The following is a 57671-nucleotide window of genomic DNA, read 5'->3' as shown; positions in this document are numbered from 1 at the left end:
GAACAAGCGTTGTCCGGTGCGGTGTACCGGCAACATCTGGCGGCTGCCTGCGCCAGTGAAATCACGGCATTGCTCAATGGCGGGCAGCAGGGGCAAGCGGGGTTCACCCAGGACGGCAAAGCCTTCAGAGGCCTGCTGCCGGCGGACATCGCCATCCTGGTACGCGACGGCAAGGAGGCGCAGGCGGTTCGTGCGCAATTGGCCGCCCGTGGCGTGCGCAGTGTTTACCTGTCGGACAAGGACTCGGTGTTCGCCGCCCAGGAGGCGCATGACGTACTGACCTGGCTCAAGGCCTGCGCCGAGCCAGATGTCGAGCGTCCGTTGCGGGCCGCGTTGGCCAGCATCACGTTGAACCTGTCATTGACGGAACTTGAGCGTCTGAATCAGGACGAGTTGGCCTGGGAATCCCGGGTCATGCAGTTCCGTGGCTATCGCGAAGTCTGGCGCAAACAGGGCGTACTGCCGATGCTGCGCCGCCTGCTGCACGACTTCCGTTTGCCCCAGGCGTTGATCGCCCGCAGTGACGGCGAGCGCGTCTTGACCAACCTTCTGCACCTTTTCGAACTGCTGCAACAAGCCGCCGCCGAACTTGATGGCGAACAAGCCCTGATCCGGCATTTGTCCGAGCATCTGGCGTTGTCCGGGCAGGCTGGCGAAGAGCAGATCCTGCGTCTGGAAAGTGATGAGCAATTGGTCAAGGTCGTGACCATTCACAAGTCCAAGGGCCTTGAATATCCCTTGGTGTTCCTGCCGTTCATTTGCTCGGCGAAACCGGTGGATGGCAGCCGCCTGCCGCTGCACTACCACGATGAATCCGGCAATGCCCAGGTCACCTTGAAGCCGACGGCAGAGTTGATTGCCCTGGCTGACGATGAGCGTCTGGCCGAGGATCTGCGCTTGCTCTATGTCGCCCTGACCCGGGCGCAACACGCCTGCTGGCTGGGAGTGGCCGACCTCAAGCGCGGCAACAACAATGGCTCGGTGCTGCATCTGTCGGCATTGGGTTATCTGCTGGGCGGCGGTGCGCCATTGGCCGACTCCCCGGCGTTGCAGCTTTGGTTGCGGGACCTGCAACAGGACTGCCCGGCGCTGGCCTGTGCCGAGATGCCTGAAGCGACAACAGTGCATTACCAGCCACCGCAAAACGACGCGACGCTGTTGGTTCCGCTGGTTCCGAAACGCAAGGCCAGTGAAAACTGGTGGATCGCTTCCTACAGCGCGCTGCGCATTGGCGACACCCTGAGTGTCGGCACGGATGAGGCGCCGGAGAGCCCGCAGGCGCAAAAACTGTTCGACGACGAACGCCTCGACCCGCAGACCCCTAGGGAAGTGGTGGCCGGTGGCGGCGATATCCATCGCTTTCCGCGCGGCCCGAACCCCGGCACCTTCCTCCATGGCTTGCTCGAATGGGCGGGGGACGAGGGTTTTGCTGCGGCACCACAAGAGGTGATCGACGCCATTGCCCGTCGCTGCAACCGTCGAGGCTGGGAGGGTTGGATCAGCACCTTGAGTGACTGGTTGCAGCATCTGCTCAAGTCGCCGCTGCAACTGGGCGGCGGTCAGGCACCGGTGATATTCGGCCAGTTGACGCAGTATCAGGTCGAGATGGAGTTCTGGTTCGCCAGCCATAAGGTGGATGTGCTCAAACTCGATGCGCTGGTGTGCCAATACACTCACAACGGCGTGGCACGGGTCGCCGCCGAACCGGTGTTGCTCAACGGCATGTTCAAGGGCTTCATCGACCTGACGTTCGAACATGACGGCCGCTATTACGTGGCTGACTACAAATCCAACTGGCTCGGCGTCGATGATGCGGCCTACACCGCGCAGGCCATGGAACAATCGATTCTCGACAACCGTTATGACCTGCAATACGTGTTGTACCTGTTGGCCCTGCATCGCCAGCTCAAGGCACGGCTCGCCGATTACGACTACGACCGGCATGTAGGCGGTGCGTTGTACCTGTTTTTGCGCGGCACGCGTGCGGCCAGCCAGGGTGTGTTTTTCGCCCGGCCGCCAAGAGAACTGATCGAGCGTCTGGACAGGCTGTTCCAGGGCAAGCCAGAGCCCAAGGCCGAGCCCGCCTGGGAACAGGGAGTACTGTTATGAGTCGCACATTCGCCGATTTGCTGCCCACATCGCTGGCCGCCGAAAGCCTGGCCGATCTGGCACCACTGAGTCGTGCCGACGACTTGCTGTTGTTGCTCTCGCGTTGGGTCGAGCGTGGCTGGTTGCGCGCGCTGGACAAAGCTTTTGTGGCGTTTCTGCATGAACTGGCACCGGAAGACGATCCACTGGTGTTGCTGGCGGCTGCGCTGACCAGCCACCAGTTGGGCCATGGGCATGTCTGCCTCGACCTGTTCGAGACGCTGAAAGAACCGGACTTCGCCCTGTCGCTGCCACCCGAAGGTGACGTGCAGGGCGGCGCGATGCTGTTGCCCTCGCAGCTGCTGGGATCGCTGGACGGCGCTCATTGGTGCAAGGTGCTGGCCGCCAGCAATCTGGTCGCACTGGCCGCTGACAGTCGTGACAGCGTGCGCGACCGGCCTTTGGTTCTATCGGGCAAACGCTTGTACCTGCGTCGCTATTGGGCGTACGAGCGGCGGATCGACCTCTCGCTACGCGAGCGCCTGACGGAACACGAATCCACGCCGAATGACTTGCTCCAGCGCCTCACCGGGTTGTTTGGCCCTGCCCGGCCGGGTGAAGTGATCGACTGGCAGAAGCTGGCCTGCGCCCTGGCGACGCGCAGCGCCTTCAGCATCGTCACGGGGGGGCCGGGAACCGGCAAGACCACCACCGTCGTGCGCTTGCTGGCATTGCTCCAGGCGCCAGCGGTCGATGCCGGCATGCCCCTGCGCATTCGCCTCGCCGCACCGACCGGCAAGGCCGCGGCGCGTCTGACAGAATCCATCAGCCAGCAAGTCCAGACCTTGAAGGTCACAGAGGGCGTTCGGGAAAAGATCCCCTCCGACGTCACCACCGTTCACCGCCTGCTCGGCAGCCGGCCCGGGACTCGTCATTTCCGCCATCACGCCGGCAATCGCCTGCCGCTGGATGTGTTGGTGGTGGACGAGGCCTCGATGATCGACCTGGAAATGATGGCCAACCTGCTCGATGCCTTGCCGGCCCATGCGCGCCTCGTGCTGTTGGGGGACAAGGACCAATTGGCGTCGGTAGAAGCAGGTGCGGTTTTGGGGGACCTGTGTCGCGATGCGGAGGCTGGCTGGTACAGCCCGCAGACCCGCCAGTGGCTGGAAACCGTCAGTGGCGAAAGCCTGCAGGCCAGCGGGTTGCAGGAGGACGCCCAGGGCACTCATCCATTGGCTCAACAGGTCGTGATGTTGCGTCATTCCCGGCGATTCGGTGAAGGCAGCGGCATTGGCCAACTGGCTCGCTGGGTCAACCAGCAGCAACCCGAAGAAGCCCGCAAGTTGTTGTCGGCGCGAAGCCATGACGATGTGTATTGCCTGGCCCTCAAGGGGGAGCAGGATCGGGCCCTGGAGCGCTTGCTTCTAGATGGCCATGGTGAGGGGCCGCAGGGTTATCGACATTACCTGAGCGTGCTGCGCAATCAGCGGCCGCCACTGGACAGCCCGCTGGAAGATTCGCGCTGGATTGATTGGGCTCGACAAGTGCTGCAGGCCTTCGACGCGTTCCAGTTGTTATGTGCCGTGCGCAAGGGGCCGTGGGGTGTCGAGGGCTTGAACCAGCGGGTGACGGAGGCATTGCTCAGGGCGCGCCTGATCGACAGCGACCAGCAGTGGTACGAAGGTCGCCCTGTGCTGATGACCCGCAACGATTACGGGCTGGGTTTGATGAACGGCGATATCGGCATTGCCCTCAAGCTCCCGGAACAGGAAGGGCACGGAAAACAGGTTTTGCGCGTGGCATTCCCACGCAATGATGGCCGGGGTGGCGTGCGATTTGTCCTGCCCAGTCGCCTGAATGATGTCGAAACCGTGTACGCCATGACCGTGCATAAATCCCAGGGCTCGGAATTCGCGCATACCGCGTTGATTCTTCCCGATGCCTTGAATCCGGTACTCACCAAGGAACTGATCTACACCGGCATTACCCGGGCCAAGGACTGGTTCACCTTGATCGAGTCTCGTGCGGGCGTGTTTGAAGAGGCGGTGAAACGCCGGGTCAAACGCTTGAGCGGGCTGATGCTGGAGCTCAAGGACGGCAGCGAGCCGGCAGGCTGAAAGGTCAGTAACAGTTGTAGGAAATTGCCCGAGGCTACGTAGTACGTGGCCTCGCTGGCATTTCGTTGCTGTGCTATCGTTGCGGCATCATTTCGCTACGATCCAAGAGTATCCCTGCATGAAGGTGGCTGTCAGGACGACAGAGCGCGTCGTTGGCTGTAAAAAAGCGCTGCTGGCCATCCTTCTCTGTCTGCTGGCCAGCGTCGCTTTCGCTCAATCGCAAGCCCCGGTGGGCATGGCGGACCAACGCGCCAAAGCAGTTACCCAGGTGGTTCTCGGAATCCTCAGCTATGCCCGCTGGCCCGTCGAGCCTTTGCTGCTGCGCTTGTGCCTGGTTGGCCCCACCGAATACACCGACGACCTGGTCAAGGGCACGACCCAGGCGACGGGTCGACCTGTCACGGTGCAACGTTTGTTGGCCGACAACCCATCGATTGTCAGTGACTGCGATGCGGTTTATATCGGCAAGCTGACTGGCGTAGAACGCAGCCGATTGTTTGCCGCATTGATCGGACATCCGGTGTTGAGCATCAGTGAGAGCGATGAGCAATGCACCGTCGGCAGCCTGTTTTGCTTGCGGGTCAGCGACGAGCAGGTGTCGTTCGAGGTCAATCTCGACTCTGTCGCCCGCAGCGGCGTGCGCATTCATCCGAGCGTGTTGCAACTCTCCCGTCGCAAGCCGGCGGCGCCATGAAGCTACTGAAACCGGGAAGCCGCCCGACTTTGCATTCGGTCATCGGTCGCGGCAATTTGCTCGTTGCGCTGGTGGGCGTTGCCATGGCCAGTGTTTCACTGACGTTGCTCGGCGTGCTGGCCTTGCGCGTGTACGCCGATCACAACCTGCACCTGATCGCGCGCTCGATCAGCTACACCGTGGAAGCCGCGGTGGTGTTCAACGACAAACCCGCCACCACCGAAGCGCTGGCGTTGATTGCCGCCAACGAAGAGGTGGCCGACGCCCAGGTGTTTGACCAGCAGGGCCAGTTGCTGGCCCGCTGGCAACGACCGGAAACCGGTTGGGTGTCCGATCTCGAATTGCACATCGCCAAAGCGTTTCTGGAAGAACCCATGAGCATGCCGATCACCCACCAAGGGCGGGAAGTCGGCAGCATCAGGCTCACCGGTCACGGCGCCAACCTGATGCGCTTTTTGCTCAGCGGTCTGGTGGGCATCCTGGTGTGCACGGCCATCAGTGCCTGGGTTGCGCTCTTCTTGGCGCGCCGACAACTTCGCGGGATCATCAAGCCGCTGCGCAACCTGGCCACCGTCGCCCACGCCGCGCGCAGTGATCGGACCTTCGACAAACGCGTACCGCCTGCCGACATTACCGAACTCGATGACTTCGGCAACGACTTCAATGCCCTGCTCGATGAACTCGAAGCCTGGCACTCGCACCTGCAAAGCGAAAACGAATCCCTGGCTCACCAGGCCAGCCACGACAGCCTCACCGGGTTGCCCAATCGGGCGTTTTTCGAAGGTCGCCTGATGCGCGCCCTGCGCAACGCCAACAAGCTTGGCGAGCGAGTGGCGGTGCTGTTTCTCGACAGCGATCGCTTCAAGGAGATCAACGACAGTTTCGGCCATGCGGCGGGTGATGCGGTGCTGGTGGCCGTGGCCAATCGGGTTCGGGCGCAACTGCGCGAAGGCGACCTGGTGGCGCGCTTGGGTGGCGATGAATTTGCCGTGCTGCTGACGCCGCTGCACAAGACCGAAGACGCCGAACGGATTGCCGACAAGATTCTGGCCAGCATGGACATACCGATTCCATTGCCGGGCAGTACCCAGGTACTGACCTCCCTCAGCATCGGCGTCGCGGTGTACCCGGATCATGGCGCAACGCCGGGGGCCCTGCTCAACGCCGCCGATGGCGCGATGTACCAGGCCAAGCGCCTGTCCCGAGGCGCACAGTACACGGCAGGGTCGGAGCACCCTGCCGCCGATGTTCAAAACAGGAGCTGATTTACGTGTTCACATTCAACCCGCGTTCCCTGCGTTTTTTCACCATGACACTGTTCGTGGCCTTGCTGAGCCTGACCGGTTGCCAGACCGCCCCGCCAAAAGGCCTGACCCCGGCGCAAATCGCCGTGCTGAAACAGCAGGGTTTCGAGCTGACCGACGATGGCTGGGCCTTCGGCTTGTCCGGCAAGGTGTTGTTCGGCAGCGACGATGACAGCCTGAACAAACAGAGCACCGAAATCGTCGAGCGCATCGGCAAGGCGCTGCTCGGTGTAGGAATCGATCGAGTGCGGGTCGATGGCCACACCGACGCATCGGGCAAAGAGGCCTACAACGAGCAACTGTCCGTGCGCCGGGCGAAAAGCGTGGCCAAAGTGCTCAACACCGTCGGCATGAAACAGGAAAACATCCAGCTGCGTGGCCTGGGCAGCAGCGTGCCGGTGGCCAGCAACAGCACATCCAGTGGCCGCACCGAAAATCGCCGGGTGGCGATTGTGGTCAGCTCCGACTAATCGGCAAACAACATCTCCCGACTTTCCCCCATCAACAGCCCCTGATTCTGCTCGGTGACCTGGCGGATGTAGTCCCACAACAGGGTGATCCGCTTGAGCTTGCGCAGATCCTCCCGGCAGTACATCCAGAACTGTCGGGTGATGTTGATTTCCTGCGGCAACACCGGCAGCAGGCGCGGGTCCTGAGTGGCGAGGAAGCACGGCAGGATCGCCAGTGAGCGTCCTTGCTGCGCCGCCACGAACTGCGCGATCACGCTGGTGCTACGCAGGTTGGCGCTGGCGCCGGGCAATACGTTGGCCAGGTACAGCAGCTCCGAGCTGAACGCCAGGTCGTCGACGTAACTGATAAACGAATGTTTGGCCAAATCGGCTGGTTTGCGGATCGGCGGGTGGTTGTCCAGATAATCCTGGGTCGCGTACAGCTGCAATCGGTAGTCGCACAGTTTGCAGCAGACGTACGGGCCATGCTCCGGGCGCTCCAGGGCGATGACGATGTCGGCCTCGCGCTTGGACAGGCTGATGAAGTGCGGCAGCGGCAGGATGTCCACCGAGATCGCCGGGTAGGTGTCGACGAAGTGGCTCAGCTGTGGCGTGATGAAGAAGCTGCCGAAGCCTTCGGTGCAGCCCATGCGTACATGCCCTGACAGTGCCACGCCGGACCCGGAAACCTGCTCGCACGCCATGTGCAAGGTACTTTCGATCGACTCGGCATACCCCATCAACCGCTGGCCTTCGGCGGTCAGGACAAAGCCGTTGGTCCGGGACTTTTCGAACAGCAATGTGCCTAACGCCGTTTCCAGGGAACTGATGCGTCGCGACACCGTGGTGTAGTCGACCGCCAGGCGCTTGGCCGCGGTGCTTGCCTTGCGGGTGCGGGCAACTTCAAGGAAAAACTTGAGGTCATCCCAGTTCAGCGAACCGAGGGAGGTGATGTTTTTTTGCATGTTGGACCGGTTTTTATGTGCGTTCTTATCAGATGTTTGCACATCTATACTCCAAAAACAGTCCGACAACCAATTCGCGACACATGGCTCATCTCAGGGCGACTATCTCGCCCCGGCTCCCAAGATAGCTCTCAATAAAAAAAGCAAAGATCCGGAGACCCACATGAACGTATCGCTCACGTCCAACGACACCACCGTACAAAAGGTCAAACTGTTGATCGACGGCGAGTGGGTCGAATCCAAGACCACCGAATGGCACGACATCATCAACCCGGCGACCCAGCAAGTACTGGCCAAAGTGCCGTTTGCCACCGCCGAAGAAGTCGATGCTGCCATCAGCGCTGCTCATCGTGCTTTCCAGACCTGGAAGCTGACCCCGATCGGCGCCCGCATGCGCATCATGCTCAAGCTGCAGGCGCTGATTCGCGAACACTCCAAGCGCATCGCCGCAGTCCTCAGCGCCGAGCAGGGCAAGACCATTGCCGACGCTGAAGGCGACATTTTCCGTGGCCTGGAAGTGGTCGAGCACGCCTGCTCCATTGGCAGTCTGCAAATGGGTGAGTTCGCTGAAAACGTCGCCGGTGGCGTCGACACCTACACCCTGCGCCAGCCCATCGGCGTGTGCGCCGGCATTACCCCGTTCAACTTCCCGGCGATGATTCCGCTGTGGATGTTCCCGATGGCCATCGCCTGCGGCAACACCTTCGTGCTCAAGCCGTCCGAACAGGACCCGATGTCGACCATGCTGCTGGTGGAACTGGCGATTGAGGCGGGCATTCCGGCCGGTGTGCTCAACGTCGTGCATGGCGGCAAGGACGTGGTGGACGGGCTTTGCACCCACAAGGACATCAAGGCGGTTTCCTTCGTCGGTTCAACCGCCGTCGGTACTCATGTCTACGACCTGGCCGGTAAACACGGCAAGCGCGTGCAATCGATGATGGGTGCGAAGAACCACGCCGTGGTGCTGCCGGACGCCAATCGCGAACAAGCGCTGAATGCGCTGGTGGGTGCCGGTTTCGGCGCTGCCGGTCAACGCTGCATGGCCACCTCTGTGGTGGTGCTGGTGGGCGCGGCCAAGCAGTGGCTGCCGGATCTCAAGGCGCTGGCGCAGAAGCTCAAGGTCAATGCCGGCAGCGAGCCGGGCACCGACGTCGGCCCGGTGATCTCGAAAAAGGCCAAGGCACGGATTCTCGATCTGATCGAGAGCGGCATCAAGGAAGGCGCGAAACTGGAGCTGGACGGTCGCGAGATCTCGGTTCCCGGTTACGAGAAGGGCAACTTTGTCGGCCCGACCCTGTTCTCCGGCGTGACCACCGACATGCAGATCTACACCCAGGAAATCTTCGGTCCGGTGCTGGTGGTGCTGGAAGTCAACACGCTCGACGAGGCCATTGCCCTGGTCAACGCCAACCCGTTCGGCAACGGCACGGGCCTGTTCACCCAGAGCGGCGCGGCGGCACGTAAATTCCAGAACGAAATCGACGTCGGCCAGGTCGGCATCAACATCCCGATTCCGGTGCCGGTCCCGTTCTTCAGCTTCACCGGTTCGCGCGGTTCCAAGCTCGGCGACCTCGGTCCGTACGGCAAGCAAGTGGTGCAGTTCTACACTCAGACCAAGACCGTCACCAGTCGCTGGTTCGATGACAACAGCGTCAACGACGGTGTGAACACCACCATCAACCTGCGTTAAGGAGCCGGACATGAAAATCGCTTTTATCGGTCTGGGCAACATGGGCGCGCCGATGGCGCGCAACCTGATCAAGGCCGGCCATGCATTGCGCCTGGTGGACCTGAACAAAACCGTGCTGGCGGAACTGGAGCAACTGGGCGGCAGCATCAGCGCATCGGCCCGTGAAGCGGCAGAGGGTGCCGAACTGGTGATCACCATGCTGCCTGCCGCAGTGCATGTACGCAGTGTGTGGCTGGGTGAAGACGGCGTGCTCGCCGGCATCGGCAAAGGTGTGCCGGCCGTGGATTGCAGCACCATCGATCCGCAGACCGCGCGGGACGTAGCCGCCGCCGCCGCCAAACAGGGCGTGGCCATGGCCGATGCGCCGGTCTCTGGCGGCACCGGTGGTGCAGCCGCCGGGACGCTGACCTTCATGGTCGGCGCCACCCCCGAGCTGTTCGCCACTCTGCAACCGGTACTGGCACAAATGGGCCGCAACATCGTCCATTGTGGTGAGGTCGGCACCGGGCAAATCGCTAAAATCTGCAACAACCTGTTGTTGGGAATTTCCATGGTCGGCGTCAGCGAAGCCATGGCGCTGGGCGATGCCCTGGGCATCGACACCAAGGTGCTGGCGGGCATCATCAACAGTTCAACCGGGCGTTGCTGGAGCTCGGAGATGTACAACCCATGGCCGGGCATCGTCGAAACGGCGCCAGCATCGCGCGGTTATACCGGCGGCTTCGGGGCCGAACTGATGCTCAAGGATCTGGGGCTGGCGACCGAAGCGGCACGTCAGGCGCACCAGCCGGTGGTACTCGGCGCGGTGGCCCAGCAGTTGTATCAGGCGATGAGTTTGCGTGGGGAGGGTGGCAAGGACTTCTCGGCGATCATCAATGGCTATCGCAAACCGCAATAAAACTGTGGGAGCGAGCCTGCTCGCGATAGCGGTGGGTCAGACAACATCAATGTTGCCTGATACATCGCCATCGCGAGCAGGCTCGCTCCCACAGGGTTCTGCGTGTGGCAGAGAACTATTTACCGGGAGATCACGTCGGGTGATCCCCCGGTTTTTTTGTATCAGGCAAACACGAAATATTTGCGCACGGTTTCCACCACTTCCCAGGTGCCTTTCATCCCCGGCTCGATGACGAAAATGTCGCCGGCGCGCAGGTGGATCGGCGCCATGCCTTCCGGGGTGATGATGCAGTAGCCTTCCTGGAAGTGGCAGTACTCCCACTTCACGTATTCCACGTACCACTTGCCCGGCGTGCAGATCCAGGTGCCCATGATCTTGCTGCCGTCTTCGCTGGTGTAGGCATTGAGGTTGACGGTGTGCGGGTCGCCTTCGAGTTTTTCCCATTTGCAGGCATCGAGCACGGGCAGCGGGTGGGTGTCGCGAAGAACGGTAATCGGTGCGGTCATGATGACTCCGGGCAGTGGGCTCAAGAACTGAAGTCGCACCCTATAGCGCCTGCCCATCTATCAGTTGTCTGTGCTCGACACTGAGCTGTCCAGAAACGCACGGCCCTCAAAGACTGTTCAGGGGGCAGTCGCGCCTGGAGTGTTCGAGGCTGTTCTCGAACTCGACCAATTGCGAGTGCTGTTGCGACAACGCCGCAATCCGCTCGGCGATTTCCTGTTTTTTGCTGGCGATGACCTGATGTGCCTGTTCCCAAGGCAACTGCGGGCCCTGATGTCCGGCGAAGACCGACTGCAGTTCCTTGAGCCTGAACCCCAGCTGCCGGGCACATTTGATGAACATCAGCAGGTCGACGCTGTGCTGGTCATAGATGCGGTACTTGCCCTGGCGGCGAGCGGCGGGCAGCAGGCCAATCGACTCGTAGTGCCGGATGCTTTTGACCGTGGTACCGGAACGTTGCGCGGCTTGGCCGATGTACATGGGAAGGTCCTTTTCTCCGAGGATAAAGCTCGGCGCATTATCGACCGACTCAAGCGCTGGCGATAGCTTCGGCTTGGCGTAACCAGGCCGCATGCCGGTCTGCGCTGGCGCCGAGAATTGGCCCGAAGGTGAGGGTTCGGGTTGGCTTGATGCCACAGAATTCCAGGGTGGTTTTGCGGACCTGATGCAAACCGGGCATGCGGTAGATCCATCGGTAGTACCAGGGCGGTGTGTCCATGGTCACCAGCAGGTGGGCGGTTCGGCCGCGCAGGAGTTTGTCGGGGAAGGCTTTGCCCTGGCGATACTTGAAGGCAAAACCCGGCAAGAACACCCGGTCGAAAAAGCCCTTGAGCAAGGCCGGTACGCCACCCCACCAGATCGGATAGACCAGCGTCAGTTGTTCGGCCCACAGGATGTCGGTCTGGGCGTTACGCAAATCGGCCTCCAGCGGCTGGACCTGCCGATAACCTTCACGCAGCACCGGATCAAAATCCATGGCGCCCAGAAACAGCTGACGCACTTCATGCCCGGCGCGCAATGCCGACTGTGTATAACGCTCGGCGAGGGCGGCGCAGAAGCTGTTGCTGGACGGATGCCCGAGGATCACCAGTATTCGTTTGCCCATCGTCGCTGTCCTTGAGGCTCAAACCTCAAGGATAAAGTCTGCCCCTCAGGGGAGAGTCAAGGCGTGCAGCAGAGCCTTGGCATAGCCGGGCAATGCGGCGAAGTCCCGGGCACAAAGCAACAGTTTGCGTTGGCTCCAGGGTTCTTGCAGGGCGCAGCTTTTGAAGGACAGTCCACCTGACCCGCGTTCGACCGCGGCCAGCGGTACGATTGCCAGCCCCGCCCCTCGGGCGACCATGCGCATCACGCCATCGAAGCCATCGGCGCGGATGCGAATCTGCATGCGCAGGCCGGCGTGCAGTGCCTGCTCTTCCAGGTACACCGCCAACGCGCTGTTGGCATTCAGGCCTACGTAGTCGTGATGCAGTGTGTCGGTGAAGTTCACTGAGGTCGCCTGTGCCAAGGGGTGTTCGCGGGGCATGATCAGCACCAGCGGATCATCGCGGAACGGTCGTGTCTGCAAGTCATCGGTGTCCACCGCGTCGGAAACGATGCCCAGGTCCGCCGCGCCCTGGCGCAAGGCGTGGGTGATGCGGGTGCTGGGCAGTTCCTGCAGGTCGATGTCGAGGTTGGGGTGGCTGTGCAGGAAGTCCGCGAGCAGCTCCGGCAGGTACTCGGTGATCGCCGTGGTGTTGCACAGCAGCCGCACCTGGCCTTTGACGCCCTGGGCGTATTCGGCCAGTTCCTGTTGCAGGCGTTCGGCCTGTTGCAGCAGGACCCGGGCGTGTCGCGCCAGGGCATTGCCGGCCGGCGTCGGGCTGATTCCACGGCGATTGCGCAGTAGAAACTCGACGCCCAGCGACGCCTCCATGGCGCGAATTCGCGCGCTGGCCGCCGCGAGGGACAAATGACTGCGTGCGGCGCCGGCGGTGATGTTGCCGGTGTCGAGGATGTTCAGGTACAGGCGCAGGTCGGTCAGGTCGAAGTGCATAACAACAACCTCTGGATGTGTGTTGTCTGGATGGACGCCATCGCGAGCAGGCTCGCTCCTACAGTGGGTATGCGTTGTTCACAAATCCCCTGTAGGAGCGAGCCTGCTCGCGAAGAGGCCAGTAGCCTCAATCCATTTCTCAGCCTCTTGTATTGGGAGAGCCAGCCTCAGTATATGGCAGATTTTCAATCAGCCCTCGGGGGCCCACCATAGCCCCATGAATACACTCTCTGCGTTTTATCAGAATCTCGGGTTAGCCCTTTCGTTGTTGGTTATCGGCACCTTTGTGCTGGCCGGCATGATCAAGGGCGTGATCGGCCTCGGCCTGCCGACCGTTGCCATGGGCCTGCTCGGTCTGGCTATGGCACCGACGCAGGCTGCGGCGCTGCTGATCATTCCTGCAACGCTCACCAACGTCTGGCAACTGGCATTCGGCGGGCATCTGTCGGGGCTGGTCAAACGGCTGTGGCCGATGCTGCTGGCGATTTTCATCGGCACCGGGGCGGGCACGCTGTGGATCGGCATGAGCGGTGGCCATTGGGTGGTGCGGGGGTTGGGCGCGGCGTTGTTGCTGTATGCGCTGAGCGGTTTGTTCCTGCCGACTGTGCGCGTGGGGCGGCGCAGCGAACGCTGGCTCGGTCCACTGTGTGGCGTGCTGACCGGCGTCATCACGTCGGTCACCGGCGTGTTCGTGATTCCAGCGGTGCCCTATCTGCAAGCGCTGGGCTTGAGCAAGGACGAGCTGGTGCAGGCGCTGGGCCTGTCATTCACCGTCTCGACCCTGGCCCTGGCCGGTGGATTGCTATGGCGCGGCGCGCTCGGCGGGGGCGAGTTGAGCGCATCGCTGCTGGCGCTGATCCCGGCCATGCTCGGCATGTGGCTGGGGCAATCGCTGCGCCAGCGGATCAGCGCCCTGTGGTTCAAGCGCGTGTTTTTCGTTGGCCTGGGTGTGCTCGGCGGCCATTTGCTGATCAGCGGCTAGCGGACGACGGGCTGATCATCTCGATGGCGCGGATCTCGAAGTCTCGTTCCAGGTATTCATCACGCTGTTCGAGAAACTGCTTCATGTGCGGCAGGTTCGAGTGCACGTCGAGGTGGGCCCGGGATTGCCAGATCTCGTAGAAGATGAACAGGGTCGGGTCCTGTTTGTCGCGCAACATATGGTATTCGATGCAACCGGGTTCGGCGCGGCTGGCTTGCACGTAGCCGCTGAAAAACGCTTCGAAGGCGTCGGATTTTTCCGGGCGGGTCTTGGCGTGCAGGATGAAACCCTGGATTTCACTCATCTACATCTCTCCTCAAGTCAGAATTGGCGCCAGTCTAAGGCAACAATCGCCTATTGATTCGTGCTTGTAGGTCAAATGAATTTTGCCAAATCGACGCTTACTCCGCGCGAGGTCGATCGGTACTCTGCCGCCATCCGATTCCCGACCTTCCCGAGATCTCCCATGAAAAAAGTCCTGTTGCTCAATGGCGGCAAAAAATTTGCGCACTCCGACGGCCGCTACAACACCACCCTGCATGAAGCCGCATTGAGCGTGCTGGATCGCGGCGGTATGGATGTGAAAACCACCTTCATCGACGAGGGCTACGACGTCGCCGAAGAAGTGGCCAAGTTCCTCTGGGCCGACGTGATCATCTACCAGATGCCCGGCTGGTGGATGGGCGCGCCGTGGACCGTGAAAAAGTACATCGACGAAGTCTTCACCGAAGGCCATGGCAGCCTCTATGCCAGCGACGGTCGCACCCGTTCGGACGCGTCGCAGAAGTACGGCAGCGGCGGTCTGATTCACGGCAAGCAGTACATGCTGTCGCTGACCTGGAACGCCCCGCGGCAAGCCTTCGACGACCCGACCGATTTCTTCGAAGCCAAAGGTGTGGACGCGGTGTACTTTCCGTTCCACAAGGCCAACGAGTTCCTGGGCATGACCGGCTTGCCGACGTTCCTGTGCGTGGACGTGATGAAGCGCCCGAACATCGAAGGCGACGTGGCGCGTTATGAGCAGCATTTGGCTGAGGTGTTTGGCCTCAAGGCTTAACGCTCGGCTACTATCCGATGCAACGGCCAGGAAGATCGCAGCGCCGATTCGCAAACGAGGACACACGTGAAAGCCAGATCCGATGAATTGCAGGTTTTCGTCTGTGTGATTGAATGCGGGTCGATTTCCGCGGCGGCCGAGCAGGTCGGGCAAACGCCTTCGGCGGTCAGCCGTACGCTGTCGCGGCTGGAGGCCAAGCTCGACACCACGCTGATCAATCGCACCACGCGGCGCATGGACCTGACCGAAGAGGGCAAGTACTTCTTCGAGCACGCCAAGCGGATTCTCGATCAGATGGACGAGCTCGAAGAACGCCTGACCTCACGCCAGCAAACGCCGTCCGGGCGGCTGCGGATCAACGCGGCATCCCCTTTCATGCTGCACGCCATCGTGCCCTACATCGATGAATTCCGCAGGCTTTACCCGGACATTCAGCTCGAACTCAACAGCAACGATTTGATCATCGACCTGCTGGAGCAAAGCACCGACATCGCCATTCGCATCGGCACCCTGACCGACTCGACGCTGCATGCCCGCTCCCTGGGTTGCAGCCCGCTGCACATCGTCGCCAGTCCGGCCTACCTGGAAAAGCACGGCGCACCGCAAGCCGTGGCTGACCTGGTCCACCATACGCTGCTGGGGTTCACCCAGAACGAAGGCCTCAACCAGTGGCCGCTGCGTTATGTGCATGGCGATCGCTGGCCGATCCAGGCGTCGATCAGCGCCTCCAGCGGCGAAACCATCCGCCATCTCGCACTGGACGGCCAGGGCATCGCCAGCCTGTCGCATTTCATGACTATCGAAGACATTCGTGCCGGACGCTTGAAAGTGTTGTTGGCCGAATTCAACAGCGGCTATCGCCAGCCGATCAACGCGGTGTACTACCGCAACTCGCAACTGGCCCTGCGGATTCAATGCTTCCTGGACTTTATCCAGGGCAAGCTGGCGGATTATGCGAGCGCGGATTTCAAGGGTTGATTCGTGATTCCTGCGCAAAAGTGAATTGGGCCGGCAGGGATTTTTCCTCCGGGATCGCTGCCGGATACTCCTTGCATCACTTATCCACGCAGGGAGTTTCTCCATGAATGTATTCGTTACCGGTGCCGCCGGTTTTATCGGCGGTTCCATCGCCACGGGCCTGGTCCAGGCCGGTCACAACGTCACCGGTCTGGTGCGCAGCGCCGAACAAGCCGATGAACTGCGCGCACTGGGCATCACCCCGGTGATCGGCACCCTCGACGACTGCGCCCTGCTGGCCGATCAGGCGCTTGCCGCGGACGCGGTGATCAACGCCGCCAGCAGCGATCATCGTGGAGCGGTGCAAGCCTTGCTCGATGCCTTGCGCGGTTCCGGCAAAGTGTTCCTGCACACCAGCGGTTCGAGCATTGTCGGCGATGCCTCGGGCGGTAAATCCAGTGATGTCATCTACGTCGAAGACAACCTGCCGGAGCCGACGGTCGACAAGGCTGCACGCGTGGCCATCGATAATCTGATCCTGGCGGCGGCCATGGACGGGGTGAACTCGGCAGTGATTTGTAACACCCTGATCTACGGCCACAGCCTGGGCGTCCATCGCGACAGCGTGCAACTGCCGCGCCTGCTCAAACAGGCACGCAAAAGCGGTGTGGTGCGTCATGTCGGCCCCGGCCAGAACATCTGGTCCAATGTGCACATCGAGGACGTGGTGGCGCTGTACCTGCTGGCGCTGACTGAAAACGTGCCTGGCACCTTCTACTTCGTCGAAAGCGGTGAAGCGTCGTTCATCGACATGACCACCGCCATGGCCCAGGCGCTGAACCTGGGCGAGCCGCAGGACTGGGCGCTCAAGGATGCCGAAGCCGAGTGGGGCTATGAAATGGCCAACTATGGTTTGGGCTCCAACAGTCGGGTGCGTGGCAAGCATGCTCGGGAGTTGTTGGGCTGGGTGCCGAAGCGCACGTCGGTAGTGGAGTGGATTCGCGACGAGATGGTGTGAGTTCGCTTTAGACCGCGTCATCGTTCATCGCGAGCAGGCTCACTCCTACATTTGATTGCATTCCTTCTGATGGAACGCGGTTAAATGTAGGAGTGAGCCTGCTCGCGATTGCGTTTCCATTGGCCCATCTGCTGGCCGGGCTGCCTCTGATTCCGTAACATCCGCACACTCTTTTCCTGCTTCCCCTGCATGCGGTCCTCCATGAAACCAAAACGTCTACGCGCCGATGTCCTGGCCGGACTTACCACTTCCTTCGCCCTGCTGCCCGAGTGCATCGCCTTCGCGCTGGTGGCTCATCTCAATCCGCTGATGGGGCTTTACGGCGCGTTCATCATCTGCACCCTGACCGCGCTGTTCGGTGGGCGACCGGGCATGGTGTCCGGCGCGGCCGGGTCGATGGCCGTGGTGATCGTCGCGCTGGTGGTGCAGCACGGCGTGCAGTATCTGCTGGCCACGGTGTTGCTGGGCGGGCTGATCATGATGGCGTTCGGGTTGCTCAAGCTCGGCAAGCTGGTGCGCATGGTGCCGTATCCGGTGATGCTCGGCTTCGTCAACGGCCTGGCGATCGTCATTGCCCTGGCACAACTGGAGCACTTCAAGAGCGGGGAGGCCTGGTTGAGCGGTACGCCGCTGTACATGATGATCGGGCTGGTCGCGGTGACCATGACGGTTGTCTATGTGATGCCGCGCCTGACCCGTACGGTGCCGCCGGCGCTGGTGGCGATTCTCGGCGTGGGCGTGGCGGTGTATCTGCTGGGCCTGCCGACCCGCACTCTGGGCGACATGGCGCACATTGCCGGTGGCTTGCCGACGCTGGCGCTGCCGGACATTGCGTGGAACCTGGACACCCTGGGCATCATCGCGCCCTACGCGATCCTGATGGCGCTGGTCGGGTTGCTGGAAACCCTGTTGACCCTCAACCTCACCGACGAAATCACCGAGAGCCGTGGCTACCCGGATCGCGAGTGCGTAGCGCTGGGGGCGGCGAATGTGGTGTCCGGTGTGTTCGGCGGCATGGGCGGTTGCGCCATGATCGGTCAGACCGTGATCAATCTCAGTTCCGGCGGGCGCGGGCGCTTGTCCGGGGTGGTGGCCGGGGTGATGATCCTGTTGTTCATCCTGTTTCTGTCGCCACTGATCGAGCGCATTCCGCTGGCCGCGCTGGTGGGGGTGATGTTCGTGGTGTCGCAACAGACCTTCGCCTGGGCCTCGTTGCGGGTGCTGAACAAGGTGCCGCTCAACGACGTGCTGGTGATCATCGCGGTGACCGTGATTACCGTTTTCACCGACCTGGCCATGGCGGTGCTTTGCGGGATCATCATCGCGGCGCTGAACTTTGCCTGGCAACAGGCCCGACAGTTGTATGCCGACAGCCACCTGGAGAACGACGGCAGCAAGCTGTACCGGGTGCATGGCACGCTGTTTTTTGCCTCGACCACACCCTTCCTCAATCAGTTCGATCCGGCCAATGACCCGGCGCAAGTGACACTTGATTGCCAGCACCTGAGTTTTGTCGACTACTCGGCCATCGCCGCGCTGGGCACCCTGCGCGAGCGCTACACCAGGGCCGGCAAGCACCTGCGGGTGCTGCATTTGTCTGAGCGTTGCAAGAAATTGCTCAAGCGCGCCCGGATGCAGCACGACTGAAATCAAACAGGCAGGTGCGATGAAAATCCGCCTGCCTGATTTTCATTATTTGCGACAACTCATACCTCTGCGCGACACGCCTTACCTCTGCACGAAAATTACTTTCACCTCGTTTGAAAATCACCTTCCGAAATGTTTTAAGAGTTTCACAAATATTTCGACGTGACCCTCTCGAGGAGTACCGCATGACCCTGTCCTTCGGCTATTGGCTGCTGGTGTATGCCGCCATCGCCATCATTGCACTGATCGTTCTGATCGCCCGTTACCGGCTCAACCCGTTCATTGTCATCACCCTGATTTCCATCGGCCTGGCGCTGGTGGCAGGGATGCCGCCGTCGGGTGTGGTGGGGGCGTACGAGGCGGGTGTCGGCAAGACCCTGGGGCACATCGCACTGGTGGTGGCGCTGGGCACCATGCTCGGCAAGATGATGGCCGAGTCCGGGGGCGCCGAGCAGGTGGCGCGGACCTTGATCGACCGTTTCGGCGAGAAGAACGCGCACTGGGCGATGGTTTGCATCGCGTTTCTGGTGGGGCTGCCGCTGTTCTTCGAGGTCGGTTTCGTCTTGCTGGTGCCGATTGCCTTTACCGTGGCGCGGCGCGTGGGCGTGTCGATCCTGATGGTCGGCTTGCCGATGGTCGCCGGGCTTTCGGTGGTGCATGCGCTGGTACCGCCGCACCCGGCGGCGATGCTGGCGGTGCAGGTGTATCAGGCGTCGGTGGGGCAGACCTTGATGTACGCGATCCTGATCGGCATTCCGACCGCGATCATTGCCGGTCCTCTGTACGCCAAATTCATTGTGCCGCGCATTCAGTTGCCGGCGGAAAACCCGCTGGAACGCCAGTTCCTTGAGCGTGAACCGCGCGACAGCCTGCCGGGTTTCGGCATCACCATGGCAACCATCCTGTTGCCGGTGGTGCTAATGCTGATCGGCGGCTGGGCCAACCTGATTTCCACACCGGGCACAGGTTTCAACCAGTTCTTGTTGTTCATCGGCAACTCGGTGATCGCGCTGTTGCTGGCGACATTGCTGAGCTTCTGGACCCTCGGCCTGGCCCAGGGCTTCAACCGCGAATCGATCCTCAAGTTCACCAACGAATGCCTGGCGCCGACCGCGAGCATCACGCTGCTGGTGGGCGCCGGCGGTGGCCTGAACCGGATTCTGGTGGATGCCGGCGTCACCGACCAGATCGTCGGCCTGGCCCACGAATTTCATTTGTCGCCGCTGTTGATGGGCTGGCTGTTCGCCGCGCTGATGCGCATCGCCACCGGTTCTGCCACTGTGGCCATGACCACCGCTTCAGGCGTGGTCGCACCCGTGGCCATTGGTCTGGGTTATCCCCATCCCGAGTTGCTGGTGCTGGCGACTGGCGCCGGGTCGGTTATCTTTTCCCACGTTAACGACGGCGGTTTCTGGTTGATCAAGGAATACTTCAACATGACCGTTACCCAGACCTTCAAGACCTGGACCGTGCTCGAGACACTGATCTCGGTCGTTGCTTTCGCGTTGACCGTTGGTCTTTCTTACCTGATTTAGCCGGAGCCACTTGCATGGACATCCTCTACCAGATCCGCGCCCGTCAGGATTCCTTCAGCGCCGGTGAAGGACGCATCGCTCGCCTGATGCTCGACGACGTAGGATTTGCTGCCTCCGCCAGCCTCGAGGAGCTGGCGCTGCGGGCGGAGGTCAGCAGCGCCACACTGTCGCGCTTCGCCCGCACGGTCGGCTGTAAGGACCTGCGTGACTTGCGCTTGCAACTGGCCCAGGCCAGCGGCGTCGGCAGCCGGTTTCTCGATCCGGCGGGCACGCCCGAGCAGTCAGCGTTCTACGGGCAGATCGTGGGCGACATCGAGTCGACCTTGCGCCAGCACCTGGCGGCGTTCGATGAATCGCGTTTCGCCGATGCGGTGAAACTGCTGGGCAAGGCGCGGATGATTCATGCTTTCGGCATGGGCGGCTGCTCGACTCTATGCAGCGATGAACTACAAGTGCGCCTGGTACGCCTCGGCTATCCGATTGCGGTGTGCCACGATGCGGTGATGATGCGCGTCACCGCCGCCAGCCTCAGCGCCGAACACGTGTTGATTGTCTGCTCGCTGACCGGCATCACCCCGGAACTGGTCGAAACAGTGGAACTGGCGCGCAACTACGGCGCACGCATTCTGGCCATCACCCGGGCCGATTCGCCGCTGGCGCAACTGGCCGACATCGTCCTGCCCCTGCAAAGCGCCGAAACCTCGTTCATCTACAAACCCACGGCAGCGCGCTACGGCATGCTGCTGGCCATCGACGTGCTCGCCACCGAGCTGGCGTTGGCCAATCCTGAAGACAATCAAGAACGTCTGCGGCGGATCAAACTCGCCCTCGACGAATACCGCGGCGGCGACGATCACTTGCCGCTGGGAGACTGACATGCAGTACGACACGCTGATTCGCAACGCCCTGATCATCGACGGCAGCAACCGCCCCGGTTACCCCGCCGACGTGGCCATTCTCAACGGGCGCATCGAGCGTATCGGCGACTTGCGCGATGCCCGCGCCAGCGAAAAAATCGACGCGCAGGGCCATGTGCTGGCGCCGGGTTTCATCGACGTGCACACCCATGACGACACCGTGGTGATTCGTCAGCCACAGATGCTGCCCAAACTCAGCCAGGGCGTGACCACGGTCATCGTCGGCAACTGTGGGATCAGCGCGTCGCCAGTGAGCTTGCGCGGCGATCCGCCGGACCCGATGAATCTGCTGGGCACGGCCGCTGCCTTCGTATATCCGACCTTCCGTGACTACCGCGCGGCGGTCGAAGCGGCGAACACCACGCTGAACGTTGCCGCGCTGGTCGGCCATACGGCGTTGCGCAGCAATCATCTGGACGACCTGTTCCGCACCGCCACGGCGGAAGAAATCAGTGCGATGCGCGAGCAACTGCGCGAAAGCCTCGAGGCTGGCGCCTTGGGCCTGTCCACCGGCCTTGCCTATGCCAGCGCCTTCTCGGCATCCACCGATGAAGTGATGCAACTGACCGAAGAATTGACCGCGTTCGGGGCGGTCTACACCACCCATTTGCGCAGCGAATTCGAACCGGTGCTGGAGGCCATGGACGAGGCATTCCAGATCGGTCGCCATGCGCAAAGTCCGGTGATCATTTCCCACCTCAAATGCGCCGGTGCTGGCAACTGGGGGCGCAGTCCGCAGCTACTGGCATCCCTCGAAGAGGCGGCGAAAACCCACCCGGTGGGTTGCGATTGTTATCCGTATGCAGCGAGCTCTTCGACTCTGGATTTGAAGCAGGTGACCGATGCCCACCGCATCACCATCACCTGGTCGACCCCGCACCCGGAAATGGGCGGGCGCGACCTGATGGACATCGCCGCCGAATGGAATGTGCCGTTGCTGGAGGCCGCTCGCCAACTGCAACCGGCCGGTGCGGTGTACTACGGAATGGATGAGGCGGATGTCCGCAGAATCCTTGCGCATCCGCTGTCGATGGTCGGCTCCGACGGCTTGCCGGAAGACCCGTTTCCACACCCACGCTTGTGGGGCGCATTCCCCCGGGTGCTCGGACATTTCAGCCGTGACGTAGGACTGTTCCCGCTGCACACCGCCGTGCACAAAATGACCGGGCTGTCGGCGGCACGCTTCGGTTTGAAGGGGCGAGGTGAGATCCGCGAAGGCCATTGGGCGGACCTGGTGTTGTTCGATCCGGCGACCATCCGCGATGTCGCCGATTTCAACGACCCGCAGCGGGCGGCGCAAGGCATCGAGGGCGTATGGGTCAACGGTGTGTTGAGTTACCGCGACGGCCAGGCCAACGGGCGCAGGCAAGGGCGGTTCCTGGCCCGGGAAGGGGATTTGCGCACGGGTTTTCAGTGAGTTTCGAGCACTGCGTCATAATGATGGCACTTTGGGGCTAGAGTATGGCATTTCCGCGCCGACTACCCTTGCTGGTCGGTACGTATTTTGTAGGAGCGAGCCTGCTCGCGATGGACAAAAAGGCACCGTGTTTATCCTGTAGAAACGCGTCATCGTTAACGTCCATCGCGAGCAGGCTCGCTCCCACCAGCCTCTGATCTTCAACCTTCGTTCGGCACCCGGTGGGTTTGGCGAAACTCACCCGGCGGCATCCCGCGCCGGCTTTTGAACGTGCGGTGAAATGAGCGGGGTTCGGTGAAACCCAGGTACTGGGCGATGTCCTGAATCGGCAGGGTGCTGTTGAGCAGGTAATGCTCGGCCAGCTCCTGGCGCAGGTCATCGAGGATCTGCTGGTACGACGTTCCGGCCAGATGCAGCTGGCGTTGCAGCGTGCGCACGGACACCGCGAGATGCTCGGCCACCTGCTCCTTGCGTGGCAGACCTTCCTTGAGCAACTTTCGCAGGATACTTTTGACCCGCTGCTCCAGCGACGCGTCCTCCAGTGTGGCCATCAATCCCTGGGCATGTTCTTCCAGTGTGCGCAGCAATTGCGCATCGGCCTGGCGCAATGGCAACTGCAAATACGGCAACGGGACAATCAGCGCCGAATAAGGCTGGTCGAACAGCACCGGACAGTCGAAGAACTGCTCGTATTCTGCCAGCGTCGTGTCGGCCGGGCAGGCATGTTCCAGCCAGACGGCGGCCGGCGACATTTGCGTGTCGGCGATCCAGCGCGCGTATTGCAGCCAGGAACCGAGCACGTTTTCCACCAGATGCCGGCGAATTCGCGGGCGCTGATGGCGGCATGTCCAGATCAGGTGCACCTCGCTGCCTTGCACCTCGGCGCGGCTGACGCCCATGTCTCCCACCAGCTTCTCGAACGGCATGATGCGGCTCATGGCGTCGCCCAGTGTCGCGCAGTTCATGGTGATGTAGCCCAGCACGCTCCAGGAGTTGGGCAACACAAAACGCGCGGCGTTGAGACCGAACAACGCATCGCCCGAGTGTTCGCAGAAATAATCGAGCAGCCGTTCATGGGCTTCACCCGGCAACCGCAGGCTGTTGTCACTCAACTGCTGTGCCTGCAACCCGGCAGCCGCCAACGCCGGCTCGATGGCCATGCCCAGTTGTTCGGCATGACGCAGGTATTTGAGCAGCGGCGGAACTGAAGTGAAGCCCAGGGATTGCATGACCGTATTCCTTTGATCAAGGCCCGCGTGCGCGGATGAATGCCCTGAAAGGTAATTTGAAACCACGGCTAAAGTAAATGGCTGACGCCTGCGCGACGTTTGACTCAATTGGCTACTCGAACTGGCCCGATGCGACCGTGACACTTTCGGGCGGCTGACTAGTATGGGGGCCTGAAATATCACTGATCAGAACCGCAAAAGGACACAGGCATGCGACGCTGGAACGGCTGGGGAGATGCAACCACGGTGGTCGAACTGCCGGCCCAGGGCGCGGGTTTTCTCGCCCGGCGGGTGGGTGACGGTCGAGCGCTGCCCGACGCGACGCTTGAGACGGCGTTGGCCCGCGTACCCCCGTCGCGGTTGCAGCAACACTTCTTGTACAGCGTGGATGCCCATGATCGCTTGCTGCATGCGCGAGGGCAGAGCCTGCCGGACTGGCTGGCGTTGCGTGAGGGCGCGCTGGGAAATTATCCCGACGCCGTGGCCTATCCCGTGAGCGCTGAACAGATTCGCCGGTTACTGCTGCTCGCCCATGAACAGGACCTGTGCCTGATTCCTTATGGAGGGGGCACCTCGGTGGCCGGCCACATAAATCCGCCGGTTTCCGCGCGGCCGGTGGTGACGGTTTCCCTGTCCCGCATGAATCGCCTGCTGGAGCTCGACGAAGAGAGCCTGCTGGCCACCTTCGGCCCCGGTACCAGTGGGCCGCAGGTGGAAAGTCAGTTGCGCGCCCGGGGTTACACTCTGGGGCATTTCCCGCAGTCGTGGGAGCTGTCAACTCTGGGTGGTTGGGTCGCCAGCCGCTCCAGTGGCCAGCAGTCATTGCGCTATGGGCGGATCGAGCAACTGTTCGCCGGCGGGACCCTGGAAACCTTTGCCGGACCTCTGGAAATTCCCTCCTTTCCGGCCTCGGCGGCCGGGCCCGATTTGCGTGAGGTGGTGTTGGGCTGTGAGGGCCGTTTCGGAATCATTTCCGAGGTGAAGGTGCGGGTCAGCGCATTACCTGCCGATGAGCGTTTCTACGGGGTGTTTCTGCCCGATTGGCCCAAGGCGCTGCAAGCCATCCGCCAGTTGGCCCAGGCGCGGGTGCCGCTGTCGATGCTGCGCCTGTCCAACGCGGTGGAAACCGAAACCCAGCTGGCGCTGGCCGGTCACCCGCAGCAGATCGCCTGGCTGGAAAAGTACCTGGCCCTGCGCGGCGCCGGTGCGGGCAAATGCCTGCTGACGTTCGGCGTGACCGGCAATCGTCGGCAAAATGCGCTGTCCCTGCGTCAGGCCCGGCAGCACCTCAAGGCGTTCGGCGGGGTGTTTACCGGCACCTTGCTCGGCAAGAAGTGGGCGCAGAACCGTTTTCGTTTTCCCTACCTGCGCGAGAACCTGTGGAACGCAGGTTACGTGGTCGACACCCTGGAAACGGCCACCGACTGGAGCAACGTCGATAACCTCCTCACGCTGATCGAAAACAGCCTGCGCGACGCCCTGGCTGCCGAAGGCGAGCGGGTGCATGTCTTCACCCACCTTTCCCATGTCTACGGCGAAGGGTCGAGCATCTACACCACCTATGTGTTTCGCCCGGCGGCGGACTACCCCGCCACCCTGGCGCGCTGGCAGGCACTCAAACAGGCGGCCAGCCAGACCATCGTCGACAACCAAGGCACCATCAGCCACCAGCATGGCGTGGGCAAGGATCACGCGCCGTACCTGCGGCGGGAAAAGGGCGCGCTGGCGATGGACACCCTGCAGGCACTGAGTCGGCATTTCGATCCGGCCGGGCGACTGAACCCTGGCACGCTGTTGCAGGAGTGACGGCCATGAGCCTGGACTGGAACGCGGCGTGGCGACAGCGGGTGCTGCCGACGCTGGCGGAGGAAACCTGGGACCTGATCGTCATCGGCGGCGGCATCAGCGGCGCCGGCATCCTGCGCGAAGCCGCGCGCCGTGGCTGGCGTTGCCTGCTGCTGGAACAGCGCGATTTCGCCTGGGGCACTTCCAGCCGCTCCTCGAAAATGGTCCATGGCGGCTTGCGCTACATCGCCAAGGGCCAGTGGCGCCTGACCCGCGATTCGGTCCGCGAGCGCCAGCGCCTGCTCGACGAAGCGCCGGGGCTGGTGGAGCCGATGAGTTTCATGATGCCGCATTACCGTGGCGGTTTTCCCGGACCTCGGGTGCTGGGTGGTTTGCTGTCCATCTATGACGCCTTGGCCGGGCGGCGCAGCCATCACTTCCATGACGCGCAACAACTGCGTTATCTGGCGCCTGGAGTGAAGGAAGATGACCTGCTGGGCGGCACCTGTTTTATCGATGCGCTGACCGATGATGCCCGCCTGGTGATGCGCGTATTGGGTGAGGCCCGGGCCGACGGCGCCGTGGTGCTCAACGGCGTGCGCGTGCAGCGATTGCTGCGTGAAGAGGGACGCGTTTGCGGGGTTCAGGTCGAAGACTGCGAGGGCGGCGGATCACTGACATTGCGTTGTGCTGTGCTGGCCGTGGCTACCGGCGCGTGGGCCGAGCGCTTGCGCCTGCCCGAAGCCCCTCGCCAGTTGCGCCCGTTGCGTGGCAGTCATCTGTTGTTGCCGGGTTGGCGTCTGCCAGTGGCGCAAGCCTTCACCTTCCTGCACGAGCGCGACCGTCGACCGGTGTTCGTTTTCCCGTGGGAGGGGGCCACGGTGGTCGGCACCACGGACCTCGATCATCACGGCGATCTGGACCAGAGCGCGAGCATCAGTCCTGAGGAACTCGACTATCTGCTGGCGGCCTGTAGTCAGCAATTCCCCGGCGCTGAAGTGGTCGCTGCCGACGTGCTGTCGACCTGGTCGGGTGTGCGCCCGGTAGTGGGCAGTGCGGCGGGTGAGCATCAAGGCAAACCGTCGAATGAAACCCGCGAGCATGTGCTGTGGCAGGAGCCGGGTTGCGTGACCCTGGCCGGCGGCAAGCTGACCACGTTTCGCCCGCAAGCCATCGAAGTGCTCAAGGCTTGCGCGGCCATGCTCGACCGTCCATTCGTTGATGACGCCGCGCCGGTGTTCGCCATCGTGCCGCCGCTGGCTATACCGGGACTCAGCGCCAACCGCTGGCGGCGCCTGGCCGGGCGGCATGGTCGAGACCTGCCGAGGCTGGCGAAGCTGCTCGGTGAACTGGGCCACGACACCGTCGGCGGCACCGACACCTTGTGGGCGGAGCTGGCCGTTGCCTGCGATGCGGAAATGGTCCTGCACCTGGATGACCTGCTGCTGCGCCGAACCCGCCTGGGCCTGTTGCTGCCGCGTGGTGGCGAGGAGTATTTCGCTGCCATTGGCCAGCTCTGCCAACCGCGACTGGGCTGGGACGATGAGCATTGGCAGGAGGAATTACAGCGTTATCGGGCGTTGTGGCAGCGCCATCATGGTTTGCCGGATGCCGCGCATTGATGCCCATTGAAGAGAGCTCCATGGATAACCACCCGAACAAGCGTTACCTGTTGGCCATCGACAATGGCACCCAGAGCGTGCGCGCGCTGCTCTTCGACCTGCAGGGCAATCTGCTGGGCAAAGGCAAGGTCGAGTTGCAGGCCTATTACTCGACTCAACCTGGCTGGGCCGAGCAGGACCCGGAATATTACTGGGCAAAACTGGGTGAGGCCTGCCAGCAGTTGTGGCAGCAAACCGGCGTCGATCGTTCACAGATTGCCGGTGTATCCCTGACCACCCAGCGCGGCACTGTGATCAATGTCGATGCCCAGGGCAAGGCGCTGCGCCCGGCGATCCTGTGGCTCGATCAACGCCAGGACGAAGTCAAAGGCGGCATCAAGGGACCCTGGGGCTGGCTGTTCAAACTGGTCGGCGCGCAAGCCACGGTGGACTACTTTCGCGCCCAGGCCGAGGCCAACTGGATCGCCCGCAATCAGCCTGAAGTGTGGGCGGCGACCGACAAGTTTTTGCTGCTTTCGGGGTTTCTCACCCATCGCCTTTGCGGGCGCTTTGTCGATTCGGTGGGCTGTTGCGTCGGTTACCTGCCGTTCGACTTCAAACGCCTGAAATGGGCCGCCCCCACCGACTGGAAATGGCAGGCGCTGGCGGTGCGTCCCGAGCAACTGCCGAGCCTGCACAAACCCGGTGAAACCCTGGGCTACATCAGCGCCGAGGCCAGCCGCCTCACCGGCATTCCCGAGGGGTTGCCGCTGATCGCCGCGGGTGCCGACAAGGCCTGCGAAGTCGTGGGTTCTGGCGTCGTTGACCCAGGCACTGTGTGCCTTTCCTACGGCACCACGGCGACGATCACCAGCACCCGGTCGCGCTATCTGGAAATCGTCCCGTTGATTCCGCCTTACCCGTCCGCGGTGCCGGATCAATACAACTGTGAGGTGATGATTTATCGCGGCTACTGGATGGTCAGCTGGTTCAAGAACGAGTTCGGCCTGCGGGAAATGCAGCAGGCCAAAGCCCAGGGTGTGGAGCCCGAGCAACTCTTCGATGCGCTGGTCGACGCGGTGCCGCCGGGCTCCATGGGGTTGATGCTGCAACCCTACTGGTCGCCCGGTATCCGCGATCCGGGTGTGGAAGCCAAGGGCGCGATGATCGGCTTCGGCGACGTGCATACCCGCGCGCACATTTACCGGGCGATCCTCGAAGGCCTGGCGTATGCCCTGCGTCAGGGCATGGAGAAAATCGAGAAGCGCTCGAAGGTCTCGATCAAGCGCCTGCGCGTCGCCGGTGGCGGCTCCCAGAGCGATGCCGCGATGCAGCTCACGGCGAACATTTTCGGCCTGCCGGCCGAGCGTCCGCATGTCTACGAAGCGTCCGGCCTGGGCGCGGCCATTTGCTGCGCGGTGGGGCTGGGGCTGCACGCGGATTTCCCCACGGCGATGGCCGCCATGACGCGGGTCGGTGCGGTATTCATGCCGCAACCCGAGGCGCAGCAGATCTATGAGCGACTGTACAAAGAGGTCTACCTGCGCATGTATCGACAGCTCAAGCCGTTGTACCAGAGCATCCGCAAAATCACCGGTTACCCCGCTTAGGAAAACACCCGGGAACCCTGTGGGAGCGAGCCTGCTCGCGAAAGCGGAGTGTCAGTCACATCATTTTTGACTGTGCCGCCGTCTTCGCGAGCAGGCTCGCTCCCACATTGGTCCGTGGTGTTTTTTTGCACCGAGGCGTGGCGCTATCGGAGAACTTTTCTGGTGAGATCGGACAGTGTCATGGGCAGGGTCGGTTGTTAGGCTCAACCCCCACGGCACATCCAATAAGAACCAGGCAATGAAGCTGACATTCCTCCTGTTGCTGCTTTGTGCAACGACCCCGACAGCCTGGGGCTGGTCGAACCATACGGTGGGCAGCTACCTGGCGTTGCACGATTTGCCGACGTTGCGTGATGCGCCACAGGTCGAAGCCGAGCCGCTGGAACAGTTTCTTTCCCAGCAATACCAAGCCGTGAGTGCGCTGCTGGATGAGCAGGAACGCTTCGCCCGCGAACACTTCGCCCAATACCCGCCGCGCCCCGACAACCTGCGATTGCCAGCCGTGCCTGGGGACAATCTGCGCCACGACTTCCTCACCGCACTGCGCATCAATCCCGGGATTCATCTGGCGATGGTCATCCAGCCGCTGCCAGGCAAGGATCAGCCTGAGCGTGAGCACCTCAAGGCCGAACAGGTCATGGTGGAGCAGACGCTCTCACCGTGGAACCGCCAGCGCTTCATCGTTGTGGCTGACCACGAACAAGTCACGCCCCTGGCCGTGTTGGCCAGCGCCGCCGATGAGCCGGATTACGGCCACGACATCAACCTGTTCAGCGACAACCCGGGCGAGGTGGGCGCGTTGTACGGCTTCGGCCCGCAACCTTTCGGCGACGCGCGGTTTCAGTACAGCTCCCAAGCGCCCTTTCATATGGGCTTCTTCCATGAAAGCCCGGTGGTGTACGCCGCTGCCGGATTTCTGCAGCGCAGCTGGCCGGACTGGCGCGCCTACCAGTACATGGGCCTGGCGCGACTGGCGTTTGCCACTGGCCATCCCTATTGGGGTTATCGATTTCTCGGTTGGGGCCTGCACCACGTTCAGGACCTGACCCAGCCTTATCACGCCAAGCCATTGCCCGGTGTCGACCTCGCCAATCTTCTTCTGTTGGAAGGCAAGGCTCTGGCCGGCTTCGATGCCGACAAGCAGGCGTCCATCGAACGGGTCGCCACCCGGCACATGGAAGTGGAGAAGTATCAGTCGATATGGCTGCGTCGATTGCTGCGAGCGGGGCAGCCCCATCCGATGCTCGACGTTTATGCCGACTCTGCCAGAGACACCCATTACCCGCCGTACTCGGTGGACTACTTGCGTGAAGTGGTGAGTGCCGAGTCCGTCGACGAATCCGCGGCGTTTGATGAAGCCATCGGCCAGTGGCTGGACATGGCACCGATCACCAGTGATTTCAGCAACGGTAATCAGCTGCAGCGCGAAGAGTTCGACCATCCGGCACTTAACCGGCAGCTGTTCAAACTGCTGGGGCATTTCGGCGCCCACAGCCGGATTTATACCCGCGCGGGACTGGCGCCATAGCCATCGCAGCAACAGTGTCAGAACACAAAAACAATAAAACCAGGGAAAGAGGAAAGGATCATGAGCACTCGATTTCGCCTGTCTGGCGCGGCGCTTCCCGGCGTGGGCCTGGCAGGGCTGCTGCAACTGTGCGCGGTCGACGGCGTGCAGGCCAAGGAGTTCAGCGTGCTGGACAACCAGATCACCGGCTCATTCGACAGTACCTTGTCTTATGGCCGCTTGTGGCGGGTCCAGGGCCGGGACAAGAACAACGATGACGTCAACACCAACGACGGCAATCGCAACTTCGACACCGGGCTGGTTTCCGAGGTGTACAAGATCACCTCGGAGCTCGAGGCCAACTATCAGAACTACGGGATGTTCGTGCGCGGCACCGCGTTCTATGACACCCAGCTGATGGACAAGCGCAACGATTACTACCGTAACAACAACCCGTCGCAACCCAGCCAGAGTTTCCCGCAGGACGACCACTTCACCGACCAGACCCGCGATATCGCCGGCAGCCGGGTGGAGATGCTCGACGCCTACCTCTATGGCAACTGGGACGTCGCGCAGATGCCGCTCACGGCACGCATAGGGCGCCAGGTGTTCAACTGGGGCGAGGGGATTTTCTACCGTGGCGGGATCAACACCACCAACCCGGTGGATGCGGCCAAGTACCGTCTGCCCGGGGCCGAAGTCAAGGAAGTGCTGGTACCGGTGGAAGCGCTGAGCTTCAACATCGGCCTGACCGACAGCCTGACCATGGAAAGCTTTTACCAGACGAACTGGAAGGAAACCCGCATCGACCCGGTCGGCACGTTCTACTCGCAGACGGACCTGTTCGCCGACGGCGGCAACACCGCTTACAACAACTTCAGCGGTACCGCCCTGGACACCCCGGTGCCTGGCTTCGGCAACGTGATCGATCTGTACAGCGCGCTGGGCAACAACCCGTTGCTCAGCCAGGCCCTGAGCACCACCGGCCTGTACGCCAACGGGGTCACCCCGGCCTTTGGCAACACCGTCAAAGTGGCCACGGTCGGCAAGGACTTCAACGCGCGCAACGACGGCCAGTTCGGTTTCGCTTTTCGCTACATCGTAGAAGAGCTCAACAGCACCGAGTTCGGGTTGTACATGGTCAACTACCACGCCAAGGAGCCAACCATTTCCGCCGATCTGGGCGGGTACCAGGGCATCGACATGAATGCCCTGACCAACTTGTTGGCCGGTGTCGCCGGCAGCCAGGCGGGACAACTGGCCAACGGCCTGGCGACCATGGACGTGCTGGGCAATATCCAGGCGCATCGGCGCTACGCCGAAGACATCCGCATGTACGGCTTCAGTTTCAACACCACCCTGGGCCAGGCGTCGGTATTCGGTGAGGTGGCCTATCGGCCGAACCTGCCCATCGGGGTCGCCGCCACCAACGACCTGATCGGCGACCTGGCCAACGGCGCCGCCGCAGCGGCAGGCGGCCAGACCATCAACATCGGCGGGCAGCAGGTGACGCTCGACAGCCAGATCAATAACGCCGAACGGGTGGAAGCGTTCAACACATCCCTGGGCACCATTTACAACTTTGGCCCGAGCCTGTCATTCGACTCGATGTTCGGCGTATTCGAGCTGGCGTCCGAGCATCTGCGCGGCAGCAGCCTGCAATACACCGCGTATGACGGCAGTACCCGTTACTACGCTGGCACCGGCAACTTTTCCTATGTGTCCGGCGGCGAGCGCAGCGACCAGGTCAACCGCAACTCCTACAGCTACACCGCGATGCTCAACGGCACCTGGAACGACGTGTATGCCGGGGTCAACGTCTCTCCTTATGTCGTCTACAAGGATGACTTCGAGGGCAACAGCTATCAGGCGGGCAACGTCATCGAGGGCCGCAAGGCCTACACCCTGGGGATCAAGGCCAACTACCAGAACAAGCTGGAGGCCGAGCTGCAATACACCGAGTTCTACGGCGGTGGGCAGGACAACGGCCTGCGTGATCGCGACAACGTCGGCTTCAACCTCAAGTACTTCTTGTGAGTTCCAACTCATCCCCCTGTAGGAGCGAGCCTGCTCGCGATGACGGACTTTCAGTCGAAGTTAATGTCGGCTGACACACCGCTATCGTCGGAACGCCGCCCGGAGCCGGCTCGCTCCTACAGAGGATCTGCCGTGTTTTGCAGACCAGCTGGATTTTTTCGGAGAACGATCATGTTTCACACTTCACGACTGACCAAGACCACGCTGGCACTGTTCCTGAGCCTGGCCGCCGGCAGCGCACTCGCCGCGGTCACGCCCCAGCAAGCCGAGCAATTGAAGACCACGCTGACGCCGCTGGGGGCCGAGCGTGCCGGCAATGCGGCCGGAACCATTCCGGCGTGGACCGGCGGCATCACCCAGGCGCCGGCGGGCTACAAACCCGGCCAGCATCACCTGGACCCCTATGCGGCGGACAAGCCGCTGTTCACCATCACCAAGGCCAACCTTGAACAGTACAAGGCCCACCTCAGCCCGGGTCAGATCGCACTGTTCAACAGCTACCCCGACACCTTCCAGATGCCGGTCTATCCCTCTCGCCGCTCGGGCTCGGCGCCGCAGTGGCTGTATGACAACACCTCGAAAAATGCGACCGCGACCAAGCTGCTCGATGGCGGAACCGGTTTTGCCGATGCCTATGGCGGTGTGCCGTTCCCGGTGCCCAAGGATGGCATCGAGGCGCTGTGGAACCACATCACCCGTTATCGCGGCATCTATGTGGTCCGTCGTGCCTCCGAAGCACCGGTACAACGCAACGGCAGCTTCGCGCTCGTGACCTCGCAGCAGGAAGGGCTGTTCAACTATTACCGCCCGGGCGGGCAGTTTGCCGACCTGAAAAACATCCTGTTCTACTACCTGGCGTTCGTGAAGAGCCCGGCCCGGTTGGCGGGCGGTGCAGCGTTGGTTCACGAGACCCTGGACCAGCTCAAGGACCCGCGCCAGGCCTGGGTCTACGACGCGGGCCAGCGCCGTGTACGCCGGGCGCCGAACCTCGCGTATGACACCCCGATCGCCTCATCCGACGGCCTGCGCACGGCGGACGATACGGACATGTTCAACGGCTCGCCAGACCGCTACGACTGGAAGCTCAAGGGCAAGCAAGAGGTCTACATTCCCTATAACAATTACAAAGTCGGCAGCCCTGAAGTGAAGTACGAGCAGTTGCTCACACCGGGCCACCTCAACCCGCAATTCACCCGTTATGAGCTGCATCGGGTCTGGGTGGTCGAAGGCACGCTCAAGCCGGGTGCGCGGCATATCTATTCCAAGCGAGTGCTGTTTCTGGACGAGGATAGTTGGGGCGCCGCCCTGGTGGATCAATACGACGGGCGAGGCGAGTTGTGGCGGGTGTCGATGGCCTACCTGAAAAACTTCTACGACCTGCCCACCACCTGGAGCGCGCTGGACGTATTCCATGACTTGCAGGCGCGTCGTTACTACGTGCAGAACCTGGACAACGAAGAGCCGGCCACAGTGGACTTCGCCCAACCGGTGCCGGAAGACGCGTATTTCATGCCGTCGGCATTGCGCCAGCGCGGGACGCGGTGATATTGGCCATTCGGAAGATTGCCGGGTTTTGGTTTACCAGGATGTGCTAGCCTGCAATCAATGATTTCATTGATTGCAGGAGGCATCATGGCCAGCATCACCATTAGAAACCTTGATGAGAAGCTCAAGGAGCAGCTGCGTATCACAGCGGCTCATAACGGACATTCCATGGAAGAAGAGGCTCGCCTGATTCTGGGCAGGGCCTTGGCGACTGTTGATCGCGCCGGTGGACTTGGAAGCAGGATCCGCAACAGATTCAGCGCTCTGGGCGGCGTTGAGCTTGATCTGCCAGAGCGTTCAGAGAAAGCAACGGCGGTGGATTTTTCTGAATGATAGTGCTCGATACCAACGTTCTTTCAGAGTTTATGCGAGTCGAGCCTGAAACCCAGGTGCTTGCCTGGGTTGATGCGCAGCCATCGATGGATCTGGCAATCAGTGCGGTAACGGTGGCAGAAATACTCCACGGCATCGCACGCTTGCCTTCGGGCAAGCGCAAACAGAAACTTGAAGCCCATGCCATGGCAATGTTCGAAGAGGACTTTGCCGGACGCATTTTGCCGTTCGATGCTCATGCCGCTGTTGAGTACGCAACGCTGACGGCAGGTGCTGAAGCCAATGGACGTGCGGTTTCAATGGCAGATGCGCAAATCGCCGCCATTTGCCGAAGCCATGGGGCAGCCATAGCCACCCGCAATGTACGAGATTTCGAGTTCAGCGGTGTTGAAGTGATAGATCCCTGGATGAGCTGAACTCCCCCCCTGTAGGAGCGAGCCCGCTCGCGAAGAACCTGCCAGCGCCGCGATCATTCAGAATGCACGCGTTATCGTTGGCCACCATCGCGAGCAAGCTCGCTCCTACAGGACGAGCCTGCTCGCGATTGGATGGTCGATTCAGCGAGCGCTGAATGTCACACGCGGAAGTGGCTCACCATCTGCTGCAATTGACCACCCAGCCGCGCCAGTTCAATGCTGGACTTGGCGGTTTCATCGCTCGCCGCGGCAGTCTGTTCGGACACGTCGCGCACGTTGATGATGCTGCGGCTGATCTCTTCGGCCACGGCGCTTTGCTGTTCGGCAGCGGCGGCGATCTGCTGGTTCATCGACTGGATGTTGGACACCGTGCGGGTGATGTTCTCCAGTGACTCGCCGGCCTTGCGGGTCAGGGCCACGCTGCTGTCGGTGAGGACGCGGCTGTTGTTCATCACGGCGGATACTTGTTGCGTGCCGTTCTGCAGGCCGGCCACCAGGCCTTCGATTTCCTCGGTGGATTTTTGCGTGCGCTGAGCCAGGCCTCGGACCTCGTCGGCCACCACCGCAAAACCACGACCGGCTTCACCGGCACGGGCCGCTTCGATGGCGGCATTGAGTGCCAGCAGGTTGGTCTGCTCGGCGACGGCCTTGATTACGTCCATGACGCTGCCGATCTTGTCGCTTTCCCGTTGCAGCACGCTCATGGCTTCGGTGGAACGCACCACTTCGCTGGCCAGGCGTTCGATCTGAGCGATGGCTTCGTTGACCACTTTGTCCCCTTCACGGGCTTCGCCGTCCGCCGCCGCAGCGGCTTGCGAGGCTTCTTCGGCGTTGCGCGCGACTTCCTGCACCGTGGCGGTCATCTCATGCATGGCGGTGGCCACCTGATCGGTCTCGACTTTCTGACTGTTGACCCCGGCACTGGTCTGCTCGGTCACGGCCGACAGCTCTTCGGCGGCGCTGGCGATCTGGGTCACGCCATCGCGGATGCCGCTGATCAAGTCGCGCAGGGTCACGCCCATGCGCGCGATGCCTTGTTGCAACACGCCAAGCTCATCACGACGGGAGACCAGCACGTTGTGGGACAGGTCACCGCTGGCGATGCGATCGACCACCGCCAGGGTTTCGCGCAGTGGACGGGTGATCTGGCGAGTGATGACCACGGCGGCAATGATGCCCACCAGCAGTGCCAGCAAGGTGCTGATCAGTTGCAGAGTGCGCGCCCGGGCGCTTTCGGCATCACGGCGGTCGAGCTGGATCTGATACAGCTGATCGCTCTGGGACACGATGGCGGCGCCCTGGTCGGTCATTTCCTTGCGCGCTTGCACCGCGTCATTGCTGGCGGCCTTGTAGGTCTGCAAGGCGCCGCGGTAGTTGCCCAGTGCGGTTTCCAGCTGACGCAGGGCGTCTTGTTGGGAATCGGCGAAATGCACGTTCAGCGGTTTCAGGCTGGCGATGGCGGCGTCCAGTTGGCCGACGGCTTTTTGCTCGGTCTCGGCATTGGTACTGGCGGTATAGCCGCGCACTTCGTAGCGCGCCAGCAGGAACGCTTCCTTGGCCGCGGTGATGGCCTGGAACTGTTCGAAACGCTGGTCGCTCAACGGCATTTGTTGCACGCGGGTATTGATGTCATTGATCAGCGTGTTGGCGGTTTCCGCGTTGGCGCTCATGGCGTCGCGGGCGCTGTTACCGGTGCGATAGGCGCTGCGCATCTTGCCCAGAGACGCCCTGTAGGCGTCGATGACGGCGCCTTGCTCGCGCAGCAGCTTGAGGTTTTCCGGGCTCTTGAACTTCGCCAGCAGGGCTTGCTGCTGAGCCGAGAAGGCGTCGAGGGTGGTCTGCACGCTCTGCGCGGCGGTTTCGTCGCCGTTGGTCAGCATGTATTGCAGGCGAACGACGCGCAGCTTGGTCAGGCCGGCGTTGAGCTGGGTGATGTCGCTCATCCAGTTGCTGCGGTCAATCAACCCGCCCAGGCTGGTCCAGCCGGTCAGGGCCAGGACGCAGGTCAGTGCCAGGACCAGGCCAAACCCCAGGCCCAGTTTCAGGTTCACGCTGATGTTGCCGAACCAGCTATTCATCACATTCCTCCAGGAACTTGGTACTTCTTTATCGTCGGTTGGCTGGAAGATTGTTTTTTTTGGAAGCCGCCAAGCTGTGTAAGCAGGATGTATCGGCAGCAATCCCGGGAGCTGAAAGGATTTTTCCGCAGGGTTTGTGTAACAAGATTTTTACAGCGCTTTTAAGCTTTTTTTCACATAGGTTTCACCAGCCACCGACGCGCCTTTCTTTAACCTGCCGGGAATTTGATGAAGTAGCGCGTGCCGGCGAGGCGGCTTGATGTGGAATTAAGACTGAGTCTTTTCGGGATAAAACGCTCGATCGATCTGAACCGCTTCGCCCGCTATCGCAACGCAGCGGTGGTGTTGGCCTCGGTGTTGCTGGTGATCCCGTTGACGGTGTTTTTGCTGCGACCTGCCGCCGTTGCAGACCTGGCTCACGGCAATGTGACCGGTGCACAGGCGTTGATGACCGGGTGGGCCAAGGGCGACCTGATCGTTCTGGTGCGCCACGTCGAACGCTGCGATCACTCCTCGGCACCTTGCCTGTTTGGCAACGATGGCATTACCGAACGCTCGCGCCGTGTTGCCATGGGAGTCGGTGCGCACTTCCAGGACCTGGGCCTGGACAAGGCCGATATCTACAACAGCCCGATCCTGCGCGCGGCGCAGACCGCCAGCTTCATGTTCAACAAAGTCGGCACGGGCGAAGACTGGTTGATCAGTTGCAAGGGCACCATGCTGCGCGACGCGTTGGCGCACAAGGTGGCCGGGCGTAACCTGATTCTGGTGACCCACAGCGAATGCATGGCCCAACTGACAAAAGACCTCCATTTGCCGACGTCGACCCTGGGTTATGGGGCCTCTCTGTTTATCTCCGCCGAATCGCCGCACACTCCGCGCATGCTTGGCTTCATCGAAGCCTCGGATTGGCCGACGGTGACAACCCGTTGAATTTCACCATCCCTTTGAATCAGGACTGAGCATGCCGACCGCCTCCCGCTACCGCTTTTACTGGGTGAATTTTGGTATTCCGCTGGCCTGCGCGGTCGCGGTGTTCCTGATGTTCGACATGACTGGCATCGACATCGCCTTCAACAATTACTTTTTTGATCCGGTGACGCAGACGTACCCGTTGGACCAGGTCCATCTGTTCGAAAAAATCACCCACAAATGGGCGCGGATCATTCCGAACTGGACCGGCGAAATGGCGATTATCGGTGCCTTGCTGTCGTTTCTCTGGCCGCGCCTGAAGGCTGAAAAGCACTCGAAAATCATCGCCTTCCTGGAAAAAATCAAAGTCGCACCGGTACTGCGCTTTGCCAACCGCCATCGACGCGACTTTCTCTACGTGGTGTTCGCGTTCTCCATCAGCACCGGGGTCATTCACTACCTCAAGGGCCACACCAGCGTGTATTGCCCGATCGAGACCACCCTGTACGGCGGCAAGATGGAGCACATTGAGTGGTATGAGAATTTCGACCTGCTGAAAGTCGCCGGTGAGGGGCGCTGCTGGCCGGGCGGACATGCGTCGGGCGGCTTCACCATGCTGGCGTTGTACTTCGTGGCGCGCCGTTATCGCTGGCGCTATTCCAAAGCGATCATGTACGGCTCGCTGACCCTCGGTTTCATCTATGGCACCACGCGGGTATTGCAAGGGTGGCACTACATGTCCCATACCTTCTGGGCGGGGATCTTCGTGTGGTTGGCGTGTTTGCTGACGGCGCTGGCGTTTTATGGGCGAGCGAGGCTGGAGCAGCCGGTGCTCTCCAAAGCGCAACAACCGGTGCCGACGGCTCAGACTCAACCTGTGAATTGAGTTGGCGTTGAACCGCAAAACCCGCACCTCGAAAGGGTTGCGGGTTTTTTGTTGCGCGAGGAAATCTTCAATGAGTCTCGGATTGCGAATTCGCAGGCGAAAAAAAGCCCGCGGGAGGCGGGCAAACCATAGTTTCTTGAATGAGCGAGGACAATGTACAGGCCGGTGCGAGGGGGTGGGGTGAAGAAAAATTCATCTCGCTCCAAGTCCCGGGCTTTGCGGGTTCGCCCAGCGACTAATCTGTCTGTCAGGCATCGACTGGATGCCACTACCTGGAAACTGGGAGGCCCGTGTTTTCATTGCCGATTTCGCTGCTGCTGGCGTTCCTCATCGGCTGGGTCTCTCAGCGCATGGGCATGTGCCTGGTCAATGCCATCGGGCTGCTGCTCAAGCGTCGGCCGACCCTGTTCGTGTCGCTGGTCAGTTGTGGCTTGTTCGGTCTGTTGCTCGCACCGCTCTACGCCTTGTCTGGCGTCAGTCAGCCGCTGTTCATCCCAGAGGTTGGCTATCTGTCACTGGTTGGTGGCGGGTTGCTGTTTGGCCTCGCCTCTGTGCTCAACGACGGGTGCAGCGTCGGCACCCTCACCAAGCTCGCTAGCGGCAACCTCAACAAGGTCTTTACCATCCTCGGCTGGGTGCTGGGCATCGTACTGTGGCATCACCTGAACATGCTGCCCGAACACCGGGCACTGCAAATGCCGATGATCACCAGCCGTCATTACTGGCTTGTCATTGGCATCGTGTTGCTGATTCTGCTGTTCCTGATCCGGATCCACGGTGACAAACACCTGGTGCTGTCGAGCCTGCTCCTGGGGGCGTTGACCAGCGCCCTCTACACCTTTGAGCCGCTGTGGACGCCCAGCGTGTTTTTCTACGATCTCTCACAATTGTTCTGGGGCTCGGGCGACAGATCATTGACCACCCCGCGTGTGACGGTGTTCGCCATGCTGATGCTGGGCATGCTCTGTTACACCTTGCATCGCCGTACCTTCAACTACCAGCGGTTTGCCACGATGACAGCGGCCAGGCATTTGCTCGCAGGCGTATTGATGGGCACCGGTGCGTCGATGATGCTGGGCGGCAATGACTCGCAGATTTTGTTGGTGTTTCCGACGCTGACCTGGGTGGGGGCGGTGCCGTTGGTGTCGATTGTGTTGGGGATATTGGTGGGGGTTGGGATTAAGCGGCTGCGTGCCTGATGATCGCGGCCCTGGAGTTGGACGACCTCAATGAGGCCGTCCATTTTCCAAGGATCAAACCAGCATCCGCAACCGCCGCCCAACCACATCCAGCAAATCGCAACCATCGCGCAGGGAGGTGACCAGCACCCGCGCCAGTTCGCTGTAAACACCCTCGTCAGCCGCGAAGCTCTCCAGCAATTGTGTCGCGGTTCGAATGCGATAGGCGGCTGTTTCATGCAGCACATCCAGCGGTGCCTCGGTGTCGATCAGCAGCGACGCGATGGTGCAATCGATACCGGTCATCGGCATGTATCGATCCATTTCAGGCCTCCACTTCGTCGAGTGGCGCGATGTTGTCCAGTGCCCGGTTTACCAGCAATTGCGCCAGCACGGCCAACTGCTGGATCGCCAGGGCGATGTTGCGACGCGAGCTTTCAAGTTCACAGGCAAGGTCGGTGCTCATGACGTTGAGCGAGGCGAGGGTTTCGCTGGCGTGGGTGAGCAGAGAGGGGGTGTCGATGTCGGGGCGGAGGGTGAAGACGTGGCTGATGGGGTCGAGGTGATTGGGGTTGCGCAGGCGGGTGCTGATGGCGGGTTCGGTGGTTTTGGAGAGTTGGGATAAGTCGGGTATTTCGGTTGTTGAGTTTGGTGAAGTGTTTGGCGGGTTGGGGCTATGTTTTTTCAAGATTGTGCTCCGTCTTTGGTTGAAGGAGCTGCCAACTATCTGCTGTCAATCAGATGTGGGTGGCAGCTGTACGCGGGTTGACAGACCGGCGAGCAACCAAACCGGTGCATCCGAAGATGCCCCACGCACAGCCACCATAAGACAGAACGCGCAGAAGCATGCCGTTTTATTGGGAAGAGTGGAAGGTAGCTCTTCAGCCTGTCAAAGCCGATCGCTGATGTGCAGCGACCCTTGAAGGCTATCGTCGAGAAGTTGCGTCCGCCAGTTCATGAAAGGCGATGCGTTTTGCGGGAAATGTCCTAGGACGTGAGGAAGGCATCGAGATGGGTAACCGCTTGGATGCTGAGTCAAATCGATTCGTAGTAATGTCCTGTATGCAATACATTTGATCACCAATGTCACGGTAATCGAACATGGATCAATCTCTTCTGCTATCCCGCCTGGGGCACCAAATACGTGAAAAACGTAAGAGTCACGGACTGACGCAATCAAGAGTTGCTGAGCTTTCCGGGTTGCCGCGACAGAAAGTTATTGCCGTGGAAAAGGGTACATCCACCGTTGCGATGGTCGCGTATGCCCGAGTTTTGTGCGCATTGGATTGTGAGCTTTCTGTGATTCCGGCAGCACTGCCAACGCTTGAAGAACTAGGTGAACTGTTCGAGTGAAACGATGGCTTTTGCGTGAACATAACAGCTTACAAATCCGCCAGTTTTACCATGTGCTTGAAATGATGCTCCCAAAGCCTGACCCCTAACCCGCCCGTCCGATCCAGCGATGACCCCACCGTCAAATCCGTAATCAACGTCGGCTGCAAACCCGCATCAAACAGCGCAAACCCCGCCGCCAGGCAGCAGGTCTCGGTCTGCAGGCCGCACACCAGCACGCGTTCGACATTGAGGCTTCTCAGGTAGTCGATGGTTTCCGGTGTGGGCGCGTAGCCGTGCTTGATAAAGACGCGGTCGGCCGGGATCAGGCTGTCATCGTCGGGCGCTGGGTGCCAGCCGAGCTGTTTTTCGAAGGGGGTTATGGATTCGTCATGGCGCTCGACCGTGGCGACACTGGGCAGGTTGCCGATGAGCCTCTGGATACCGTCGATCAGCCTTTGCGGCGGGGCGAAGCAGGGTTGTACGTCGATGATCAGGAGGGCTTGGCGCATGGGCTTCTCCGAGGTGATGGCAGTGATAGGAGCGACTGTGCACAGAGCGGCATCGCGCGACTGTCCTGTGACCCTATCGTCAGATTTTACCTGCCACAAAGTGCTTTTGTGAGTTGTGGGCGTACGATGTAACTCACGTTTTCGCTGAAATCCTGGGGGAGCGAACGAAGCGACCGAGCGATGTTGAACTGGAGAAAAGTCATGATTCGCAAGCACTACTTGAAAGCCCTGGCGACGCTGCTCATCGCCGCCGGCGTGCAGTGGGTGACGCTACCCGTCTACGCGACCGAGCAGGGTGAACAGCGACGTGAAGCTCGCGATACCAGGCAGGAAGGACGATCCACTGCCCGGCAAACCAAGGATGAATGCAGAAAGGGCAGTGACAAGAGCAACGTGGAATGTCGCCAGGACAAGCGCAGCACCAAGCAGGATACCCGTCGTACGGCCCGGGATATCAAGTACTGAGCGTTGGTGTCGGGTCGGTTTCAGGCTGTTGCAGGGTTTGCGATGCAGCCGGAAACAACAAGCCCGCACAAGGCGGGCTTCGTTGGTGTCTCAATTGGGCCGGGGTAATCTGAACTGGTAGTCTAAGTATTTGATTTAAAATGAAAAAAATAGGTTTAACGATTCTTTGGAATACCATTTGGAATACCAAGGCTTTGGGTGGCGGGGTAGAGGAAAGGGAGGGGTTCCGGCTGGTTTCATCACCTAAGGTAGTTTTCCTAGCCGCCTTTCAGTCTGCCTGTGAAGTACACGCCATTCTCAGTCTCCGTCGTTATCAGATGCTCCAAGATTTGAGCTCGTTTCAGCTCGTGCTTTTTTGCCAGCGTATCGAGTAGCTCGATCGCGGTTTTCGATAGCATGACATTAACCTGCTTCTTGTCTGCTGTGCGTTCGTCGAACTGCTTACGGTTCCATCGTTTTTTGATCGCCTGGATGATGGCTTTCAGTTCGTTGCGGCCGAGCTCTGCTTCATCAAAGTACATGAGCAGCTCTTTGTAATTGTTGATAGGGAGCTGGCTTTTAAATATGGATACATGGTGCTTCTCTAACCATTCCCAAGCGCATTTGCAGCGTTTGAGGCCATCCTTTTTGTCTTCGAACCACTCGAAAGCTCTGTCCCCAGCCTTGTGTCTAAGCCAACGATTGTGAAGGTTTTCGATTTCGTCTGCTTTTTCTGCGATAGGGGCATTCCAGAGATCAAGCATGGCGATGAGACGACTCCTGCCTGTGAGGTGTACCAGGCCTTGAGGCAGTCCCCGGGGAGGTCCCAGCGCGGTGATGTCCTCAATCCTGCGAAGTAGCCATTGATACTGCCGCTCATCTCCGTCAATCCACTTGAAATTGCCATCTGGGAGCAGAGCCCGATCTTTGTCCGAGTTTATGCCTTCAAGGATGTGGATATTTTCATTCAGTGTGAGGGCGATTGTTTCCCTCATGGTGGCGCCGTTGCAGGTGGAGGGATCTAGATCAATATTTCCGTAGTACTGCAGGCAGAGCCATAGCCAGATGTCATGGCGATTGCTTTGTCGTGGTTCCTTGAGCAAACGGCTTAGCTCATCAAGCCCGCTATCGTCAACGATGAAAGTATTATCCATAGTCATGCTCTATCAATTGCCAAGCATTAATAATATTAATTGGGTTTGGTTCTAGTAGGAGTCTATATGCGCTCTATGCGCGTTCTACAAGTATTCTATAGTGGATGAATTGATATTGTATGTTTATTCTATGGGTATTCTAGAATAATTATTCTCGTGGCAGCTAGCAAATATGGGCTCTGTAGCCAAAAGTGGTTGGTTTTTTTTAGCAGTGCCTAGTATTTTTGCCGTGTGAATCGATCATGAAGTTCAAGGCCGCCAGGGCGCCAGTTACGTTTTTGTCGCGTTCCTGGAGTTGGTGGCGCATATGGCGTTAAACGTTCATCAGTAACAACGGGGCCTTATGGGGGCTGATATCGAGTGGCAGCGAGATTGTCAGCACATGCTGCTGATGCTTATAGGTTGCGCATGTCAATTTCGGCAAAGCGCGAATGCACAGCGGCCGAGACTGCTTCGAGTCTTTTGCGTGTGGCATAGGTGTTGGCCGAAGTCGGGCGCGTGCAAAGGTGATTAACGCTCTGTGCAAGGCTGAATTGATTCGTCGTCGGGAGCCTTGGGCAAGATATTGGCGAAGCTCCCTAGGCTTGCGTCTCCGTTTGACGTAGTTGATCCTGAGCTAAGTGGCGTCGGTCGAATTTTCGGTTAATAAATCTTCAACTGAGCGGCGCAGGCTTGCCGTTCTGATGGGATTCTCTGCGAAGCCTGGGCGGTCAACGTTAAGCAGTAGGCGTGGTGAGTATTTATTTACAGACCTTGCGAATCCTCTGAACGAATATGAGGAGACAGTTCATGAGGATCATCCGTCTGAAAGAAGTTATCGACTGCACCGGCTTGGGCCGATCCACCATCTATAAGTACATCACCGAAGGAGCCTTTCCAAAGCCAGTCCCGCTGGGTGATCGGCGTGTTGGGTGGGTTGAAAGCGAGGTGCATGATTGGATCCTGGCAAGGATCGAGGAGCGCGACCTGACCTAGGGTGCGTCCGAGGTAAGGACATCTAATAGCTAGGCATAACTGCCATGACCGGTTTGCAGCCGGTCATGGCAGTTATGCCGGCTGGACCTTGCCAGCGCTTGCCGGGATTGCCTGGAAACTCTCTACATATACCAGGCAGTGTTGCTTCCATTGCCTCGGCCTTCTGGGCTTCAGCCGGATCAGGGCATAGTTTTTTACCGGAGTGATAACGGAACAAATATGTAAGCGTGGCGGGAGCAGTCGGGTCTCAGTTCCCTCAGTTTTCTGGAGAGGGCTTTCTCGGTGTGGGTATTATGCTTTTAGTAGCTCTCATTACCCGTAGGGTCGATACTATTATGCATGGCGGCTACTGGCTCCCAAGCCAGTAGGTCATGTCCTACAAGGCTGTGATTAAAAAAATACACACTGCGCATTGGTTATGAACCTTATCCCAGTGAGTAGTAACCATGCTTCGTCATCCCGATAACACCAACCTCCGCCTGCACCACTACGACACCTTTGAAGGCCTGCCAGTGATGGTCGAGAAAGGCCCCTTCGTCTGGCAATACCTGTCCCGCTTGAAGCGCACCGTAGATCTGGCACTTGAGCAGTACTCCAGGCTATTGGCCTTCAGAGTGGATCTCCGTCTGCCAGTCGGAACCGATCTACCTGATCATGCATACACGAATAAAGTCATCAGTAGATTCATTGAATCCTTCAAAGCGAAGATTGAGCACAACCGTGATAAGGCCCGTGAACGAAATCTATACGCTCATGACTGCAAGGTCCGGTACGTCTGGGCTAGAGAGGTTGGGTATGGCAACAGGCCTCATTACCACCTGCTGATCTTGCTCAATCGAGATGCCTACTACACGGTTGGCCGGCTGCGATCTGAGGCTGACAACATGATCAGCCGCATGCAAGAGGCATGGGCCAGTGCATTGGACTTGGCTGACAATCAAGTTGATGGGCTGGTTGAGATCCCCCGTAATGCGGAATACCGACTAGATAGGGATATGCGTGCAGGCGATGAGGACGTGCTGCAGGATCTGTTCTACCGCGCCAGCTACCTGTGCAAGTCTGCTACGAAGTCCTATGGGAGTAATCATCATGGCTTTGGATGTAGTAGAGACTGAGTGGACCTGTTCGATTGCAATTCATGACAGTCCCCTTTGTGGTTTTAGGGAAGGTTGCCCTCCGATGGGTATCACCTGTAAGAAGGGTTGCAGAGCCTCTATCAGATGTTCGAGCGCGTCTTCTTCGCTCAAGCTACTGACATCGATTTGCAGTTGGCATCTTGCAGCAAGTTCGTCCGTCACCCTGTTTCTGAAGATCGAGTTGAGCGTTTCATTGTCCTCTGCTGTCATTCCTCTTTGGCGCAGCCTAAGTGAGAGACGACTGATCGAGCCCTTGAATTAAGGCCAAGATAAAGTACAACCACCGAACGGGGTTCTTGGTGAGCAAAGAATGCTCATGATAGTAGAGAGTGCGGTTCGTCTGGGTGAGGGAGCGTGGTGCAGCATGAAGGAGCTCACCATCACCGAACAATCTTGCTGAGCCACAATGTGTACCGGGCAGTAGGTAGGCTTGTGTCCAGACGACCACGGATCTTCAGTCGCATGGAAGAGGTCTTGGCCAGTGCTTTGGGCCTACCTGATGATCAAGTCGACGGGCTAGTACATATCCCCCGTAACGCGGAATACCGAGTTGATCGGTATGTGCGTGCTGACGATGAGGACATGCTGCCGGATCTGTTCTACCGAGCCAGCTAACTCATTCCCGCCACTCATTTTTTGAAACGTGAGATCATTTCGTCAATCTAGCTCTAGCCATCAAGGGAACACGATGACACCAATGCTGCTCACCGAACATCAGCGCCAATACGTTGCTTGGTTACTCACCCGGCGCGCAGCTGGAGACTCGGTAGAGTCACTCGCCTCCACCCTTGTCGATTCGCAGGTAGACCTCAATCCGCACCAAGTCGATGCAGCGTTGTTTGCCTGCCGCAATCCGCTATCTCGTGGCGTGATCCTGGCGGACGAAGTTGGCTTGGGTAAAACCATCGAGGCGGGGTTGGTGATTTCCCAGCGTTGGGCAGAGCGTCGGCGCCGTATCTTGATCATCGCGCCGGCTAATCTGCGCAAGCAGTGGCACCAAGAGCTGCAGGACAAGTTCAATCTGCAAGGTCTGATCCTGGAAGCCAAAAGCTATAACAACATCCGCAAGCAGGGCGACAAGAATCCCTTCGTGTTCGGCGGTGGGCCGGTAATTTGCTCCTACCAGTTCGCCAAGTCCAAGGCCAAGGATGTTAAGTCTGTGGCCTGGGATCTGGTCGTTCTCGATGAGGCTCACCGGCTTCGTAACGTCTACAAGAACAACAATGTTATTGGCAAGACACTCCAGGATGCTTTGGCGCATGTGAATTCTAAAGTTTTGCTGACTGCGACTCCCCTGCAGAACTCTCTGCTTGAATTGTATGGTTTGGTCAGCATTATCGACGATCGTGTGTTCGGAGACATTGACAGTTTCCGTGCTCAGTTCATCAACACACCTAAAGATCAGGCTTTCGCCGGACTGCGACAGCGGTTGGCAGGTGTCTGCAAGCGAACCCTGCGTCGCCAGGTACAGCAGTATGTGCCTTACACTGCGCGGCGAGCGATTGTTCAGGAGTTTACTCCGACTCAGGAGGAGCGTGAGCTTTCCAGCCTGGTTGGTGAATATCTGCGTCGCCCCAACTTGAATGCCTTGCCAGAGGGCCAAAGGCAGCTGATTTCCTTGGTGCTTTGGAAGCTACTGGCGTCATCAACCCATGCGATTGCCGGGGCGCTAGATACCATGGCCAAGAGACTACAGGGTACGCTCGACAAAACCGCTGAATTCGTTGACCTCACAGAAACGTTGGATGAAGACTATGAAGGCCTGGACGAGCTGGCCGACGAAAGTGATAAGGATGGGAGCACAAATGAGACTTTGGCGCTTTCAATTGGCGAGCGCGATGCCATTTCGGCAGAGATTGCAGAGCTGCGGCAATTTAAGCAAATGGCGACAAGTATTAGCGAGAATGCCAAGGGTAAGGCGTTGCTCGTGGCATTGGGACGCGCTTTTGCAGAGCTTGAGCGTCTAGGCGCTGCCCGTAAGGCAATCATCTTTACCGAGTCGCGTCGCACTCAGGATTACCTGCTTTCGCTGCTTGCTGAGACACCCTATGGTAACGGAATCGTGCTCTTCAATGGCACTAATACCGATCAGAACGCTCAGCGAATCTACAAAGACTGGCTGAAACAGCATGCGGGTAGCGATCGAATCACCGGCTCTAAAACAGCTGACACTCGTGCTGCTCTGGTTGAGCACTTCAAAGAGCGTGGTACCGTCATGATTGCCACTGAAGCGGGCGCTGAAGGTATCAACCTACAATTTTGTTCGCTGGTGATTAACTACGATCTGCCTTGGAACCCGCAGCGTGTCGAACAGCGCATCGGTCGATGCCATCGTTACGGACAGAAGCACGATGTGGTAGTGGTGAACTTCGTTGACCGTAGCAATGAAGCTGATGCGCGGGTCTATGAATTGTTGGCAGAGAAGTTCCAGCTGTTTGAAGGTGTTTTCGGTGCAAGCGACGAGATTTTGGGCTCTATCGGCTCAGGCGTTGATTTCGAGCGTCGTATTGCCGAGATCTATCAGAACTGCCGCAATCCCGAGGAGATCAGGCGTAGTTTCGAGCAGTTGCAGCTGGAGCTGTCCGGGGAAATCAGTGAAGCCATGGTCAAGACTCGTCAGGTGCTGCTTGAGAACTTCGACGAGGAAGTACAGGACAAGCTACGCATCCGTGCCGAAGACAGCAACAAGACTCGAAACCGTTACGAGCGCCTGCTGCTAGATTTGACTCGTGCCGAGTTGGACGGCTATGCACGTTTTGAGAACGATAGCTTTGAACTCTATGACTTGCCGGCAAGCAGCGCGGCTGACATTGCGCTGGGGTGCTATGAACTACCGCGCCGCTCTGGTGAATCACACCTTTACCGCCTCGGGCATCCGTTAGCTGCTTGGGTCGTTGAACAGGCTAAAGGACGACGGCTCGACCGGGGTTTGCCAGCCCGGCTTGTATTTGACTACGACGCTTATGGAACCCGTATCAGCACCCTAGAACCTTTGCGGGGAAAGCAAGGCTGCCTGACTCTAAAGCTTTTCTCCGTCGAGGCGTTGGGCAACCTGGAGCAGCATTTGGTGCTGTCCGCCGTCACAGCTGACGGAGAGTCGTTGTCCGAAGACGATCCGGAAAAGCTGCTGCGTCTGCCGGCAAATTTGGAGCAAGGCGAGCATGGAGAGGCTGAAACGGCGCTGCTGGTCGATGACCTTGAACAACGCAAGAACCAACTGCTGCGTGAGATCAACCAGCGCAACATGGGCTACTTCGAGCAGGAGGTTGAAAAGCTTGATGCTTGGGCTGATGACCTCAAACTGGGGCTAGAGCAGGAAATTAAGGCGATTGACGTCGAGATCAAGGAGCTGCGCCGGACGGCAGCTACGGCAGCGACGCTGGAGGAGAAACTCGGCTACCAGAGACAGCAGCGCGAGCTGGAGGGAAAGCGCAGCAAGCTGCGCCGCGAGCTGTTTGCCCGTCAAGACGAGATCGAGGAAGAGCGCAATTCGCTGATCGACCAGTTGGAGCAACAGTTGCAGCAAAAGGTTGAGGAGAAAACCCTGTTTACTATTGAATGGAAGCTGATTTGATGACAGCGCTCGAACCGCAATACATGACCATTCTAAAAAAGGTGCTGAAGGAGCGTTTCGTTCCATTTTTGCCCCCCCTGCTGGATACCAAAAAGCCAGCAGCAGACCAAGCGGCCAAGCAACTCTCGCGAGCGTTCAGTGCTTTCGCTCTGCACAAGTTGCTTGATCTGACGCCCCAAATTGCTGCCGCCGCGGTAGTGGATGATTTTCAGGACAAAGGCATTGACGCCATCTATTACGACGCCAAGTCTGAATCGCTCTATCTGCTGCAAACCAAGCTGAAGGAGTCGGAGCAGTTCAAACAAGAGGATGCATTGCCGTTTTGTGAAGGTGTGCGTTTTTTGCTAAAGCAGGATTTCGCCGCCTTTAACGCTAACGTACAGAACCGGCAAATCGAGATTGAAGGTGCCCTCGATGCGTGTAGCCGCATTCAGTTGTTGGTACCTTTCACAGGCGACGGCGTTTCCAAAACCGCCAGCGATGCCTTGCAAGCTCTGCTCGATGATGAAGACCTCGACGAGGAACGCTTGGTCAAATTGGTACATTTTTACGCTGCCGCCGACATCACCCGTGACCTGCTCGCCGAGCAAGCGTACAAGCCGGTGCATGCCGATATCACGCTGCACAAACACGAAAAAATCGAAACGCCCCGCATTACCTATTACGGTGTGGCGCGGCTGGCTGATCTCGTTGCGCTGCACCAGAGCCACGGCAAGGCCTTGTATGAGCGCAACATTCGCTACTTTCTTGGCAGTAGCAAGTCCGACGTTAACAAGGCCATCAAAGCGACTCTGCACGACAAGCCTGAGGATTTTTTTTATCTCAACAACGGTGTCACGGCGGTCTGCGACCTGATCGACCCGAAAGCCAGCAAAAACGGCGTCAAGAAGTTCAAGGTTCGCGGGCTGTCCATCATCAATGGTGCGCAGACGGTGGCATCGGCGGCCGAATTTGTACGCCAGCATCCGGGTAAAAGTATCGACGATGCGCGCGTCATGCTGACCCTGATCAAGGCCCCGGCAGAAGGCCAGTTTGGCAAACAAGTGACCAAAGCGCGTAACCACCAAAATCCAGTGCAGACAGCGAACTTTGCTTCGATGGACGAAACTCAGGAGCGCTTGCGCCAAGAAGCCGCACACTTGGGATACGACTACCATTACCGCCCCGAAATTGCTGTGGGGGCAGGCGTTAAGGCCATCACGCTCGACGAAGCCTTGCGTGCCTTGGCACTGTTGCAAAACGATCCGCGTTATCCGGTCTGGCTGAAGAGCGAAGTCGCCCGGCTGGCGAACCCGGATTCATCCGAGTATCAGGCACTGTTCGTGGCGCAGCTAACTGGCGCGGTCTTGATCAACGTGGTGTTGTGCTACCGGGCCATTCGCGCGCTGGTGCTGGATAACGAACAAAAGGCACCCGCTAAGGGGCTGGAACGCCTGGTGTACCGGCACGGCACCCATGTTATCACAGCGGTATTGATGAAGCGCTTGCGCAACCGCATTGGCGCGGCGGCCGCTATTGAGGCCAGCATCATTCCGGCGCTGATCAGTCTGGCTTTGGATCAACTGCGGCAAGAAGCGTTCGATCTTGCCAAGGAGCGTTTGACGTTCGCAGGGCCCTTGGCCTATTTCCGCCATCAGGGGAATGCCACGTCCTTTCTGGTAGACCTGATGGAAAAACATTACGCGCTTGCGGCTGATCCGGCGATAGCCCCACTGCGCAATATTCACAACGCGGCGGATGCTTATCCACGAAAGCGCCTGATTGATTTTTTAGCGAGCCGTGCGCCGCAATTATGAGAACAAGATTATGAGCAAACAAAAACTAGAACTCACGTGGATCGGCAAGGAGAAGCGCCCCAAGCTGGAGCCGCGCATCTTGGTCGAAGATCCAGAGAAGTCCTATCACGCCATGCACCAGGTTTCGGACAATGACCTCTTCGACAATCGGCTGATCTTCGGTGACAACCTGCTGGCGTTGAAGGCACTGGAGCAGGAATTTGCCGGCAGGGTGAAGTGCGTCTTCATTGACCCACCGTACAACACCGGCAGCGCCTTTACGCACTATGATGACGGGCTGGAGCATTCAATCTGGCTGGGATTGATGCGCGACCGGTTGGAGATCATCAAACGGTTGCTGTCTGATGATGGTTCGCTGTGGATCACAATTGACGACAACGAGGCACATTACTTAAAAGTTTTGTGCGACGAGATGTTTGGACGCAGCAATTTTTTGGCAGATGTCATTTGGGAGAAGGCCGATAGTCCTCGATCAGATGCAAAGTACTTTTCGACTAGGCACGACCACGTGTTGGTTTTTGCGAAAGACATTCAGAAAATCGGCCTTAATAGGCTCAAGCAAGCTAGCCCTCCGGAGCATTACAACAAGACAGATGCTGACGGAAAAATCTATTACTTGAAGCCATTAAGGGCTATGGGCGCTGATGGTCATCGCCATAAAAGACCGTCGATGTATTTTCCTATAACCGCTCCAGATGGAACGGAGGTTTATCCAAAGAATCCAGATGGGTCTGATAGCAGATGGCAATGGGGGGCAGCAAAGGTTGAACAGGAGCCTGAACGAGTAGATTTTGTTAAGACGAAAGATGGTTGGGCCGTTTATTTTCGTATTTATTTCGAGGATACCGACGGCAGGCCACCAGAAACCATTTGGCCTCATGGTGATGTCGGCTCAAATCGGACATCAAAAAAAGAAATCAAAGACCTATTTGGATCTGAAGTGTTTGATACACCGAAGCCAGAAGCCCTTATTTCACGGGTGTTAAGCATTGCTACAAATCCCGGCGACCTTGTCCTCGATTCCTTCGCAGGCTCCGGTACTACCGGCGCTGTCGCCCACAAAATGGGCCGTCGCTGGATAATGGTTGAGCTGGGTGAACACTGTCATACCCACGTCATTGCTCGCCTGCAGAAAGTCATCGACGGCGAAGACAAAGGCGGTATTAGCGAGGCGGTCGATTGGCAAGGCGGCGGGGGGTTCCGTTACTACAAACTTGCTCCCAGCCTGATCATCAATGACCGCTGGGGTAATCCGGTCGTTAATCCAGATTACAACGCTGCGCATTTGGCTGAGGCGCTGTGCAAGATCGACGGCTTTACCTATGCGCCGTCAGAAGTGCATTGGTGGCAGCACGGCTATTCCAGTGAGCGCGATTTTATTTACGTCACCACCCAGAATCTTTCGGCCGAACAGTTGCAGGCACTGTCGGATGAAGTGGGTAGCGAGCAAAGCCTGTTGGTGTGTTGCTCGGCGTTCCACGGTGTGACTGCCGCCAAGGCATGCGAACGCTGGCCGAGTCTGACCCTGAAAAAAATCCCCAAGATGGTGTTGTCCCGCTGCGAGTGGGGCCACGACGACTACAGCCTGAACGTGGCTAATTTGCCAATGGCTGAGGTTGAGAAATTCGAACCAATTGCCGCCAGCACCACAAAAATACCGAAGTACAAAAAAGCTGCTCCCGGACAGGGCGGGCTGTTTGGGGAGAACGAATAATGAGTGCACGCGTCCTAAATGCAGTCGCTGGTCGATTGTCTCTTCGCCCACCGCAGGCTGAGTCTCTCTCGAAATTGGTGGGTGCTCTGGAAGCCGCGCCTGAGCTGCTCGGCCACGACCAGGATACATCGGCCATTCTGTCTACCCTCAAGGCAGAATTCCCGACACTAGAAGATTTCGAGCGCGAGTTTCCGTCCTTGTGCTTTGCGCTGGCCACGGGTGTGGGTAAAACCCGGTTGATGGGCGCGTTTATCGCCTACCTGCATCTGGCACACGGCATCAACAACTTTTTCGTGCTGGCCCCGAATCTGACGATCTACAACAAGCTGATCGCCGATTTCACGCGCAACACGCCGAAGTACGTGTTTAAGGGCATCGCCGAGTTCGCGCAACAGTCACCGCTGATCATTACCGGTGATAACTACGACCAGACCGGTGCAGTCGTTCAAGATCAGGCGACGGGTTTTGCCCACGATGTGCGCATCAACATCTTCAACATTTCCAAGATCAACTCCGAGGTGCGCGGTAGCAAGGAGCCACGCATCAAGCGGATGAAGGAAGTGCTGGGCGATAGCTACTTCAATCATCTAGCCAACCTGCCAGACCTTGTGCTGCTGATGGATGAATCGCACCGCTACAGGGCCAGCGCCGGGGTGCGCTCCATCAACGAGCTGAAGCCACTGTTTGGTTTGGAGGTGACCGCAACGCCTTTCGTTGAGTCCCCTAAGGGGCCGGTTCCTTTCAAGAATGTGCTGATGGACTACCCGCTGGCTCGTGCGATTGAAGATGGTTTCGTCAAGGAGCCGGCCGTGGTCACCCAGCGTGACTTTGATAGTAAGAAGCATGCACCGGAAGAGGTGGAGAGGGTCAAACTGGAAGATGGTGTGCGCCTGCATGAGGCGACCAAAGCCGAGCTATTGACCTATGCCCACGAGAACAACGTCAAGGTGGTCAAGCCCTTTATGCTGGTGATTGCCCGCGATACCACACACGCTGGGCAGTTGCTGGCACGACTGGAATCGGAAGTCTTCTTCGAGGGACGCTATCGTGGCAAGGTCATCCAGGTAGACTCCAGCAAGAGTGGCAAAGACGAAGAGGAAATGGTCACCCGGTTGCTGGCAGTTGAAAGTGTGGACGAGCCGACCGAGATCGTTATTCACGTCAACATGCTCAAGGAGGGCTGGGACGTCACTAACCTGTACACCATCGTCCCATTGCGAGCCGCCAATGCGCGTACTCTGATTGAGCAGTCCATAGGCCGAGGCTTGCGCCTGCCTTATGGCAAGCGTACAGGCGTAGCGGTGGTGGATCGCCTTAACATCGTCGCTCATGACAAGTTCCAGGAAATCATCGACGAGGCGAATCGCGGCGACTCTCCTATCCGCATGCAGCGGGTGATCCTGGATGCACCCAATGCGGACGACAAAAAGACCAGTGTGCAGGTGCCATCCGGGGCGAATGCGGTGCTCGGATTGTCCGATGGCGCGGCCTTGCCCGCGATGACGCAAGGCAACAATACCACCGAGGCAGGCAAGGCGAGTACGAACATTGCGACGACAACTCCTGCGCCCATTTTCACCACCGACGCGGAGAAGCAAGCGGCTCGCACGGTAATGGAGGTGATCGGCCAGTACGAAACCAACCGCGACCTAGTGTCGAGCAGCAAGGATCTGCTCAAGCCCGAAGTTCAGCAGAAGATCCAGGCCGAAGTGGCTGAGCGCCTAAAGCCGCTGCAAGGCTCGTTGCTGGAGGGGCAGGATGCACAAGTATCGGAGCTGAATCTGGCAGAGGTGGTGGCCAAGACCACGGAAGTCGTTGTGCAACAGACCATCGACATCCCTCGCATCACGGTAGTGCCAACTGGCGAAGTCACCTCGGGCTACCATGCGTTCACGCTAGGCTCGCTTCCCAACTTCCAGCCTGGCCAACGCGAAATTGTCGGTCAGGTACTGCGTACCAGCGAGCAGTTCAATATGAGTCGGGAAAGTGGCATTCGCGAGACGCGCCTTGAGGACTACATCGTCAAGAAGCTGATCGACTTCGACGACGTGGACTACTTCACTCAGTCCGAACTTCTATATGATCTCGCAGGTCAGGCGGTGGCCCATTACCAGAGGCAGAACTATTCCGAAAGCGAGCTGCATGAAATCCTTGATACTTATAGTGCCCAGTTGGCCCAGTTGATCCATGCTGAAATGCACAAGCACTTCTGGGAGGAAGCCAGCGGTTACGAGGTCAAGGTCAGCCGTGGCTTTACCGAACTTCGTCCCTGCAACTACACCATTGCTGCCAACCAGCCGGTACATAGCGTGCGGGAGACCATCTCGGAAATCGGTCGGATCAGACAGATGTTGTTTGGCGATTTCAAGCGCTGTCTGTATCCGCTGCAGAGGTTCGACTCCGATACTGAGCGACGCTTTGCCGTTATCCTCGAACGTGATGCCTTGAAGTGGTTCAAACCCGCCAAGGGGCAGTTCCAGATCTTCTACAAGCAGGGTGTCGAGCAGCCGGAGTATGTGCCGGACTTCGTGGTTGAGACGGATAACTGCGTATTCTTGGCCGAGACAAAGGCAGCCAATGACTTGGATGCACAGGACGTGCAGGCCAAGGCAGCAGCGGCTGCACAATGGGTTAAGCACGCTTCCGACTACGCGCTGAGTGTGGGTGGAAAGCCTTGGAAGTACCTACTCATCCCGCACATTGAGGTGACCGAAGCGAAGCGGCTAATGGATTATCTGCGGTTCGAGATGAAACCCGCGACTTCCGTTGCATGCTAGCTAGTCCCCAAATTTAGCTCTGCGTTGGTACCAAAAGAAAAAAATGATCAGCAAAGAGGGAGGCTTGTGCCTCCCTCTTTGCTGATCATCATGGCAGTTGCGTAGTCGCCGATGACAGTGATTGGTCACTGCGGTGATGCAGTGGTGTCCTTGGAGTGATCCAGGCCCGGTATCTGCAACATCTTGAGCAGCCGGCCGAGGATCCAGCACGCAAGTACCACGATGATCAGCAGGGGTGGAAAGCGCAGCATCAGCACAGCGCTGAAGACCAGCGCGCCAGCCGCCACCAACGCGCCAATGAAGGCGAATAGGTACAACAGAAATCGCAGTAGGGTCATTTCGGTTCTCCAAAAGTCTGCCTAGGATCAGGCAGAAGCCAGGTCAGTGGGTTTGAGCGGCGAGCACTTCCAGCTTGCCCGCCAGAGTACTGGGGCTGGTTTGCGACGCTTCGCTCTGGGGAGTGGTGGAAGCTGCATCCGGGCTGGAAAAGAACTCCTCAACGACGACGCCAACATCTTCCTCGCTGTCCTCGAAGGCTCCATTGCCGAAGCCACGTTGTGCCGCCTCATCAAGCGCGGCTTGATCGAAGCCCGCCGTCTGCCTCTGCGCATCGAGTTTATTCGCTGACTGCAGCGCCTCGGCCATGTCCATGCCGCTGCGCACTGTGATATCTACGTAGAAGATCGGTGTACCGTGGCTCTGCCGAGAGGACTTACCACGCAGACGCAACTCCAGCGGCAGACAGGCCAGGCGATTGCCGGAGATTGCGCTGAAGTACTGCAGACGTGCCGCCAGAGTGCGGATGCTGTTGAACCCGGTGGTACGGAAGACAAAACTGCCCAGCGGATCATCGTCACCAATCACCACGTTCAGTCGTCCGTAAGGCTTGCAGGCATTGCCTTGAGCCAGTGAGCAGCCATCAGGTGAAGGGCAGGGCAGTGACTGAATGCCGTCCTTGGTCAAACGCTTGCAGGTCTCACCATTGCCGACGCAGAGTGGCCGACCTGTGTTTCGGTCGAACAAGCTGTAGTCAGCCCGAAAGTTGAGGTCAGGCTCGTTGAACAGCAAACGGATCGGGATGCTGCGCAGCTTGCCGTCCTGACCATTGCGCAGCTCTTCGTTAAGGGGATGCAATAACCAACCATCGCGGCTCTGTACCTGCGATGTAATGGTGAACTGATCGTCTTTCTCGGGCAGGCGCTTGCCGTTTTTCTCGACGACCTTGCCGATGGAAATGCGCCCGAGTACCGGAGGGGTGATCGCTAAACCTTTGAGCATGGCGGTTATCCTTGATCTGGAAATAAAAAAGCCACCGGGACGTAAACGGTCCAGGTGGCTTGGTTGATGAGGAATGGCTCAGCTGATCAAAAAGCGACGATTGCCTGTTTTGATCTTGGGGTAGCGGGCTTGCAGGTAGGGTTTGTCCTTGAGCATTTGTTCGACATCCAGCACGGTGCTGTCCTTTGACTTCTTCCAGCTGATGTAGCCCTCGGTAAACTCCGCGCGGGTGGCGACGCCCATGGCCTGCTGCAGGACTTGTTTGAGCTGCGCCTCACGCGTCTCTTGCTGAGCAATGCTCTGGCGAACAGCCTTGAGTTCCCGGTAGGTGGTGGCCAGTTCCGGGTGCTGGCTGAAGTCCAGGGTCTGGCCATTGTCCTCAGGGTAGAGGCAGCGCAGCGCAGCTTCCGCTGAGGCTGTACCGTCGGCCGGTGGTGGGGTATCAGTGACCACGTAATCCCAGAACAACCGCTCCAGGTCGATCAGCCGAGCAATCATCGACTCGTCTCGTTCGATGCGATGGATCTCCAGGTGCTGGCCACCGAGCAGCACCGCCACATCTGCTGCCTGCTTGCCGGTCACGGCGAGCTGGTGCATGACTTGCAACTGCACATACTCGGGCACTCCCTCCTTCCAGAGGCGTGCCCCGTTTATGCCGGCAGTCTTGCATTCAAGGATCTGTACATCGTCGACGCCGATGACCTCGCGGTCGATGTTGGCCAGCATCCAGGGCAGTTTAAGATCAGGATGCTGCAGCACCGCATTGACCCGCCGCACCCGGTGACCGCTGCGCTTGGTGTAGTGGGTCGCCACAATCGGTTCGAGAATGTTGCCCCAGTAAGCAGGACTCTCTTCATCATTGGGATCTAGCTTGGGCAGGGATGTATCACGGCCGGTTTTCTCCAGCCACAGCTCCAGCTGGGATTTGTAAGGGTTAAGACCTACAGCGGCGGCTGCATCCGAGCTGCCGATGCCTTGTTTACGCACGGCCAGCCAGTCCTCACGTGGTAGTTGTTTGGTACCGACAAGGCGCAAGGCTGGACGTGGTTTGGCGTTGGAGTTTTGCAGTGTTTGCGTTGCCATGATGATTTCCTGTTCGGCATAAAAAACGCCCAGCCAGCAGAAGCTGACCAGGCGCTTTAATAGTTGAGTAGGTGAGTGGGGCTAGGCGGCGAGTTGCAGCGCTGCATTCAGTGCGCGCTCTTTGAGGACCGCGCCATTACCGAACCACGCAGAATCAAGGCGATTCTCAGTACTGCGTGCGCGTCGCTCGTGATCGACATACTCCGTCACGGCGTTGAGCAAGCCCCACGCAGTTCCTTGAGCTGATTCAAGCGTCGCACCACGACCTTGGCCTTCGTACAGCCCTTGGACTTTGCGCAGTGCTCGTTCATTCGGAAGTATTTCCGGCAGCTTGCTATTGGGGGTCACATCACACAGCACATTCATGAAGAAGCCCATCGCCTCATGCCATTGCACCTTGCGCTCTGCCAGTGCGAGCATGCGGTGCATAAATTCATCCCATTGCGAGACGGCGATGCCCAGTTGTTTCTTCACGGTCTGCGGATTAAAGCGCGTGTTGTGC

General features: G+C 59.4%; 51 protein-coding genes and 1 pseudogene (2 of these 52 cut by a window edge). 35 read left to right on the top strand and 17 right to left on the bottom strand.

Annotated features, from left to right (window positions below; translation table 11 throughout):
• The 5 genes from recB to BSF44_RS04680 all read left to right on the top strand — a co-directional run.
• Positions 1 to 2109: the 3' portion of an exodeoxyribonuclease V subunit beta gene (gene recB / locus BSF44_RS04700; RefSeq protein WP_095942488.1), read on the top strand. The gene continues 1581 nt to the left of window position 1, outside the view; 2109 of the gene's 3690 nt are visible here — the last part of the coding sequence; its start codon lies off the left edge, out of view; the stop codon is at positions 2107 to 2109.
• Positions 2106 to 4208, top strand: a complete 2103-nt coding sequence (gene recD, locus BSF44_RS04695) for an exodeoxyribonuclease V subunit alpha (RefSeq protein ID WP_095942487.1) — start codon at positions 2106 to 2108, stop codon at positions 4206 to 4208. The genes recB and recD overlap by 4 nt, the downstream gene beginning before the upstream one ends.
• A 118-nt stretch (positions 4209 to 4326) precedes the next feature.
• Entirely contained in the window at positions 4327 to 4902 is a 576-nt protein-coding gene (locus BSF44_RS04690; RefSeq protein ID WP_095942486.1) for a YfiR family protein, read from the top strand.
• The gene (locus BSF44_RS04685; RefSeq protein ID WP_095942485.1) at positions 4899 to 6167 is read left to right on the top strand and encodes a diguanylate cyclase domain-containing protein; all 1269 of its coding nucleotides are present in this window, start codon (positions 4899 to 4901) and stop codon (positions 6165 to 6167) included. Before BSF44_RS04690 ends, BSF44_RS04685 begins: the two co-directional genes overlap by 4 nt.
• Before the next feature lie 44 nt (positions 6168 to 6211).
• Positions 6212 to 6676, top strand: coding sequence for an OmpA family protein (locus BSF44_RS04680; protein WP_095942490.1), 465 nt, complete (start codon positions 6212 to 6214; stop codon positions 6674 to 6676).
• On the opposite strand, the gene BSF44_RS04675 is transcribed toward BSF44_RS04680, so the two are convergent.
• Positions 6673 to 7620, bottom strand: coding sequence for a LysR family transcriptional regulator (locus BSF44_RS04675; protein WP_095942484.1), 948 nt, complete (start codon positions 7618 to 7620; stop codon positions 6673 to 6675). The two genes, BSF44_RS04680 and BSF44_RS04675, sit on opposite strands and share 4 nt — an antisense overlap.
• A 163-nt stretch (positions 7621 to 7783) precedes the next feature.
• Between BSF44_RS04675 and BSF44_RS04670 the strand changes: the two genes are divergently transcribed.
• Positions 7784 to 9310, top strand: coding sequence for a CoA-acylating methylmalonate-semialdehyde dehydrogenase (locus BSF44_RS04670; RefSeq protein WP_095942483.1), 1527 nt, complete (start codon positions 7784 to 7786; stop codon positions 9308 to 9310).
• Positions 9311 to 9320: 10 nt separating this feature from the next.
• Entirely contained in the window at positions 9321 to 10208 is an 888-nt protein-coding gene (mmsB, locus tag BSF44_RS04665) for a 3-hydroxyisobutyrate dehydrogenase (RefSeq protein ID WP_095942482.1), read from the top strand.
• Positions 10209 to 10369: 161 nt separating this feature from the next.
• Here the strand turns inward: mmsB and BSF44_RS04660 are convergent, their stop codons facing one another.
• The 4 genes from BSF44_RS04660 to BSF44_RS04645 form a co-directional block, all read right to left on the bottom strand.
• A complete protein-coding gene (locus BSF44_RS04660) occupies positions 10370 to 10714 on the bottom strand; it encodes a cupin domain-containing protein (RefSeq protein WP_007900627.1) in 345 nt (114 codons plus the stop codon).
• Positions 10715 to 10820: 106 nt separating this feature from the next.
• The gene (locus tag BSF44_RS04655) at positions 10821 to 11192 is read right to left on the bottom strand and encodes a MerR family transcriptional regulator (RefSeq protein WP_095942481.1); all 372 of its coding nucleotides are present in this window, start codon (positions 11190 to 11192) and stop codon (positions 10821 to 10823) included.
• Positions 11193 to 11241: 49 nt separating this feature from the next.
• Complete coding sequence (locus tag BSF44_RS04650; protein ID WP_095942480.1) at positions 11242 to 11817, bottom strand: NAD(P)H-dependent oxidoreductase; 576 nt, start codon at positions 11815 to 11817, stop codon at positions 11242 to 11244.
• Between the two features lie 45 nt (positions 11818 to 11862).
• Positions 11863 to 12747: a LysR family transcriptional regulator gene (locus BSF44_RS04645; RefSeq protein WP_095942479.1), complete on the bottom strand. Its 885-nt coding sequence runs from the start codon at positions 12745 to 12747 to the stop codon at positions 11863 to 11865.
• Positions 12748 to 12964: 217 nt separating this feature from the next.
• Here BSF44_RS04645 and BSF44_RS04640 point away from each other — a divergent pair, with 217 nt between their 5' ends.
• Complete coding sequence (locus tag BSF44_RS04640; protein ID WP_095942478.1) at positions 12965 to 13729, top strand: sulfite exporter TauE/SafE family protein; 765 nt, start codon at positions 12965 to 12967, stop codon at positions 13727 to 13729.
• Here BSF44_RS04640 and BSF44_RS04635 read toward each other — a convergent pair.
• The gene (locus tag BSF44_RS04635) at positions 13719 to 14033 is read right to left on the bottom strand and encodes a putative quinol monooxygenase (RefSeq protein WP_095942477.1); all 315 of its coding nucleotides are present in this window, start codon (positions 14031 to 14033) and stop codon (positions 13719 to 13721) included. The two genes, BSF44_RS04640 and BSF44_RS04635, sit on opposite strands and share 11 nt — an antisense overlap.
• Positions 14034 to 14195: 162 nt before the next feature.
• On the opposite strand from BSF44_RS04635, the gene BSF44_RS04630 reads away from it, so the two are divergent.
• The 7 genes from BSF44_RS04630 (at position 14196) to BSF44_RS04600 (ending at position 22277) form a co-directional block, all read left to right on the top strand.
• The gene (locus BSF44_RS04630; protein ID WP_095942476.1) at positions 14196 to 14786 is read left to right on the top strand and encodes an NAD(P)H-dependent oxidoreductase; all 591 of its coding nucleotides are present in this window, start codon (positions 14196 to 14198) and stop codon (positions 14784 to 14786) included.
• 66 nt (positions 14787 to 14852) lie between these two features.
• On the top strand, positions 14853 to 15764 hold the full coding sequence (locus tag BSF44_RS04625) for a LysR family transcriptional regulator (RefSeq protein ID WP_095942475.1): 912 nt from the start codon (positions 14853 to 14855) through the stop codon (positions 15762 to 15764).
• A 103-nt stretch (positions 15765 to 15867) separates the two neighbouring features.
• Positions 15868 to 16761, top strand: coding sequence for an NAD-dependent epimerase/dehydratase family protein (locus tag BSF44_RS04620; protein ID WP_095942474.1), 894 nt, complete (start codon positions 15868 to 15870; stop codon positions 16759 to 16761).
• A 201-nt stretch (positions 16762 to 16962) separates the two neighbouring features.
• Positions 16963 to 18408, top strand: a complete 1446-nt coding sequence (locus BSF44_RS04615; protein ID WP_095942473.1) for a SulP family inorganic anion transporter — start codon at positions 16963 to 16965, stop codon at positions 18406 to 18408.
• Between the two features lie 185 nt (positions 18409 to 18593).
• Positions 18594 to 19943: a gluconate:H+ symporter gene (locus BSF44_RS04610; RefSeq protein ID WP_095942472.1), complete on the top strand. Its 1350-nt coding sequence runs from the start codon at positions 18594 to 18596 to the stop codon at positions 19941 to 19943.
• Positions 19944 to 19957: 14 nt separating this feature from the next.
• The gene (locus tag BSF44_RS04605) at positions 19958 to 20818 is read left to right on the top strand and encodes a MurR/RpiR family transcriptional regulator (RefSeq protein ID WP_095942471.1); all 861 of its coding nucleotides are present in this window, start codon (positions 19958 to 19960) and stop codon (positions 20816 to 20818) included.
• Position 20819: 1 nt separating this feature from the next.
• Complete coding sequence (locus BSF44_RS04600; RefSeq protein ID WP_095942470.1) at positions 20820 to 22277, top strand: amidohydrolase family protein; 1458 nt, start codon at positions 20820 to 20822, stop codon at positions 22275 to 22277.
• Between the two features lie 200 nt (positions 22278 to 22477).
• On the opposite strand, the gene BSF44_RS04595 is transcribed toward BSF44_RS04600, so the two are convergent.
• A complete protein-coding gene (locus BSF44_RS04595) occupies positions 22478 to 23506 on the bottom strand; it encodes an AraC family transcriptional regulator (RefSeq protein ID WP_095942469.1) in 1029 nt (342 codons plus the stop codon).
• 210 nt (positions 23507 to 23716) lie between these two features.
• Here BSF44_RS04595 and BSF44_RS04590 point away from each other — a divergent pair, with 210 nt between their 5' ends.
• The 8 genes from BSF44_RS04590 to BSF44_RS04555 all read left to right on the top strand — a co-directional run bounded on the left by BSF44_RS04590 (position 23717) and on the right by BSF44_RS04555 (position 34340).
• Positions 23717 to 25312 carry an FAD-binding oxidoreductase gene (locus BSF44_RS04590; protein WP_095942468.1) on the top strand — a complete coding sequence of 532 codons (1596 nt, stop codon included), beginning with the start codon at positions 23717 to 23719 and terminating at the stop codon, positions 25310 to 25312.
• Positions 25313 to 25317: 5 nt separating this feature from the next.
• The gene (locus BSF44_RS04585; protein WP_095942467.1) at positions 25318 to 26913 is read left to right on the top strand and encodes a glycerol-3-phosphate dehydrogenase/oxidase; all 1596 of its coding nucleotides are present in this window, start codon (positions 25318 to 25320) and stop codon (positions 26911 to 26913) included.
• A 20-nt stretch (positions 26914 to 26933) separates the two neighbouring features.
• Entirely contained in the window at positions 26934 to 28502 is a 1569-nt protein-coding gene (locus BSF44_RS04580) for an FGGY-family carbohydrate kinase (protein ID WP_095942466.1), read from the top strand.
• Between the two features lie 238 nt (positions 28503 to 28740).
• The gene (locus BSF44_RS04575; RefSeq protein ID WP_095942465.1) at positions 28741 to 30030 is read left to right on the top strand and encodes a phospholipase; all 1290 of its coding nucleotides are present in this window, start codon (positions 28741 to 28743) and stop codon (positions 30028 to 30030) included.
• A 60-nt stretch (positions 30031 to 30090) separates the two neighbouring features.
• The gene (locus BSF44_RS04570) at positions 30091 to 32046 is read left to right on the top strand and encodes a DUF1302 domain-containing protein (RefSeq protein ID WP_172435303.1); all 1956 of its coding nucleotides are present in this window, start codon (positions 30091 to 30093) and stop codon (positions 32044 to 32046) included.
• A 171-nt stretch (positions 32047 to 32217) separates the two neighbouring features.
• Positions 32218 to 33591 (top strand): DUF1329 domain-containing protein, encoded by a 1374-nt coding sequence (locus BSF44_RS04565; RefSeq protein WP_095942463.1) that lies wholly within the window; start codon positions 32218 to 32220, stop codon positions 33589 to 33591.
• A gap of 87 nt (positions 33592 to 33678) precedes the next feature.
• A complete protein-coding gene (locus BSF44_RS04560; protein ID WP_046038645.1) occupies positions 33679 to 33924 on the top strand; it encodes a plasmid stabilization protein in 246 nt (81 codons plus the stop codon).
• On the top strand, positions 33921 to 34340 hold the full coding sequence (locus BSF44_RS04555; RefSeq protein WP_095942462.1) for a type II toxin-antitoxin system VapC family toxin: 420 nt from the start codon (positions 33921 to 33923) through the stop codon (positions 34338 to 34340). Before BSF44_RS04560 ends, BSF44_RS04555 begins: the two co-directional genes overlap by 4 nt.
• Before the next feature lie 158 nt (positions 34341 to 34498).
• On the opposite strand, the gene BSF44_RS31000 is transcribed toward BSF44_RS04555, so the two are convergent.
• On the bottom strand, positions 34499 to 35362 hold the full coding sequence (locus BSF44_RS31000) for a methyl-accepting chemotaxis protein (protein ID WP_371918218.1): 864 nt from the start codon (positions 35360 to 35362) through the stop codon (positions 34499 to 34501).
• Positions 35357 to 36283 (bottom strand): annotated as a pseudogene (locus BSF44_RS30995) (methyl-accepting chemotaxis protein); the annotation flags it as partial. The pseudogene BSF44_RS30995 and the gene BSF44_RS31000, both read right to left, overlap by 6 nt.
• A gap of 396 nt (positions 36284 to 36679) precedes the next feature.
• Between BSF44_RS30995 and BSF44_RS04545 the strand changes: the two are divergent.
• The 3 genes from BSF44_RS04545 (at position 36680) to BSF44_RS04535 (ending at position 39415) form a co-directional block, all read left to right on the top strand.
• Entirely contained in the window at positions 36680 to 37351 is a 672-nt protein-coding gene (locus BSF44_RS04545) for a histidine phosphatase family protein (RefSeq protein ID WP_095942460.1), read from the top strand.
• Positions 37352 to 37382: 31 nt separating this feature from the next.
• Positions 37383 to 38216 (top strand): phosphatase PAP2 family protein, encoded by an 834-nt coding sequence (locus BSF44_RS04540; protein WP_095942459.1) that lies wholly within the window; start codon positions 37383 to 37385, stop codon positions 38214 to 38216.
• Positions 38217 to 38506: 290 nt separating this feature from the next.
• Entirely contained in the window at positions 38507 to 39415 is a 909-nt protein-coding gene (locus tag BSF44_RS04535; protein WP_095942458.1) for a YeeE/YedE thiosulfate transporter family protein, read from the top strand.
• A 54-nt stretch (positions 39416 to 39469) separates the two neighbouring features.
• On the opposite strand, the gene BSF44_RS04530 is transcribed toward BSF44_RS04535, so the two are convergent.
• Both BSF44_RS04530 and BSF44_RS04525 read right to left on the bottom strand, forming a co-directional pair.
• The gene (locus BSF44_RS04530; protein ID WP_095942457.1) at positions 39470 to 39718 is read right to left on the bottom strand and encodes a hypothetical protein; all 249 of its coding nucleotides are present in this window, start codon (positions 39716 to 39718) and stop codon (positions 39470 to 39472) included.
• 1 nt (position 39719) lies between these two features.
• Positions 39720 to 40082 carry a DUF6124 family protein gene (locus BSF44_RS04525; RefSeq protein WP_095942456.1) on the bottom strand — a complete coding sequence of 121 codons (363 nt, stop codon included), beginning with the start codon at positions 40080 to 40082 and terminating at the stop codon, positions 39720 to 39722.
• Positions 40083 to 40495: 413 nt separating this feature from the next.
• On the opposite strand from BSF44_RS04525, the gene BSF44_RS04520 reads away from it, so the two are divergent.
• Positions 40496 to 40747 (top strand): helix-turn-helix transcriptional regulator, encoded by a 252-nt coding sequence (locus BSF44_RS04520; protein ID WP_095942455.1) that lies wholly within the window; start codon positions 40496 to 40498, stop codon positions 40745 to 40747.
• Between the two features lie 29 nt (positions 40748 to 40776).
• Here BSF44_RS04520 and BSF44_RS04515 read toward each other — a convergent pair whose 3' ends face one another.
• On the bottom strand, positions 40777 to 41238 hold the full coding sequence (locus tag BSF44_RS04515) for a cysteine hydrolase family protein (protein ID WP_095942454.1): 462 nt from the start codon (positions 41236 to 41238) through the stop codon (positions 40777 to 40779).
• Between the two features lie 201 nt (positions 41239 to 41439).
• Between BSF44_RS04515 and BSF44_RS04510 the strand changes: the two genes are divergently transcribed.
• Positions 41440 to 41703: a hypothetical protein gene (locus BSF44_RS04510; protein ID WP_095942453.1), complete on the top strand. Its 264-nt coding sequence runs from the start codon at positions 41440 to 41442 to the stop codon at positions 41701 to 41703.
• A gap of 257 nt (positions 41704 to 41960) precedes the next feature.
• On the opposite strand, the gene BSF44_RS04505 is transcribed toward BSF44_RS04510, so the two are convergent.
• Positions 41961 to 42836, bottom strand: a complete 876-nt coding sequence (locus tag BSF44_RS04505) for a hypothetical protein (RefSeq protein ID WP_172435302.1) — start codon at positions 42834 to 42836, stop codon at positions 41961 to 41963.
• A 789-nt stretch (positions 42837 to 43625) separates the two neighbouring features.
• Here BSF44_RS04505 and BSF44_RS04500 point away from each other — a divergent pair.
• The 7 genes from BSF44_RS04500 (at position 43626) to BSF44_RS04465 (ending at position 54808) form a co-directional block, all read left to right on the top strand.
• Positions 43626 to 43811, top strand: a complete 186-nt coding sequence (locus tag BSF44_RS04500; protein WP_095942451.1) for an AlpA family transcriptional regulator — start codon at positions 43626 to 43628, stop codon at positions 43809 to 43811.
• 446 nt (positions 43812 to 44257) lie between these two features.
• Positions 44258 to 44926 (top strand): inovirus Gp2 family protein, encoded by a 669-nt coding sequence (locus BSF44_RS04495; protein ID WP_095942450.1) that lies wholly within the window; start codon positions 44258 to 44260, stop codon positions 44924 to 44926.
• A gap of 375 nt (positions 44927 to 45301) precedes the next feature.
• Positions 45302 to 45562, top strand: coding sequence for an inovirus-type Gp2 protein (locus tag BSF44_RS30990; protein ID WP_095942448.1), 261 nt, complete (start codon positions 45302 to 45304; stop codon positions 45560 to 45562).
• A gap of 82 nt (positions 45563 to 45644) precedes the next feature.
• Positions 45645 to 48521 carry an SNF2-related protein gene (locus BSF44_RS04480; protein WP_218194542.1) on the top strand — a complete coding sequence of 959 codons (2877 nt, stop codon included), beginning with the start codon at positions 45645 to 45647 and terminating at the stop codon, positions 48519 to 48521.
• The gene (locus BSF44_RS04475) at positions 48521 to 50317 is read left to right on the top strand and encodes an AIPR family protein (RefSeq protein WP_095942446.1); all 1797 of its coding nucleotides are present in this window, start codon (positions 48521 to 48523) and stop codon (positions 50315 to 50317) included. Before BSF44_RS04480 ends, BSF44_RS04475 begins: the two co-directional genes overlap by 1 nt.
• Positions 50318 to 50327: 10 nt before the next feature.
• On the top strand, positions 50328 to 52031 hold the full coding sequence (locus BSF44_RS04470) for a site-specific DNA-methyltransferase (RefSeq protein WP_095942445.1): 1704 nt from the start codon (positions 50328 to 50330) through the stop codon (positions 52029 to 52031).
• Complete coding sequence (locus BSF44_RS04465) at positions 52031 to 54808, top strand: DEAD/DEAH box helicase family protein (RefSeq protein WP_095942444.1); 2778 nt, start codon at positions 52031 to 52033, stop codon at positions 54806 to 54808. Before BSF44_RS04470 ends, BSF44_RS04465 begins: the two co-directional genes overlap by 1 nt.
• A 125-nt stretch (positions 54809 to 54933) precedes the next feature.
• On the opposite strand, the gene BSF44_RS04460 is transcribed toward BSF44_RS04465, so the two are convergent.
• From BSF44_RS04460 to BSF44_RS04445, 4 genes are all read right to left on the bottom strand, one after another.
• Entirely contained in the window at positions 54934 to 55146 is a 213-nt protein-coding gene (locus tag BSF44_RS04460) for a hypothetical protein (RefSeq protein WP_095942443.1), read from the bottom strand.
• A 43-nt stretch (positions 55147 to 55189) separates the two neighbouring features.
• Positions 55190 to 56086, bottom strand: coding sequence for a hydrolase or metal-binding protein (locus BSF44_RS04455; protein WP_095942442.1), 897 nt, complete (start codon positions 56084 to 56086; stop codon positions 55190 to 55192).
• Between the two features lie 78 nt (positions 56087 to 56164).
• Positions 56165 to 57169, bottom strand: a complete 1005-nt coding sequence (locus tag BSF44_RS04450; protein ID WP_095942441.1) for a YqaJ viral recombinase family protein — start codon at positions 57167 to 57169, stop codon at positions 56165 to 56167.
• An 81-nt stretch (positions 57170 to 57250) separates the two neighbouring features.
• Positions 57251 to 57671, bottom strand: partial view of a DUF932 domain-containing protein gene (locus BSF44_RS04445; RefSeq protein WP_095942440.1) — the end only. The gene runs 548 nt beyond the window's last position; the window shows 421 of its 969 coding nt (coding positions 549-969); its start codon lies off the right edge, out of view; it ends in the stop codon at positions 57251 to 57253.

Source organism: Pseudomonas sp. ACN8 (assembly GCF_002303925.1).
GTDB lineage: Bacteria > Pseudomonadota > Gammaproteobacteria > Pseudomonadales > Pseudomonadaceae > Aquipseudomonas.
The sequence above is the reverse complement of the archived record's forward strand: the minus strand, read 5'-3'. Positions and strand labels throughout refer to the sequence as shown.

Bases quoted from the DNA above. Each gene is read 5' to 3' on its own strand.
- recD (WP_095942487.1), top strand. From the start codon at position 2,106: ATGAGTCGCACATTCGCCGATTTGCTGCCCACATCGCTGGCCGCCGAA.
- BSF44_RS04690 (WP_095942486.1), top strand. From the start codon at position 4,327: ATGAAGGTGGCTGTCAGGACGACAGAGCGCGTCGTTGGCTGTAAAAAA.
- BSF44_RS04685 (WP_095942485.1), top strand. From the start codon at position 4,899: ATGAAGCTACTGAAACCGGGAAGCCGCCCGACTTTGCATTCGGTCATC.
- BSF44_RS04680 (WP_095942490.1), top strand. From the start codon at position 6,212: ATGACACTGTTCGTGGCCTTGCTGAGCCTGACCGGTTGCCAGACCGCC.
- BSF44_RS04675 (WP_095942484.1), bottom strand. From the start codon at position 7,620: ATGCAAAAAAACATCACCTCCCTCGGTTCGCTGAACTGGGATGACCTC.
- BSF44_RS04670 (WP_095942483.1), top strand. From the start codon at position 7,784: ATGAACGTATCGCTCACGTCCAACGACACCACCGTACAAAAGGTCAAA.
- mmsB (WP_095942482.1), top strand. From the start codon at position 9,321: ATGAAAATCGCTTTTATCGGTCTGGGCAACATGGGCGCGCCGATGGCG.
- BSF44_RS04660 (WP_007900627.1), bottom strand. From the start codon at position 10,714: ATGACCGCACCGATTACCGTTCTTCGCGACACCCACCCGCTGCCCGTG.
- BSF44_RS04655 (WP_095942481.1), bottom strand. From the start codon at position 11,192: ATGTACATCGGCCAAGCCGCGCAACGTTCCGGTACCACGGTCAAAAGC.
- BSF44_RS04650 (WP_095942480.1), bottom strand. From the start codon at position 11,817: ATGGGCAAACGAATACTGGTGATCCTCGGGCATCCGTCCAGCAACAGC.
- BSF44_RS04645 (WP_095942479.1), bottom strand. From the start codon at position 12,747: ATGCACTTCGACCTGACCGACCTGCGCCTGTACCTGAACATCCTCGAC.
- BSF44_RS04640 (WP_095942478.1), top strand. From the start codon at position 12,965: ATGAATACACTCTCTGCGTTTTATCAGAATCTCGGGTTAGCCCTTTCG.
- BSF44_RS04635 (WP_095942477.1), bottom strand. From the start codon at position 14,033: ATGAGTGAAATCCAGGGTTTCATCCTGCACGCCAAGACCCGCCCGGAA.
- BSF44_RS04630 (WP_095942476.1), top strand. From the start codon at position 14,196: ATGAAAAAAGTCCTGTTGCTCAATGGCGGCAAAAAATTTGCGCACTCC.
- BSF44_RS04620 (WP_095942474.1), top strand. From the start codon at position 15,868: ATGAATGTATTCGTTACCGGTGCCGCCGGTTTTATCGGCGGTTCCATC.
- BSF44_RS04615 (WP_095942473.1), top strand. From the start codon at position 16,963: ATGAAACCAAAACGTCTACGCGCCGATGTCCTGGCCGGACTTACCACT.
- BSF44_RS04610 (WP_095942472.1), top strand. From the start codon at position 18,594: ATGACCCTGTCCTTCGGCTATTGGCTGCTGGTGTATGCCGCCATCGCC.
- BSF44_RS04605 (WP_095942471.1), top strand. From the start codon at position 19,958: ATGGACATCCTCTACCAGATCCGCGCCCGTCAGGATTCCTTCAGCGCC.
- BSF44_RS04600 (WP_095942470.1), top strand. From the start codon at position 20,820: ATGCAGTACGACACGCTGATTCGCAACGCCCTGATCATCGACGGCAGC.
- BSF44_RS04595 (WP_095942469.1), bottom strand. From the start codon at position 23,506: ATGCAATCCCTGGGCTTCACTTCAGTTCCGCCGCTGCTCAAATACCTG.
- BSF44_RS04590 (WP_095942468.1), top strand. From the start codon at position 23,717: ATGCGACGCTGGAACGGCTGGGGAGATGCAACCACGGTGGTCGAACTG.
- BSF44_RS04585 (WP_095942467.1), top strand. From the start codon at position 25,318: ATGAGCCTGGACTGGAACGCGGCGTGGCGACAGCGGGTGCTGCCGACG.
- BSF44_RS04580 (WP_095942466.1), top strand. From the start codon at position 26,934: ATGGATAACCACCCGAACAAGCGTTACCTGTTGGCCATCGACAATGGC.
- BSF44_RS04575 (WP_095942465.1), top strand. From the start codon at position 28,741: ATGAAGCTGACATTCCTCCTGTTGCTGCTTTGTGCAACGACCCCGACA.
- BSF44_RS04570 (WP_172435303.1), top strand. From the start codon at position 30,091: ATGAGCACTCGATTTCGCCTGTCTGGCGCGGCGCTTCCCGGCGTGGGC.
- BSF44_RS04565 (WP_095942463.1), top strand. From the start codon at position 32,218: ATGTTTCACACTTCACGACTGACCAAGACCACGCTGGCACTGTTCCTG.
- BSF44_RS04560 (WP_046038645.1), top strand. From the start codon at position 33,679: ATGGCCAGCATCACCATTAGAAACCTTGATGAGAAGCTCAAGGAGCAG.
- BSF44_RS04555 (WP_095942462.1), top strand. From the start codon at position 33,921: ATGATAGTGCTCGATACCAACGTTCTTTCAGAGTTTATGCGAGTCGAG.
- BSF44_RS31000 (WP_371918218.1), bottom strand. From the start codon at position 35,362: ATGGGCGTGACCCTGCGCGACTTGATCAGCGGCATCCGCGATGGCGTG.
- BSF44_RS04540 (WP_095942459.1), top strand. From the start codon at position 37,383: ATGCCGACCGCCTCCCGCTACCGCTTTTACTGGGTGAATTTTGGTATT.
- BSF44_RS04530 (WP_095942457.1), bottom strand. From the start codon at position 39,718: ATGGATCGATACATGCCGATGACCGGTATCGATTGCACCATCGCGTCG.
- BSF44_RS04520 (WP_095942455.1), top strand. From the start codon at position 40,496: ATGGATCAATCTCTTCTGCTATCCCGCCTGGGGCACCAAATACGTGAA.
- BSF44_RS04515 (WP_095942454.1), bottom strand. From the start codon at position 41,238: ATGCGCCAAGCCCTCCTGATCATCGACGTACAACCCTGCTTCGCCCCG.
- BSF44_RS04510 (WP_095942453.1), top strand. From the start codon at position 41,440: ATGATTCGCAAGCACTACTTGAAAGCCCTGGCGACGCTGCTCATCGCC.
- BSF44_RS04505 (WP_172435302.1), bottom strand. From the start codon at position 42,836: ATGGATAATACTTTCATCGTTGACGATAGCGGGCTTGATGAGCTAAGC.
- BSF44_RS04500 (WP_095942451.1), top strand. From the start codon at position 43,626: ATGAGGATCATCCGTCTGAAAGAAGTTATCGACTGCACCGGCTTGGGC.
- BSF44_RS04495 (WP_095942450.1), top strand. From the start codon at position 44,258: ATGCTTCGTCATCCCGATAACACCAACCTCCGCCTGCACCACTACGAC.
- BSF44_RS04480 (WP_218194542.1), top strand. From the start codon at position 45,645: ATGCTGCTCACCGAACATCAGCGCCAATACGTTGCTTGGTTACTCACC.
- BSF44_RS04475 (WP_095942446.1), top strand. From the start codon at position 48,521: ATGACAGCGCTCGAACCGCAATACATGACCATTCTAAAAAAGGTGCTG.
- BSF44_RS04470 (WP_095942445.1), top strand. From the start codon at position 50,328: ATGAGCAAACAAAAACTAGAACTCACGTGGATCGGCAAGGAGAAGCGC.
- BSF44_RS04465 (WP_095942444.1), top strand. From the start codon at position 52,031: ATGAGTGCACGCGTCCTAAATGCAGTCGCTGGTCGATTGTCTCTTCGC.
- BSF44_RS04460 (WP_095942443.1), bottom strand. From the start codon at position 55,146: ATGACCCTACTGCGATTTCTGTTGTACCTATTCGCCTTCATTGGCGCG.
- BSF44_RS04455 (WP_095942442.1), bottom strand. From the start codon at position 56,086: ATGCTCAAAGGTTTAGCGATCACCCCTCCGGTACTCGGGCGCATTTCC.
- BSF44_RS04450 (WP_095942441.1), bottom strand. From the start codon at position 57,169: ATGGCAACGCAAACACTGCAAAACTCCAACGCCAAACCACGTCCAGCC.